Raw genomic sequence first — 57,039 nt, 5'->3', positions numbered from 1 at the left:
GCCGGTACTAGAACGCCGTGGCGAGGCTAACGTCCGGCTTTTCCACCCACCTGGCCAGCGCCTCGGCCATTCGCTCGCTTTCGCCGATCGCAAACGTCCAGTCCCGGATGCGCGCGGCGTGGTCTTGCCCGTAGTGCTTGAAGTCGTTCCGGTCCGGCAGCTTGCGGTTCGGCAGCCGGGCCACGAAAGAGGGCGACGGGCTGACGAGGATCACGTTGTCCAGTGCCAGGTTGCCGGATGCCGCGCGGGCGCGGCGCCACGGCATCGATTTGTCCAGCCAGCCGGGCACGATGTAATCGGTGAAGTGCGGGTACAGCACCAGGCCGGGGTCGCGCTGGTAGGGCAGGTGCAGGTGGTAGTCGATCAGGCCGCCGTCCCAATAGGCCCCCGGCGGGGCGCCGGCGATGCCCTGCACCGCTTCGAGCACGAGCGGGATCGAGCCGGATGCCAGCAGCGCGCCCCGCAAATTGTCTTCGCGCAGGCCGACGAAGTGCGAGGCGAAGGCATCGTAGCGTTCGCGCAGCCAGGCGGCATCGTCGCGCGCATCGTGGAACAGCACGCGCTCCATCGCGCCGGCCAGCCGGCTGCGCGACACCGCATTGCCTGCCGCCGCGCGCAGGAAACCCGCCATTTCGCGCCAGCGCACGCCGCCGGCACTGGCCAGCGGACCGATGCCGCGCGCCGTGATGACGGTGAGCCGGTGATGCGGGTGCGCCATCACATCCCCGCCATGCCCGCCCAGCACTTCCTCGAGCATGCCGCGCACCGTGCGCGTGACATAAGCCGCATCGACTTTCGCCGGATAGGTCTGGTGCGCGTAGTGATACGCAAGCCGCTTGTGCGCGGCGACCGGATCGGCGAATGCGCCGGCCGCCATGCGCCATGCACCGATCGACGCGCCGATCAGCCGGCGCTCGCGCGGCGCGCGCGGCAGCCAGTCGCCGAACAGCCAGGTGTCGATGCCATTGAGGATCAAGCCTTTCGGGCCGCCGGCCGCGGCGGGGATGATGGCGATGTCGGCGGGGTTCAGGCCATCGGCAGCGATGCGCTGGCGCGCGCGTGGGCCGAGGCGGAGGGTGATCGGGGAGTCCATGCGGCATTGTAAACCGCAGGTGACAGGCACCGGTTCTCAAGAAATGTTTCAGAAAACCCGGTGCCTGTCACCGGTTCTCAGCGCAAGCCGCCGCCCAGGGCCCGATAAAGATCGATCGCGCTGGTCGTGCGCAACAGGCGCGCCTGCACCAGCTGCTGCTCGGCGGCGAACAGCTCGCGTTGGGCGTCCAGCACGTCCAGCGAGCTGGCCACGCCGTTCTCGAAGCGCAGCGTGAGCAGGCGCAGCCGCTCGGCCTGGGCGTCCTGGATCGCCCGCTGCGCTGCCACCTGGTCGCCCAGGTAGCTGCGCGCGGCCAGCGCGTCGGCCACCTCGCGGAACGCGGTCTGGATGGTGCGCTCGTAGTCGACGACGGCGATGTTCTTGCGCGCCTCGGCCAGGTCCAGGTTGGCGCTGTTGCGGCCGGCCGTGAAGATCGGCAAGGTCAGTTGCGGGACGAACGACCACGTGTCGTTGCCGCTGTCGAACAGTTGCGAGAACTCGGGGCTGGCGCTGCCGATTGCCGCCGTCAGCGAGATGCGCGGGAAGAAGGCCGCGCGGGCGGCGCCGATGTTGGCATTCGCCGCCAGCAGGCGCTGCTCGGCGGCGCGGATATCCGGCCGGCGCGTGATCAGGTCCGACGGCAGGCCGGCAGGCACGGCGCTCATTGCGTCGATCTGCGCGTCGTCCACCATCGGTGCGTTATCGGCGGAAGCGGTGGCCGGCACGCCCACCAGCAGTGTCAGCGCGTTCTCGGCCTGCGCCCGCTGCCGCGCCAGCGCCAGCGCGGAAGCGCGTGCCGTCTCCATCAGCGTCTCGTTCGAACGCAGGTCCAGCAGCGACGAGGCGCCCGCTTCCAGCCGCTGCCGCGTCAGTTCGTACGTGCGGCGCCGCGCCTCGTAGGTGCGCTGCGCCAGCGCCAGCTGCTCGGCATAGGCGCGCTCGGTGAAATAGGCCTTCGCCACTTCGGCCACGAGGCTGATCTGGGCCGCCTGGCGCGCTTCGTCGGTGGCGAGGTAGCTCGCCAGCGCCGCTTCGGAAAGGCTGCGCACGCGGCCGAAGAAGTCCAGCTCGAAGGCGGAAATCGACAGCCCGGCATCGAAACGCTCCGCAATCGCCGGCTGTCCGGTGGAAGGATTCGCGAAGCCAGGCGTGCGGGCGCGGGTGCCGGACAGCGTGCCGTTCAGGTTCGGCAACTGGTCCGCGCGCGCGATGCGGTACGCGGCGCGCGCCTCCTCGATGCGCAGCGCGGCCGTGCGCAGGTCGCGGTTGTTGTCCAGTGCCGTGGCGATCAGCGATTGCAACCGGCCATCCGGGAAGAATTCGCGCCAGCCCGTATCGGCGGCGCTCCTGGCATCGGCCGGCGGCTGCGGCTCGCCCTTGCCGTCCGCGGCGGGCGGGGCGGCGGGGAACCCGGCGGCCACCGGCGCGGCCGGCCGTTCGTATTTCGGCGCCAGCGAGCACGCCGACAGGGCGGCCGCGGTGAGCAAGGCACCCAGGATCGTCAATTTCATGGCTTGGCCTCCGGCAGGTCGAGTTCATGGGCGGCGAGGCGGCGTTGCCGCTCGCTGCCCTTGAAGATGCGGCGGATCACGACGAAGAACACGGGCACGAGGAACACAGCCAGCACGGTGGCCGTGATCATGCCGCCCATCACGCCGGTGCCGATGGCGCGCTGGCTGGCCGACCCGGCGCCGCTGGCCACCACCAGCGGCAGCACGCCCAGGATGAAGGCGAGCGACGTCATGATGATGGGGCGGAAGCGCAGGTGCACCGCTTCCAGGGTGGCTTCGATCAGGCCCATGCCCTGCGCCTGCAGGTCCTTGGCGAATTCGATGATCAGGATCGCGTTCTTGGCCGAGAGGCCGATGATCGCGATCAGGCCCACCTTGAAGTACACGTCGTTCGGCAGGTCGCGCAGGTGGGCGCCGAGCAGGGCGCCCAGGACCCCCAGCGGCACCACCAGCAGCACGGCGATCGGGATCGACTCGCTTTCGTACAGGGCCGCCAGCACGAGGAAGGCCGCCAGCAGCGACAGGGCGAACAGCATCGGCGCCTGCGCGCCCGAGGTGCGCTCTTCGAGCGACTGGCCGGTCCAGTCGATGCCGAAGCCGGGGGGCAGCTGGGCCGCCAGGCGTTCCAGCTCGTCCATCGCCTCGCCGGTGCTGTACCCCGGCGCCGCATTGCCCGTCAGCCTGATCGACGGGTAGCCGTTGTAGCGCACCAGCTGCACCGGGCCGTTGATCCAGGTGGTCGTGGCGAAGGCGGAGAACGGCACCATGTTCCCACTCGCGGTGGAGCGCACGTTCAGGCGCAGGATGTCTTCCGGCTGCATGCGGCGGCTCTGCTCCGCCTGCACGATCACGCGTTGCTGGCGGTTATCGCTGTTGAAGTCATTGACGTAGGAGGAGCCCAGTCCGGCCGACAGCGTGGTGTTGATGTCGGCGAAGGTCACTCCCAGCGCCTGCGCCTTGTCGCGGTCGATGTCCACCCGCAGCTGCGGTGCGTCTTCGAGCCCCTCGGGCCGCAGGCCTTGCAGCACCTGGCTCTTGCCGGCCAGGCCGAGCAGCTGGTTGCGCGCGTTCACCAGCGCCGCGTGGCCGAGCGAGCCGCGGTCCTGCAGCCGCGCCGTGATGCCGGTGGCGTTGCCCAGCTCGCGGATCGGCGGCGGCGACAGCGGGAACACGATCGCGTCCGGTATGCCGGACAGCGCGCCGAACGCGCGCCCGGCCAGCGCATCGGCCGACTGGTCCTTGCCGCGCTCCGACCAATCCTTCAGCGGCACGAATACCAGGCCGGCATTCTGGCCGTTGCCCGAGAACGAGAAGCCCGCCACGGCGATGGTGCGCGCCACTTCCGGCTGCTTGCGGAAATAGGCGTCCACCTGCGCCAGCACGGCGTCGGTACGGGCGCGCGAGGCCCCTGGCGGCAACTGCACGTTGGTGATGATATAGCCCTGGTCCTCGTTCGGCAGGAACGACGACGGCAGGCGCACATACAGCCAGGCCACCAGCGCCAGGAGCACGGCGAAAACCAGCATGTAGCGCCCGGTGTGTGCGATGATCTTCGCCACCCAGCCCTGGTAGCGTGTCGCCGTGGTGGCGAAGGATCGGTTGAACCAGCCGAAGAAGCCGCGCTTTTCCACGTGGTGGCCCTTCTCGACGGGTTTGAGCATGGTGGCGCACAGCGCCGGCGTGAGGGTCAGCGCCATCAGGGCGGAAAACGCCATGGCTGCCACCATCGACAGCGAGAACTGGCGGTAGATCGCGCCCACCGCACCGCCGAAGAACGCCATCGGCACGAACACCGCGATCAGCACCAGCGTGATGCCGATGATCGCGCCGGTGATCTGCGACATCGCCTTGCGCGTCGCCTCGCGGGGCGACAGGCCTTCCTCGCTCATGATGCGTTCCACGTTCTCGACGACCACGATGGCATCGTCGACCAGGATGCCGATCGCCAGCACCATGCCGAACATCGTCAGCACGTTGATCGAGAAACCCGCCAGCTGCATCACCGCGAAGGTGCCCATCAGCGCCACCGGCACCACGATGGTGGGAATGATCGTGTAGCGGAAGCTCTGCAGGAACACGTACATCACGATGAACACCAGCAGCACGGCCTCGAGCAGCGTCTTCACCACTTCCTCGATGGAGATGCGCACGAAGGTCGAGGTATCGTAGGGTACTGTGTACTTCAGGCCCGGGGGAAAGAACTTTTGCAGCTCATCCATCTTGGCCTTCACCAGGTCGGCCGTCTCCAGCGCGTTGCCGGTCAGGGATTGCTGCACGGCGATCGCCACGAAGGGTTGGCCGTTCAGGCGCGCGCTGATGTTGTAGCTCGAGCCGCCCAGTTCGAGCCGGGCCACGTCGCCGAGGCGCACGGTGGAGCCGTCCGGGTTCGCGCGCAGCACGATCTTGGAGAATTGCTCGACGGAGGTGAGCTGGCCCGTCACCACCACGGGCGCCTGGTAAGTCTGCGTGGTGGGGCTGGGCAGGTCGCCGATCGTGCCGGACGTGACCTGCGCGTTCTGCGCGCGGATGGCCGCTGTCACGTCGCTCATGTTCAGCTTGTAGCCGGTGAGCCTGTTGGGATCGACCCATATCCGCGACGCCCGTTCGGAGCCGAACAACTGGGCCTGGCCCACGCCCGGAATACGCTTGATCTCGTTGACGACGTTGCGTGCCATGTAGTCCCCGATCGCGATCGGGTCCATCCTGCCATCCGTCGAGTACACGCCCACGAACATCAGGATGTTCGAGCGCGCCTTGTTGACCTGCACCCCCTGTTGCGTGACCGCCTGCGGCAGCCGGGATTCCACGCGCTTGATGCGGTTCTGCACGTCCACCGCCGCGATATCGGGATTGGTGCCGGGCAGGAAGGTGACGGTGATCGTCACGCCGCCGGCCGCGTTGCTTTCCGATTCCACGTACTGCAAGCCTTCGGCGCCGTTCATTTCCTGCTCGATCACGCTGGTCACGGCGTCGTCGAGCACCTGGGCGGTGGCACCGGGATAGTTGGCCGTGACCACGATCGAAGGCGGCGCGATCGTGGGGTACTGGGCCACGGGAAGGGTGGTGATGGCCAGCGCGCCGCCCAGCAGGATGAACAGCGCGATGACCCATGCGAACACGGGCCGGTCGATGAAGAAGCGTGGCATTCAAGCCCCCTTGGCGGCAGGGGCGGGGGCCGGCGCGCCGTTCGGCGCCGGCTGCCAGGGCTGCGGCGCGACGGGCGCGCCCGGCTTGGCCTTCTGGAAGCCCTCGACGATGATGCGCTCGCCGCCCTTCAGGCCTTCGCTGACGATCCACTTGTCGCCCGTCGAGGCTTCGGCCTTCACCGGCTGGGCGACGACCTTGTTGTCCGCGCCCACGATCATGACCGACGAACCCTCGGCGCCGCGCACGATGGCCTGCTGCGGCACCGTGATGGCCGCTTCGGCGATACCTTGTTCGAGCCTGGCGCGCACGTACATGCCAGGCAGCAGGGCGCGCTTCGGGTTCGGGAATTGAGCCCGCAGGGAAACGGTGCCCGTGCTTTCATCCACGGAGGCATCCGAGAACAGCAACTTGCCGGACGCCGAATATTCCTCGCCGGTTTCCAGCAGCAGGGTCACGCGCGCTTCATCCTTGCCCACGCTTTTCAGGCGCCCGCTGGCCAGCGCCTGGCGCAGCTGCTGCAATTCGGTGGACGATTGCGTGACGGTCACATAGATGGGGTCGAGCTGCTGCACCAGCGCCATCGGCGTGGCCTCGCCCTGGCCGACCAGGGCGCCCTCGGTCACCAGCGCCCGGCCCACGCGGCCGGAGATCGGCGCCGTCACCGTGGCATAGCCGAGGGTCAGGCCGGCCGTCTGGCGCGCCGCCTTGGCCGTGGCCAGGTCGGCGGCGGCCTGCTTCTGCGCCGTCACGGCGTCGTCGTATTCCTGCTGGCTCACGGCCTGTGCGGCCAGCAGCGGCTTGTAGCGCTTTTCCCGCAGGTTGGCCTGCGCGAGATTGGCCTCGGCCTTCTGCACGGCCGCCTCGGCGCTGGCAAAGCCGGCCTGGAATTCGGCCGGATCGATGCGGAACAGCACCTGGCCGGCCTTCACGTCCGACCCTTCCTCGAACACGCGCTTCAAGACGATACCCGGCGTGCGCGCCCGCACCTGCGCCACCCGGAATGCCTCGACCCGGCCGGGCAGCTCATCGGTCACGGGCACGGCGGCCGGCGACACGGTGATCACCGAAACGGTGGGAGGCGGCGGGGCGGGGGGAGCTTCTTCCTTCTTGCCGCAGGCGGCGAGCAACGAGAGCGACAGGACTGCAACAGCGACAGGCGTACGGCGTGCGACATTTCTCATGGATGATGTCTCGCGGAAGAACGGCAGGGCTAAGGGAGCTGGAACGCAGCTGCGATAGTCATTTTATAACATTGAAGATAACGATTTCGTATAGGGCGTGCAAAAGAAAAGGGGGCCGCAGCCCCCTTTTTGGTGTGACATGAGCCGATCAGCGCATGCCCGAGATGATCTGTTTCAGCTTGCCCGAATCGGCGCAGAACGCGCGAATGCCTTCGGCCAGCTTCTCGGTGGCCATCGCATCCTCGTTCAGCATGAAGCGGAAGGTCTTTTCGTCCACGGAGATCTTGGCCATCGCGCCGGCATTGTCGGCGGACAGCTTGCGCTCCACCGGCTCGTTGGAGTCGGCCAGCTGCTGCAGCAGCTCCGGGCTGATCGTCAGCAGGTCGCAGCCGGCCAGTTCCAGGATCTGGCCCGTGTTGCGGAAGCTGGCGCCCATCACCTCGGTCTCGTAGCCGAACTTGCGGAAGTAGTTGTAGATCTTCTTCACGGATTGCACGCCCGGGTCTTCGGCGCCCTCGTAATCGATGCCGGTCTGCTTCTTGTACCAGTCGTAGATGCGCCCAACGAACGGCGAGATCAGCTGCACGCCCGCCTCGGCGCAGGCGATCGCCTGCGGCAGCGAGAACAGCAACGTCAGGTTGCAGTGGATCATTTCCTTTTCCAGGATCTCGGCGGCCTTGATGCCTTCCCAGGTCGAGGCGATCTTGATCAGCACGCGCTCGCGGTCGAAGCCGGCGCGCTCGTACAGGTCGATCAATTCGCGGCCCTTGGCCACGTTGGCTTCCACGTCGAACGACAGGCGGGCATCGATCTCGGTCGATACGCGGCCGGAGACGACCTTCAGGATCTCGCCGCCGAAGGCGATCAGGAGCTTGTCGATCACCTCGCTGGTGGACGCGTGCGGATTGTCGCGTACCGCCTTTTCCAGCAGCGGCTTGTACTCATCCTTTTGCACCGCCTTCAGGATCAGCGAGGGGTTGGTGGTGGCGTCGCGCGGCGCATAGGCCTTGATCGACTGGAAATCGCCGGTATCGGCAACGACTTTGGTGTATTGCTTGAGCTGTTCGAGTTGATTCATGACTGGGCCAGGCGATGGGGAAAAACGCCATTGTACCGAATCGTGCCCCGGCGAATATTTTCACCACGGCGCTGTTGTAAAAATTCGGGGACAGTCCCTGTTGTAAAAAATCGGGGACTGTCCCTGTTGTAAAACCGCCAGTATTTCCAAGGGTCGGGATGGCAAGCTCAGCGAATTTTGGAAACACTCCGGCAAGTGGAGTATCCTTCGGCCACTCCGCTGATTCCCGTCCACCATGAAACACATCGCAGTCATCGGCGCCGGCGTTACCGGTGTCACCACGGCGTATGCGCTGGCGCGCCGCGGCTTTTCGGTCACAATCGTCGAGCGGCACCGCTATCCGGCCATGGAAACGTCGTATGCCAACGGCGGGCAGTTGTCTGCGTCGCACGCGGAGGCGTGGAATCACGTGGCGACGGTGCGCAAGGGCTTGAAGTGGATGACGCAGCCGGATGCGCCGCTGTTGCTGCACCCGGCGCCTACCTGGCACAAGGTGTCTTGGCTGGCGCGCTTCGTGGCGGCGATTCCCCGCTATCGCGAGAACACGGTGGCGCTGGCGCGCATGGCGGTGGCGGCGCGCGCCCACCTGTTCGCGTGGGCGGAGGAGGAGGGCATCGAGTTCGACCTGCGCCGCGAAGGCATCCTGCACCTGTATCGCGACAAGGCGGGCTTCGAGCATGCGCGGCGAGTATCGCGGCTGCTGGCCGAGGCGGGTCTGGTGCGCCAGGCCGTTACGCCATCGGAGATGCGCGCCATCGAACCGGCGCTCACGGGAACCTACTATGGCGGCTGCTATACGGACAGCGACAGCAGCGGCGACATCCACCGCTTCACCAGCGGCCTGGCGGCGGCCTGCGTGCACCGCGGCGTGCGCTTGCTGTGCGAGCACGACGTGCTGGGACTGGCGCCGTACGATGGCGGCGTCACGCTCACGCTAGGGCACGCGGGCGGTACCGACATCGGCCGCTTCGACGCCGCCGTGATCTGCGCCGGCACGGCCAGCCGCGCGCTGGGCAGGATGGCGGGCGACCGCATCGACGTCTACCCCGTCAAGGGCTACTCGATCACGGTGCACCTGGGCGACGCGGCCAGCCGGGCCGCCGCACCGACCGTCAGCCTCGTCGACGATGCGCCGAAACTGGTGGCCAGCCGCTTCGGCGCGCACCGCTTCCGCGTCGCCGGCACCGCCGAATTCGCGGGCTTCGACCGCGATATCCGCCACGACCGCATTCGCCCACTGGTCGACTGGGTGCGGCGCGAATTCCCGGGCGTGAACACGGCCGATATCAAGCCGTGGGCGGGGCTGCGGCCGATGATGCCGGACCTGCTGCCGAAAGTGGGTAAAGGAAGAGCGCCGCGCGTGTTCTACAACACGGGGCACGGGCATCTGGGGTGGACGCTGGCGGCGGCCACGGCGGAGGAGGTGGCCAGCGAAATCGGGGACGTCGTGGGGATGCCGAGGAAAACCGGTGTCGCACACCTTTTAGCGGACGTTGTCCGCTAAAAGGTTGTTCGCCACCAGGCGGCTCAGGTCTTCAGCCGATAAACGAATCGAACTGCACCTCGAACTCCTGCAGGGCTTTCTGCGCATTCTGCATCTTGCGACGGAATTCCGGCCCGCGCTGCAGCGCCAGGCCCACGGCCAGCACGTCGATCACGACGAGGTAGGCCAGCCGCGCGGAGATTGGTGTGTACGGGTCGGTGTTGAAGATCAGGTCGATCGGGATCAGCACCGTGCCCAGGTCGGCCAGCGGCGTGCCCGACGGGGCCAGCACGATCACGTCGGCGCCGCCGTCGCGCGCCAGTTGCGCGGAGCGCACCAGCGCCGGACTGTTGCCGCGCTGCGAGATCGCCACCAGCGCGTCGCCCTTGCGCAGCAGCGCCGCTGCGATGTTGTGGATGGCCGGGTCGGAATATGCCACGGTGGGCACGCCGGAGCGGAAGAATTTATGTTGTGCGTCCGCCGCCACGATGCCGGAAGTGCCCTGGCCATAGAACTCGATCTTGTTGGCCAGCGACAGGATGTCCAGCGCGCGCTGCACCGGCTCGTGGTGCAGGTTGTTGCGCAGGTCGAGCAGCGTGTTGATCGAGCGGCTGCAGATCTTGTTGATCAGGTCCGCCGCCAGATCGTCCTGCGACGGTGCCTCGTTCAGGCCGGGCAGCGCCACGGCCAGGCCCTGCGCCAGCTTCAGCTTGAACTCGTGCCAGCCGTCGTAGCCGAGCGTGCGGCAAAAGCGCACCACGGTCGGCTCGGACACCTGGGCGCTCTTGGCGAGCGCCGTGATGTTCGAGCTCACCGTGCGCGACGGGTTGTCGAGCACGGCCAGTGCCACCTTGCGCTCGGACTTCGACAGCGAATCGAGCTGGGTGCGGATGGAATCGAGAAGCATGTCAGTCTTCAGGGAGTGGTGAAGCGGGTGTTTCGCAAAGCATGCTTCGCGCCCGCGTAACGGCTCGGCCTTGCAAGGCCAAGTTCCTTGCACTTCCCATTTTCAGTCCTCCGGAAGTGCTTCTTCGCGCCACTGCAAGCCATCGCGCCCGATCAGCGCCGACGAGGCGGCCGGCCCCCACGTGCCCGACGAATAGGGCAGCGGCGCGGTGTCGTCCTGCTCCCAGTTGTTCAGGATCGGCTCGACCCATTCCCAAGCCGCTTCCAGCTCGTCGCCGCGCATGAACAACGTCAACTGGCCGCGCAGCACGTCGAGCAGCAATCGCTCGTAGGCATCCATGCGCGGCATCTTGAACGTTTCGCGGAAATCCAGTTCCAGCTCGGCCGGTTTCAGGCGCATGCCTTCCCCCGGCGTCTTGGCCATCAGGTTCATGCGCAGGCCTTCGTCGGGCTGCAGGCGGATCACCAATGAGTTGGGCTGGAAGCTCGAAGTGGGCTGCTGGAAGATCGAGTGCGGGATCTGCTTGAAGCGCACCACGATCTCGGCCAGCGAGTCGGCCATGCGCTTGCCGGTGCGCAGGTAGAACGGCACGCCGGCCCAGCGCCACGTATCGATTTCGGCCTTCATCGCCACGAAGGTCTCGGTGCGCGAGCCTTGCGGCGCGTCCGGCTCGTCGCGGTAGCTCGGCACCGGCTGGCCGTCGACGTGGCCGGCGCGGTACTGGCCGCGCACGATGTTCTGCGCCAGGGTGGTGGGCGTGAAGCGCTTCAGCGAGCGCAGCACCTGGAGCTTGGCGTCGCGCACGGCGTCCGGCGACGTCGACGCGGGCGGTTCCATCGCCACGATGCACAGCAGTTGCAGCAGGTGGTTCTGCAGCATGTCGCGCAGCGCGCCCGACGTGTCGTAGTAGCCGATGCGGTTGCCCACGCCCAGTTTCTCGGCGATGGTGATCTGCACGTCCGAAATCCATTCGCGGCGCCACAGCGGCTCGAACAGGATGTTCCCGAAGCGCAGGGCCAGCAGGTTCTGCACCGTTTCCTTGCCGAGGTAATGGTCGATCCGGTAGATCTGCGATTCGGCGAACACTTCGCCCACTTCGCGGTTGATCTGCTTGGCCGATTCCAGGTCGCGGCCCAGCGGCTTTTCCAGCACCACGCGCGACTCGGGCGTCACCAGGCCGTTTTCCTTCAGGTTGTCGCAGATCTGCGCGAACAGGGCCGGCGGCGTAGCCAGGTAGTACACGCGGGTCAGGCCCGGGTCGTTGCGCAGCGCCTCGGCCAGCCCGCCGTAGCTGGAAGGATCGGCGGCATCCACCGCCACGTAGGCGATGCGGCGCGTGAATTTTTCCCAGTTCTCCGGCGTGACCTTCGGGGTCTTGATGTGCGGGCGCGACGTCGTGTTGACCATCTCGATGAATTCTTCCGTCGTGTTCTCGTGCCGGCCCACGCAGACGATGCGGGCCGCGGGCGGCAGGTCGCCGCACACATCGCGCGAGAACATCGCGGGGAGCAGTTTGCGCATCGCGAGGTCGCCGCTGCCGCCGAACAGAACCAGGTCAAAATCGGAAAGTGCCATGATGGGATTTGTCTCGGTATTGATGGAGCGGCGCCGGGCACCGCTGAAAACTTACTACCAGAAAATGGGAATTTGACGAAAATATACTACAAATTCGTCAAGCCTGCAGCGTGGCCGGCCGTCACGGCCGATAGGCGGGCTGCACGAGCCCCGCGACCGGCACGCGCACCGACAGCACGCGGCCCGACAGCGGGTACTGCTCCAGCTCAGCCGCCGGGCGCTTGCCGGCGGTGGTGATGTACAGCGTGCGCAGGTCGTCGCCGCCGAACGCCACCATGGTGGGGCAGCGCACCGGCAGGGCAATCACGTCCAGCACCTCGCCGGAAGGCGACAGCTTGACGATGCGGCCGCCCTCGAACATCGCCACCCAGTAATTGCCCTCGCTGTCGACGGCTGCGCCGTCGGGGCGGCCGCCGTAGCCGTTCTCCTTGTCCATCGAGAACTGGCGCATCTCGCGCTGGTTCGACACCGCGCCGGTGGCCAGGTCGAAGTCGTAGCGCGTGATGCGGTGCGAGGTGGTGTCGGCATGGTACATCGTGCGGTTATCCGGGCTGAACGCCAGGCCGTTCGAGTTCGTCATGCCGCCGGACCAGGCCAGGCGTACCTCGCCCTTTTCAAGGACGTACATCTCGGCGGCCGGCTGGTCGCGCGGTTCGTAGATCGTGCCGACCCAGAAACGCCCGGCCGCATCGGGCTTGCCGTCGTTGAAGCGCGCCTTCGCGCGGTCGAACGGGGAGGGGGCGATGTCGCTCGCCGCGCCGGTGCCGGTGTCCAGGTGCACGAAGCCGGCACGGGTGGCGACGACGAGGCCGCCATTGGCGTGCGGCGCCAGCGAGGACGGCTCCGACGTCATGATCCACGACGTGTGCGCGCCGCTGCCGGGGAGCAGGCGGTGCACGGTCAACCCATCGATATCGACCCAGTACAGCGCCTTCTCGGCGGGAATCCACAGCGGGCCTTCGCCCACCTGCATGGCGCCATCGAAGGCGACCTTCACGTCATATCCGCTCATGCGACTTTCGCTCCCTTGGCCATCACGATAAGGCCATTGGTGGAACTGTCGTGCGCGGCCGGGTCGACGGCGCCTTCCAGCTCGGCCTGGATCTTCTTGGCCAGCACCTTGCCCAGTTCCACGCCCCACTGGTCGAAGCTGGCGATATCCCAGATCACGCCCTGCACGAAGGTCTTGTGCTCGTACAGCGCGATCAGCGCGCCCAGCGTAGCGGGCGTCAGCTGGTCCATCAGGATCGTGTTCGACGGGCGGTTGCCCGGGAACGTGCGGTGCGGTACCAGTTCGTCGATCTTCGCTTCCGGCAATCCCTGGGCCGTCAGCTCGGCGCGCACTTCCTCGGCCGTCTTGCCCTTCATGAAGGCTTCCGACTGGGCGAAGCAGTTCGCCAGCAACGCATCATGGTGCCCTTCCAGGTCGTGGGTCGCGCGCAGCGCGGCGATGAAGTCGATCGGCACGATGTCGGTGCCCTGGTGCAGCAGCTGGAAGTAGGCGTGCTGCGCATTGGTGCCGCATTCGCCCCACACGACCGGGCAGGTGGCCGTGTCCACCTGCTGGCCGCCGCGGGTGACGCGCTTGCCGTTGCTTTCCATGTCCAGCTGCTGCAGGTAGGCGGGGAAGCGGTTCAGGTCCTGGTGGTAGGGCGCGATGGAAAGCGACGCGGCGTCCAGGAACTCGCGGTTCCAGAAGCCGATCAAGGCCAGCAGCACCGGCATGTTCTGCTCCAGCGGGGCGGTGCGGAAGTGCTCGTCCATCGCGTGGGCGCCTTCCAGGAACGCCTGGAAGTAGCCGAAGCCCACGGCAAGCGCCACGGACAGGCCGATGGCCGACCATACCGAATAGCGGCCGCCCACCCAGTCCCAGAACGGGAACATGTTTTCCGGGTCGATGCCGAACTTCGTCACCGCTTCCGTGTTGGTGGACACGGCCACGAAGTGCCGCGCCAGGTCCTCTTCCTTGCCCTCGCACAGGAACCAGCGGCGCGCCGTCTGCGCGTTCAGCATGGTCTCGGCCGTGGTGAACGTCTTCGAAGCCACGATGAACAGCGTGGTTTCCTGGTTCAGGTTGGCCAGCGTGGCGTCCATGTCATGGCCGTCCACGTTCGAGACGAAATGCATGGAGAGGCGCGGGTGGGCGTAGGAGCGCAGCGCCAGCACGGCCATCTTCGGGCCCAGGTCGGAGCCGCCGATGCCGATGTTGACGATGTCGGTGATCGGCTTGCCGCTGTAGCCCAGCCAGCTGCCGGCGCGCACCTTGTCGGTGAAGGTCTTGATGCGGTCGAGCACCGCGTGCACGTCGGCGTTGACATCCTGGCCGTCGACGACGAGTTGCTTTCCGCGCGGCATACGCAGGGCCGTGTGCAGCACGCTGCGTTGTTCGGTAAGATTGATTTTCTCTCCAGCGAACATGGCGTCGCGCTGGCGTTCCACGCCGCGTTCGCGGGCCAGGTCCGCCAGCAATTCGAGCGTGCGCTGTGAAATGCGGTTCTTCGAATAGTCGAGGAACAGGCCGGCGGCGTCGACCGTGAAGGTGGGGAAACGCTGCGGCTCGGCGGCGAACAGGTCGCGCAGATGCCAGTCTTTCGCATCGGCGGCGTGGGATTGCAGGGCCTGGTAGGCGGCGGTAGTCGTAAGCAGTGGCTGGCGCATGGGGCTTGTGTGTCCGATTGTGTCAGTTTTGGATAGATGAACTATACAGGATCGCGAGGTAAATTCACTACCATCTGGGCGTAAAAGCGCGAAAAATATTTGTTTTTCCATCCATCCTCGGGCATTGCGCGGGCGGTTGTTTCGCTCGCAAACGAGCCAGGCAGCACGCCTCACGACTTCTGTAGTAAAATTTCGGGAATTCATCGATAAGGAAGCACAATGGCCTTGCACCCAGTCCTCGAACAAGTCACTGCGCGGATCGTCAAGCGCAGCCGTCCCTCCCGCGGCGCCTACCTGGCGCACCTCGAAGCCGCCCGCTACAAGGGCCCGCAGCGCGGCAGCCTGTCGTGCACCAACCTCGCGCACGGCTTCGCGGCCTTCCCCCAGAACGACAAGCTGGTGCTGAAGGAGGTGAAGAAACCCTCCGTGGCGATCGTTTCGTCGTATAACGACATGCTGTCGGCCCACCAGCCGTTCGAGTACTTCCCGAAGGTGATCAAGGAAGCGGTGCGCGAAGTGGGCGCGGTGGCGCAGTTCGCCGGCGGCGTGCCGGCCATGTGCGACGGCGTCACGCAGGGCCAGCCGGGCATGGAACTGTCGCTGTTCTCGCGCGACGCGATCGCGATGGGAACGGCAATCGCGCTGTCGCACAATATGTTCGATGCCGCGCTGTACCTGGGCATCTGCGACAAGATCGTGCCGGGCCTGTTGATCGGCGCGCTGCACTTCGGCCACCTGCCGGCCGTGTTCGTGCCGGGCGGCCCCATGACTTCCGGCCTGTCGAACAAGGAAAAGGCGGCCATCCGCCAGCGCTACGCGCAGGGCAAGGCCACCCGCGAGGAACTGCTGGAAGGCGAGGCGAAGTCCTACCACGGTTCCGGTACCTGTACCTTCTACGGCACCGCGAACAGCAACCAGATGCTGATGGAGGTGATGGGCCTGCACATGCCGGGTGCCGCCTTCATCACGCCGTACACGGAACTGCGCGACCAGCTGACGGTGGCCGCCGCCCAGCGCGCGGTGCAGATCTCGGACCTGGGCAACGAATACATCCCGGTGGGCCACGTGGTCGATGAAAAATCGATCGTCAACGCCATCGTGGCGTTGCTGGCCACCGGCGGTTCGACGAACCACACGCTGCACCTGCCGGCGATTGCGCGCGCGGCCGGCATCCTGATCGACTGGGACGATTTCAACGACCTCTCCGCCGTGGTGCCGCTGCTGGCGCGCATCTACCCGAACGGCGACGCCGACGTGAACCACTTCCAGGCCGCGGGCGGCCCCGGTTTCGTGATCCGCGAACTGCTCGACGCCGGCCTGCTGCACGACGATGTGACGACGATCATGGGCAAGGGTCTGCGCAACCACTGCAAGGAGCCGTTCCTGGGCGAAGGCGGCAAGGGCGTCGTGTTCAAGGACGTGCCGGCCGTTTCCGGCGACGACAAGGTGATCCGCACCGCCGCCGACCCGTTCTCGAAGGACGGCGGCATGGTGAAGGTCGAGGGCAATCTGGGCCGCGCGGTCATGAAGGTCTCCGCCGTGAAGGTCGAACATCGCACCGTGGAAGCGCCCGCGCTGGTGTTCAACTCCCAGGAAGACTTCATGGCCGACTACAAGGCCGGCAAGCTCGATCGGGACTTCGTGGCCGTGATCCGCTTCCAGGGCCCGCGCGCGAACGGCATGCCCGAACTGCACGCGCTGACTCCCGCGCTGGCGAACCTGCAGGACGCCGGCCGCAAGGTGGCACTGGTGACCGACGGCCGCATGTCCGGCGCTTCGGGCAAGGTGCCGGCGGCCATCCACGTGTCGCCCGAAGTGCTGGCCGGCGGGCCGCTGGGCCTGGTGCGCGACGGCGACATCATCGTCGTCGACGCGGCGACCGGCACGCTGGAAGCGAAGGTCGATTCGGCCACGTGGCACAGCCGCGCGCTGGCGCAGGCTGACCTGACGCCGAGCCACGTCGGCATGGGCCGCGAGCTGTTCGCCATGTTCCGCAACAACGTGTCGGCGGCGGAAGCGGGCGCGGCGACGTTCCCGCTGCCTTCGCCGATCGATACCACCGTCGAGCTGCACGGCGGTGACAACGTGGGCAATACCGTGCCCGGTTCCGATGAAGATTTCCTTGCCAAGAAAGCGTAAAGACATGAACCTGCTCGACATTATGCGTACCTCGGCCGTGATCCCCGTGATCGCGATCGACGATCCCGACCATGCCGTTCCCCTGGCAAAGGCCCTCGTGGCGGGCGGTATCCGGGTGCTGGAAGTCACGCTGCGCACGCAGCACGGCCTGGGGGCGATCCGCGCCATGAGCGAGGTGGAAGGCGCGATCGTCGGCGTGGGCACGCTCACGCAGCCGGAGGAATTTGCCGCCGCGCGCGACGCGGGCGCCGTGTTCGGCGTCTCGCCGGGCCTGACGGACGCGCTGATCGGCGCGGCCAAGTCGTCCGGCCTGCCGCTGCTGCCGGGCGTGATGACCCCTTCCGAAGTGATGAAGGCGCGCGAACAGGGCTTCAAGCAATTGAAACTGTTCCCGGCCGTGCCGGCCGGCGGCGTGGGCATGCTGAACGCGATCGGCGGCCCGCTGCCGGACGTGACGTTCTGCCCGACCGGCGGCATTTCGCAGGAAACCGCGCCGGCCTTCCTGGCGCTGAAGAACGTCGCCTGCGTGGGCGGTTCGTGGCTCACGCCGAAGGATGCGATGAAGGCGGGCGACTGGGCCCACATCACCGCGCTGGCCAAGGCGGCGAGCGCGCTGCGCGGCTGATTCTTTCCCCGTGTGGCAACATGACGGCGCCTGCGGGCGCCGTTTTCGCTGGCGCTCCGTTGGCGGCAGCGCGATTGCGGCCCGTTTGCAGCCCATGGTAGGCACGGCTAGAATCGACCGCGACCCAGGAAAGCGTTTCCCTGACCAACAGGAGCAGCAATGACCGAACCCCGCGACTTGCCCAATCCCGCCTTCACGCCGCGCGGTATTCCCACTCCCGGCTGGCGTTCGAGTACCGCCCTGCTGGTCGGCGCGGTGGCCGCCGCGGCGCTGGTCGTGCTGGCGCTGTTCTACTGGCGCCAGCAATCCGACCCGGCGTTCGCGCCGGGGCCGCTCGGCGTGCGCTATGGCGTGCAATTGCAGAACGGGCAGATGTTCTACGGCCTGCTGCGCGAAGTAGGGCCGCGTCACCTGCAACTGGACGACGTGTATTACGTGCAGGCGTTCACCACGCCGGACGGCAGGCAGGGCAACCGTGTCGTCAGCCGCCAGAAGAACGACTGGCATGGCCCGCAGTCGATGACGATCCCGCTCGACAGGATCCTCACCATCGAACAGGTCGGTGGCGCTTCGCAACTGGCGAAGCTGATCGAACAGGACAAGCAGGCGCGCTGACGTGTCTCATGGTGGCGCTGACGGCACCTTTCCTTGCGCCCGATCAGGGCGCTTTCTCGCCAGGTTCGTAGACTCGGGACTTTATTATTTCCGCTGAGCATTTGCACGAGGTGGCGCGAGCCTCCATGGCGCAGATGGTTCCGCGGTTTTCCCGAAAGGACCTGCGATGCACGCCACTGTTGTCTTTACGCGCCGCCACGGCCGGCTCGCCCTTCTGATTCTCGCGCTGGGTACCGCCCTGTTGGCTGGCCTGGCCTGGGGCGCCCGGGCTTGGCTGTTCATGGTGCCCGCGCTGTTCATGCTCGGCCGGTCGTATGGCTCAGAGGGGAGCACTGAGGTGTCCGGCCAGGCCCAGTATGGCGTGGGTGCCGCGCTCGCCGGCTTCACGCCGCGCGGCCGCCGCTGACCGCATTCCCGGCCTGTCCACGACAATGTGGCAGTGCGGTTACATTTTTAGCATAATTTTTTCATAATACTGTCCTGTTGAATGTATGATAATGCGCTCGCCGAATGGCACGGCCTGCCGCGCGCCGGCCCCGGCGAATCCAAATCCATCAACAGGGAATACAATGAAAAAATCACTTCTCGCATTGGCGGTAGGCGCAGCATTTGCAAGCGGCGCGGCTGGCGCCGACACGCTGCTGAGCGGCTTCGGCGGCGACCGCGATTTCGGCACCCGCGTCATGGCGCCCAACGACGATCGTTCGTCCGCCGAGCTGACGCTGCCGTTCCAGATCAACTTCTTCGGCAATGCCTACAGCACCTACTGGGTAAACAACAACGGCAATATCTCGTTCTCCGGCGCGCTGTCCAGCTTCACGCCGTCGCTGTTCCCGATCTCGCAGGCCGCGATGATCGCGCCGTTCTGGGCCGACGTGGACACGCGCGACCAGGTGACCAACCTGCCGAGCCCGTTCGCCAACAACGTGTACCTGGCCAATCCGGACAGCAAGACCGTCGTGGTCACCTGGGATTCGGTCGGCTATTACAACCAGCACAACGACAAATTGAATACCTTCCAGCTGGTGCTGAAGGACCAGTCGGCAAGCACCGGCCGCGCCGGCGACTTCGACATGGAATTCCGCTACGGCCAGTTGCAGTGGACAACGGGGGACGCCAGCGGCGGCAGCGGCGGCTTCGGCGGCCGGGCGGCAGTGGCCGGCTGGAATGCCGGCGCGGTGACCAATTCCTATTCGCTGATCGGCTCCGGCACGCAGAACGTGCTCGGCCTGGTCAACGACAGCAATGTGGGAACCGACGGCGTTTGGCGCTTCCAGGTGCGTTCCGAGGAACTGCCGGGTAGTGCTCCATACAATCCCATCCTGCCGGGTAATATCGACGATGGCACGGCGGGCTGGGTGTTCGAGAACATCCCGGTCGGCACGGGCACGCCGATCTGGATCGACCCGGTCGTGGCCACGGGCTACGACTATGCCGTGTCCAGCGGCCCCTTGGTCAACGGCGTGACGCTGCTGCCCGGCGTCGGCGACGGCCGCTATGACATCTGGCTGTGGCAGGACGGTGAATGGCAACTGTTTGCCGCCGGCGCCGAAGGCGGCCAGCATATCGAATTCGGCGAGTCGGTCGACCGCTTCCGCGTGACCGGCATCGAAACCTCCGCCGAACTGAACCCGAACAGCCCGATCGCCTTCTCGACCGGCCTGTGGTTCGATGGCGTCGGCAACGCCACGGTCACGCAGACGGCGCTGACGGTGGACGTGCCGACGTCGCCGGTACCGGAACCTGCCACCTACGGCATGCTGGGCGCCGGCCTGGCCGTGCTGGCCGTGGCACGCCGCCGCCGCCGCGCCTGATCCATCTTTTCGTCCCGATAAAAGCCGGCTTCCAGCCGGCTTTTTTTATCGCTGTATTTTCCGTGCATTAAACGCATGTAATAAATGCATACCCATGTATTGATTATTGGCCTGTCATCGCCTCGGTGACGAGCCGCAGGTTTGGAGCGCCTAACAAAACCCCCATGGCTGCGTTGCAGCGTCTCGCCGTACAGGTGTACTGTCTTCGACGCCGCGCCTTGCCCTGCGGGATTTGTTAGGCGCTCTTAATCCTGACTCTCTGTCAATTTCAATAAAAACTTCAATCGCGACAATACGTTAGCTCCAAATCAAGCTATGTCGGTTTTTTGCGACCATTAACATGAATTTGTCGCGCGCTGTCTTGCGGGACGGCAATATCCTCTGCAATATACATCCCGTGCACGGTTAATCCGATCGTGCAAGTGATTACCCGACGCGGTACTCCCAGTTCAATCCCCGATTTACTTTTGCCGACGAGACGGAGCGACGCGTGATGCGCCAACGCCCACTGCATTCCTGTTATCCCCTGGCGCTGGCCTTCGCGGCAGCGTGCGCCATCGTGCCCCTGGCCGGCTGGCAGTGGCACGGCTTCGCGATCGCCGCGTTGCTGCTGGCCGCCGGCGCCTGGGCTTTCTTCCAGCATGGTGCGGCGCCTCAGGCAGCCGCTTCGGCGGATGAGTACCTGGCCACCCGCCGCCAGTTCGCCGGCGAGGTTTCCGGCGTGTGGGCATCGCATATCGATGCGTCGCGCGCGCAGATGGAAACGGCCGTCGTGGCGCTGGTCGAGCGTTTCTCCGGCATCGTGGTCAAGCTGGAGCAGGCGCTGGCCGCCTCGGGCGCCGCGCGCCACCATGAGGGCGGCAGCATCGTCGAGGTGTTCGCCGCCAGCGAGAAGGAATTGCGCTCGCTGCTCGAAATGCTCGCCAGCGCCGCCGCCAGCAAGCAGCAGATGCTGCAAAAGATCGAAGGCCTGCAGCAGGTCACGGCGCAGTTGCAGACGATGGCGGCCGACGTGGCCAGCATCGCCTGGCAGACCAACCTGCTGGCGCTGAACGCCGCGATCGAGGCGGCCCGCGCCGGCGAGGCGGGCCGCGGCTTCGCCGTGGTGGCCAACGAGGTGCGCATGCTGTCGAACCGTTCGGCTGACGCCGGCAAGCACATCGCCCAACAGGTTGGCCAGATCAGCGCCGCGATCGGCGACACCTGCCGCGCCGCCAGCGATTCGATGCGCGCGGAAGGAGAGGCGGTGCAGGCGTCGGAACAGATGATCGGCAACGTCCTGTCGTCGTTCCGGGGCGTGACCGATGCGCTGGTGCAGTCCTCCGACCTGCTGCAGCAGGAAAGCACGGGCATCCAGGCCGAGGTGGCCGAGGCGCTGGTGCAGTTGCAGTTCCAGGACCGCGTCAGCCAGATCCTGTCGCACGTGCAGCAGAACATCGCGCGCCTGCCGTCCTACCTGGACGAACAACAAGGCCAGGGCGTGCCGCTGCCGCTGGACGCCCGCCCGCTGCTGGCCGAGCTGGAAAGCACGTACGCGATGGCCGAGGAACGCACGCTGCACCTGGGGGGCGCCAAGCCGGCGCCCCGGCAGGAAGACGAAATCACATTTTTCTAGGAGCCTTACATGGCAAAAACCATCATGGTCGTGGACGATTCCCTGTCCATCCGCCAGGTCGTCGGCATCGCACTGCGCCAGGCCGGCTATGACGTGATCGAAGGTTGCGACGGCAAGGACGCACTGTCCAAGCTGACGGGCCAGAAGGTCAACCTGATCATCAGCGACGTGAACATGCCGAACATGGACGGCATCAGCTTCGTGCGCGAACTGAAGACCCGCCCGGCCTACAAGTTCACGCCGGTAATGATGCTCACCACCGAATCGCAGCAGGAAAAGAAGGCCGAAGGCCAGGCTGCCGGCGCGCGCGCCTGGATGGTCAAGCCGTTCAAGCCCGACCAGCTGCTGGCCGCCGTGCAAAAGCTGGTCATGCCGTAAAGCCGAGGTCCTCCCGCCCGGCGGGAGATCACATCCCATGGAGAACCACATGAGTATTGGCGAGAGCCAAGGGCCCGTTGCGGCCCTCGCCGTCGAGGGCGAGCTGACGATCTACCGCGCGGCCGAGTTGAAGGACGTGCTGCTGGACGCCGCGCGCCAGCAGGAGACGCCGGCGTTCGACCTGTCGGCCGTGACCGAATTCGACAGCGCCGGCCTGCAGCTGCTGCTGGTGGCGCGGCAGGAAGCCGCGCGCCTCGGCAAGACCCTGCGCGTGCAGGGCGCCAGCGCCGCCGTACAGGATGTGTTCGCGCTGCTCGGCGTGCCGTTCCCCGGCATCGATGAACCGAAAGGCATGCAATGAATATCGACCAGGTGATGCATACCTTCATCGCCGAGAGCCGCGAGCTGCTCGAGCAGATGGAGAACGCGCTGCTGGTGGTGGCGCACGACGGGCCCGAGGCCGTGAATGCGATCTTCCGCGCCGCGCACACCATCAAGGGTTCGGCCGGCATGTTCGGCCTGGACGCCGTGGTCGACTTCACGCACGTAGCCGAGAGTGTGCTGGACAAGGTGCGCGACGGCGCCGTGCCCGTCGACGACGCGCTGGTGACGCTGTTACTGGGCTGCTGCGACCATATCGGCCACCTCGTCGACGCCGTCGAGGCGGGCACGCTGGAGAGCGATGCCGCGCTGGTCGGTGCCGGCGAGCCATTGCTGGCCGCCTTGCAGGTTTATCTCGACGGCGGCATGGCCGCGCCGGCGCGGGCGGCGGACACCGCCCGCCCGCAGGCCGGCAACGCCGAGCAGTGGCATATCTCGCTGCGTTTCGGCCGCGATGTGCTGAGGAACGGCATGGACCCGCTGTCGTTCATCCGCTACCTAAGCCAGATGGGCACGATCACGGGCATTGCCACGCTGGCCGACGCCCTGCCCGCCGCGGACGAGTTCGACCCGGAATCCTGCTACCTCGGCTTCGAGATCGGCTTCCACAGCAGTGCCGACAAGGCTGCGATCGACAGCGTGTTCGACTTCGTGCGCGACGATTGCCAGATCCGCATCTTGCCGCCGGAAAACCGTATCACCGAATACCTGGCCTGGTTGGACGAAGTGCCGGACCAGCGCGAACGCCTGGGCGAAATGCTGGTGCGCTGCGGCAGCATCACGGCGCATGAGCTGGAGCGGGCGCTGGCCGTGCAGGCCGCCGGCGGCGCGGCCGGTGCCCCGCTCGGCGAGATCCTCGTCGACCAGGGCGTGATCCAGCCGACCGTCGTGCAGGCGGCGCTGGCCAAGCAGAAGCAGGCGCCGGAGCCGAAGGCGGCACCGGCCGAGAGCCGCTCGATCCGCGTCGACTCGGACAAGCTCGACCGCCTGATCAACCTGGTGGGCGAATTGATCATCGCGGGCGCGGGCGCCAACCTGGTCGCCCGGCGCACGCAAATCCCCGAACTGCTCGAATGCACGTCCACGCTGTCGGGCCTCGTCGAGGAAGTGCGCGACAGCGCGCTGCAGCTGCGCATGGTGAAGATCGGCGCCACGTTCAACCGCTTCCAGCGGGTGGTGCACGATGTATCGCGCGAGATCGGCAAGGATATCCGCCTGCAGGTGTCGGGCGAGGACGCGGAACTGGACAAGACGGTGGTCGAGAAGATCGGCGATCCGCTGACGCACCTGGTGCGCAACGCCATGGACCATGGCATCGAACCGGCGGACGTGCGCCTCGCGCGCGGCAAGCCGGCGCAGGGCACGGTGGCGCTGAACGCCTACCACGACTCGGGCAGCATCGTCATCGAAGTCACCGATGACGGCGGGGGCCTGAAGCGGGAGCGCATCCTGGCCAAGGCGGTCGAGCGCGGCCTGGTGGAGCCGGGCCGCACGCTGTCGGACAAGGAAATCTTCGGCCTGATCTTCGAGCCGGGCTTCTCGACCGCGGAGCAGGTGACGAACTTGTCCGGCCGCGGCGTGGGCATGGATGTCGTCAAGCGCAATATCGTGGCGCTGCGCGGCAGCGTGGAAATCGCCAGCACGGAAGGCGTCGGCACCACGGTCACCGTGCGCCTGCCGCTGACGCTGGCGATCATCAACGGCTTCCAGGTCGGCGTGGGCAAGTCGGTGTTCGTGATCCCGATGGAGATGGTCGAGGAGTGCATCGAGTTCCGCGACGACGCCGAGCGTGCGCAGTCTTCCGACTATGTCGACCTGCGCGGCAGCCCGCTGCCGTTCGTGCGGCTGCGCGAGCGCTTCGCGCTGACCGGCGGTGCGGCACGGCGACAGAGCATCGTCGTGGTGCGCTACGGTAGCAGCCGCGCGGGCCTGGTGGTCGACACGCTGCTGGGCGAGTTCCAGACCGTGATCAAGCCGCTCGGCAAGGTCTTCAGCGGTGCGCGTTTCCTGTCCGGATCGTCGATCCTGGGCAATGGCGACGTGGCATTGATTCTCGACATGGCGGCGCTGCTGAACGGCGTCGAGGCCGACAGCTTGGCCGCCGCCGCATGAAATCCTCAATAAACCTTCGTAGTCCCTTGATTCTTGGAGAGCCATCGTGCTGAAGAATATGAAAATTGGTGTCCGGCTCGCGCTGGGCTTTGGCATCGTGCTGGTGCTGCTCCTGGTCGTTTCGCTGCTTGCGGTGCGGGGCATGAGCGAGATGGACCAGGTGTCGGACAGCATCCGCCTTGACGCGTATCCGAAAGTGATCGTCACCCAGAATATGGTGCGTGACTCGATCGATGCGGGGCGCCAGCTGCGCGGCATGCTGCTGACCCGGAGCGATGCGGAAGTGGAGCGCCATGTCAAGACCGTCGAGCGCATTCGTACTGAGACCGGCCAGCGTATGGCGGAACTGCAGAAGCTTATTTCCACCGAGAAGGGGCGCCACCTGGTCGATGTGATCATGGAAAAGCGTGCCAAGCTCGAATCGAAGTACGAGAAGTTCTATACGCTGTTCCGCACGGACAAGCAGGCGGCTGCCGATTTCGTCACCAACGAATACGCGCCCGTCAACCGGGAACTGATCCAGGCCTTCGACGACATGATCAAGTTCCAGAGCGCCCGCATGGATGACTTCGCCGCCGACGCGGACAAGACGTTTGAGAGCACCAAGGCGATGACGGTGGGCATGGCGATTGCCGCCGTCCTGCTGGCAATCGGGATCGGCGTATCGATCACGCTGTCGATTACCCGGGCGCTGCGCCAGGCCGTCACTGCCGCGAACAGCCTCGCCGAAGGCGACCTGACCGTGCGCATCGACAGCAACTCCCGCGATGAAGCCGGCATGCTGCTGCAGGCGATGAACCAGATGATCGTCAAGCTCACGCAGGTGGTCACCGACGTGAACGCCGGCGCCCAGTCGCTGGCCTCGGCTTCCGAAGAAGTCTCGGCTACCGCGCAATCGCTGTCGCAGGCCGCTTCCGAGCAGGCCGCCAGCGTCGAGGAAACCTCGGCTTCGCTGGAACAGATGACGGCATCGATCTCGCAGAACACCGAGAACGCCCGCGTCACGGACGGCATGGCCACCCAGGCATCGCGCGAAGCGGCCGAAGGCGGCGAAGCGGTGAAGGCCACGGTGACGGCGATGAAGCAGATCGCCAAGCAGATCGGCATCATCGACGATATCGCGTATCAGACGAACCTGCTCGCGCTGAACGCGGCCATCGAGGCGGCGCGCGCAGGCGAGCACGGCAAGGGCTTCGCCGTGGTGGCCGCCGAGGTGCGCAAGCTGGCCGAACGCAGCCAGGTGGCAGCGCAGGAAATCGGCGAAGTGGCCACGTCCAGCGTGGAACTGGCCGAGCGCGCCGGCAACCTGCTGGACCAGATGGTGCCGAATATCCGCAAGACGTCGGACCTGGTGCAGGAAATCACCGCCGCGTCCGAGGAGCAGTCGGCCGGCGTGGGCCAGATCAACGCGGCCGTGGGCCAGATGAGCCAGGGCACGCAGCAGAACGCGTCGAGCTCCGAGGAGCTGGCGGCGACGGCCGAGGAGATGAGCGGCCAGGCCGAACAGCTGCAGCAGGCGATGAGCTTCTTCAAGCTCGATGGCGGTGCCGCATCCCGCAAGCCGGCTGCCCGGGCACCGCGCACGGCGGCGGCGCCGAAAAAGCCGAAGAGCATCGCCATGCAGCCGGCCTTTGCCGAGGCGGGACTGGATGAAGCCAGCTTCACCCGTTTCTGATCATTCTTGACTGTCTAGAAAAAACCCGCGGCCGGTGGCCGCAAGGAGAACACCTTGTTCCGTAACATGAAAGTAAGCGCCCGCCTGGCCCTGGGCTTCGGCGTCGTCGGCATCCTGCTGGCAGCCAGCGTACTGCTGGGCATTCGCAGCCTGGCGAGCGTCAGCGAAAACGTCAACGAACTGGTTGGCGACAAGTACCCGAAGGTCGTGATGGCCCATGACCTGATCGGCAATATCACGACCATCGCGATCGCCATGCGCAACGTGGTGATCTTCGACGACGCGGCGGTCGCGCGCCGCGAACTGGCAACGATCGAAGGCGAGCGCACCAAGCTGCGCGAGACACTGGAAAAGCTGAAGAAGGTCGTCGCTTCGCCGGACGGCAAGGAAGCCTTGCAGGCGGTGGTGGAAACGCGCGAGCAGTACCGCGTGATCCAGGAGGAATTCCTGCGCCTCGTGGCCGCGGGCCAGCGCGCGGAAGCGCGCGACCTGCTGGTCAACAAGCTCGAAGGCATCCAGGCGACGTATATCGGCACGATCCGCAAGCTGATCGCGCACCAGGATGCCTCGATGGCGAGCTCCGGCGAACACGCGACCGAGGCTTACGTGAACGCCCGCAACCAGCAGGTCATGCTGGGCACGCTGGCAACGCTGATGGGCGTCGGCATGGCCATCTGGATCACGCTCAGCCTGACCCGCACCCTGGGCGGTGAACCCGCCTATGCGGCCGAATTGATGCAGCGCATCGCCGCCGGCGACCTGTCCGGCGAAGTCAAGTTGCGCAAGGGCGACGACGACAGCATGCTGTTCGCCGTGGAGCAAATGGTGGGCAAGCTGCGCCAGGTGATCGCCGGCCAGGGCACCGTGATCGCGGCGGCCAACCGCGGCAACTTCGATGCGCGCGTCGATACGGCGGGCCTGCAGGGCTTCCAGAAGGAGATGGGCGATGGCTTGAACCAGTTGATGACGACCACCGGCGCGGGTATCGACGACGTGGTGCGCGTGATGGCGGCGCTGGCCGAGGGCGACCTGACGGCGCGCATCGACAAGGAATACCAGGGCGCGTTCGCCAAGCTGAAGGAATATTCGAACGGCACGATGGACAAGCTGGCACAGGTGGTGGGCGAAGTGAATGCCGGTGCGCAGTCGCTGGCTTCCGCTTCCGAAGAGGTCTCGGCCACCGCGCAGTCGCTGTCGCAAGCCGCATCCGAGCAGGCCGCCAGCGTCGAGGAAACCTCGGCTTCGCTGGAACAGATGACGGCATCGATCTCGCAGAACACCGAGAACGCCCGCGTCACGGACGGCATGGCCACCCAGGCTGCGCGCGAAGCGTCCGAAGGCGGCGAAGCGGTGAAGGCCACGGTGACGGCGATGAAGCAGATCGCCAGGCAGATCGGCATCATCGACGATATCGCCTACCAGACCAACCTGCTGGCGCTGAACGCGGCCATCGAGGCGGCCCGCGCCGGCGAACATGGCAAGGGCTTTGCCGTGGTGGCGGCCGAGGTGCGCAAGCTGGCCGAACGCAGCCAGGTGGCCGCGCAGGAGATCGGCGAAGTGGCCACGTCCAGCGTGGAGCTGGCCGAGCGCGCCGGCAACCTGCTGGACCAGATGGTGCCGAACATCCGCAGGACCTCCGAGCTGGTGCAGGAAATCACCGCCGCGTCCGAGGAGCAGTCGGCCGGCGTCGGCCAGATCAACGCGGCCGTGGGCCAGATGAGCCAGGGCACGCAGCAGAATGCGTCGAGCTCCGAGGAGCTGGCGGCGACGGCCGAGGAAATGAGCGGCCAGGCCGAGCAATTGCAGCAGGCGATGAGCTTCTTCCACCTGGCCAACAACGACGGCGCGCGAGTGCTGGCGCGGGTGCGCCAGGTCAGCGGCCGGGCGCCGCGCCGTGGCTTCGGCGCGGCCGACAGCTTCGGCACCCAGGGCGGCCTGGACGACAAGAACTTCACCAATTTCTGATGACCCGACCATGAAGCATTCCAAGCAAGAGAGCAACGCGGCAGCCGCCAACGAGGCTGCCCAATACCTGACCTTCATGCTGGGCGGCGAGTCGTTCGGCATCGGCATCATGGCCGTGAAGGAAATCATCGAGTTCGCCGGCATCACCGAAGTGCCGATGATGCCCGAGTCGATCCGCGGCGTGATCAACCTGCGCGGCGCCGTGGTGCCTGTGATGGACCTGGCGGCCCGCTTCGGCCGGCCGATGTCCGTGCCCGGCAAGCGCACCTGCATCGTGATCGTCGAACTGGAAGCGGATGGCGAACGGCAGGTGACGGGCGTGGTGGTCGACGCAGTGAGCGCGGTGCTGGACATTCCGCTGGCCGAGATCGAGCCGGCACCGTCGTTCGGCACCCGCATCCGCGGCGACTTCATCGGCGGCATGGCGAAGCTGAACGGCAAGTTCGTGATCCTGCTGAACGTCGCCCAGGTACTGGCGCTCGACGGGCTGGGCATGCTGGCCGGCGGCGAAGCGCAGGCGGCATGAGCACGATCGCCATCAGCGAGCGCGAGTTCGCGCGCTTCCAGCGCTTCATCCTCGATATCGCCGGCATCACGATGTCGGACGCGAAGAAGGCGCTGGTCAGCGGCCGGCTCGCCAAGCGGCTGCACTACTTCGGGCTGGAGAGCTACGACGCCTATTTCGAGCTGCTGGCCGGCGGCCAGCACCCGGACGAGACCCAGACGGCGGTCGACCTGCTGACCACCAACGAAACGTATTTCTTCCGCGAGGCGCGCCACTTCGACCTGCTGCGCGAGGCGGCCACGGCGCATGGCGCGTCCGGCAACGGGCCGTTCCGCGTGTGGAGCGCGGCGTGTTCTTCCGGCGAGGAGCCGTACAGCATCGCGATGGTGCTGGCCGATGTGCTGGGCGATGTACCCTGGGAAGTGGTGGCATCGGACATCAGCACGCGCGTGCTGCAGCGCGCCCGCGTCGGCCACTATCCGATGGAACGCGCCACCCACGTCCCCGCCGATTACCTGAAGCGCTTCTGCCTGAAGGGTATCCGCGAACAGCAGGGCACCTTGCTGGTGGATCGCGCCCTGCGCGAGCGCGTGCTGTTTCGCCAGGTGAACCTGAACACGCAGCTGCCCTCCGAACTGGGCATGTTCGACGTGGTCTTCCTGCGCAATGTGATGATCTACTTTAATGCCGACACCAAGCGGCAGGTGGTGGCACGCGTCACGTCGCGCCTGAAGCCGGGTGGCCAGTTCTTCATCGGCCATTCGGAAAGCCTGCACGAGATCAGCAACGCCGTGCAGCCGGTCGTGCCGTCGGTGTACCGCAAGGCGGCATGAAGGGCGACGCGCCGCATCCGCATGCGCTACGCTGCGGCCATGCATGGCCTTGGGCGAGGCTGCGATTTTCTGGTTATCTATGAATCCTATCAATGTGATGGTCGTCGACGATTCCGCCGTGGTGCGCAAGATCGTCGGCGAAATGCTGGCGGCCGCTCCCGGCATCCGCCTGCTGCATGCCGTGGCGGACCCGCTGCTGGCGATCGAGCGCTTGAAGCAGCAATGGCCGGATGTGATCGTGCTGGACGTGGAAATGCCGCGCATGGACGGTATCACGTTCCTGAAGAAAATCATGGCCGAGCGGCCGACGCCCGTGATCATCTGTTCCACGCTGACCGAGAAGGGCGCCGAGACCACGATGGCGGCCATGGCGGCCGGCGCCGTGAACGTGATCGCCAAGCCGAAGCTGGGGCTGAGGGATTTTCTCAGCGAAAGTGCCGATGAACTGGTGAGTGCCGTGCGCGCCGCCGCCCAGGTGAACGTGCGGCGGCTGACCCAGCGCGCGCCCGCGCCGGCGCAGGCACCCGCCAAGCTGACTGCCGACGCGATCCTGGCGCCGGCGGGCGAGGGCCGTTCTCCACTGCACACGACCGAGCGGGTAGTGGCGATCGGCACGTCCACGGGGGGCACCCAGGCGCTGGAAGAAGTGCTGTCGGCGCTGCCGCGCGTGACGCCCGGCATCGTGATCGTGCAGCACATGCCGGAAAAATTCACGGCGGCGTTCGCCGACCGCCTGAACAAGGTCTGCCAGATCGAAGTGCGCGAGGCGCAGCACGGCGACCGCGTGCTGCCGGGCCGCGCGCTGATCGCACCCGGCGGCAAGCACATGCTGCTGCGGCGCGACGGCGCGCGCTATTACACCGATGTGATCGACGGCCCGCTGGTGAACCGGCATCGGCCGTCGGTGGACGTGCTGTTCCGCTCCGTGGCCAAGCATGCCGGCGCCAATGCGCTGGGGATCATCATGACGGGCATGGGCGACGATGGCGCCGCCGGTCTGCTGGAAATGCGCAAGGCCGGCGCCCGCACCGTGGCGCAGGACGAGGAAAGCTGCGTGGTGTACGGCATGCCGAAGGAGGCGGTCAAGCGCGGTGGCGTCGAGAAGACCGTAACGTTGAAGGCGATCGACCGCGAGATCCTGCAGCAGCTTTCACGCTGAGCCGCGGGAGGCCGCGGCGCGCAGCAGCGCGCGCGCATCGGCGCCATCGTAGGGCGACAGCCGCAACGGCGGGGCTTGTGGATCGAGCAGGTGCGCCACCGCGGCCAGCAGGGCGGCGGCAGCGTGCACCGCGGCCGCCAGCTCGCCGGCATCGACCGGCGGGCGGTGCCACGTCTCGGGCGGATCGCCGATGGATTGCCGGTCGATGTGGAATTGCGTGCGGTTGCGGATGCGCCGCAGCCGGGCCGAGGTTTCTTCCAGCGCTTCCAGGCCGATGCCGCACGCGGCGGCGGCGGCGATGGCTTCCTTGCGCTGGCAGCGCAGCACATACCACAGCGAGTGGGCATCCTTGTGGTCGTCGAACACGCGCAAGGTGCCGGACAGCGCATCGTTGTACAGCGCCTGGCGCGCCAGGGCCAGGAACGTGGCTGCCCCGGTATCGGCCGGCGCATTGGCTGGGCCGACACCCGGCGTATCGGGAAGCGCGCCATGCGCGGCCAGTTTCATCGCGGCGTGGTCCAGCTCCGCGACATTGCGTTCGATGACGGCGCGAACCTTATGGCTGTCCGGGCGCATCCTGGGCCGCCACGATCCGGTTGCGCCCCTGGCGCTTGGCCGCGTACAGCGCGCCGTCGGCGGCGCCGATCAGCGCGGCCGGCAATGCGGTCTGGCCCGGCAGCAGGGTGGCCACGCCGATGCTGACGGTGACCTGCTTCAGCGGCCCGGCCGCGTACTCGTGCGCAATGGCCAGCTCCAGCACGCGCGCGTGCAGCGTTTCGGCCATGTGCAGCGCCTGGCGTGCATCGTTGTCCGGCAGGATCACGGCGAATTCCTCGCCGCCGTAGCGGGCCAGCATGTCGACCGAGCGTTGGAGCAGGGCCTGCAGCGCGCTGGAAACCTGGATCAGGCACTGGTCGCCCTGCTGGTGGCCGTAATGGTCGTTATACGGCTTGAAGTAATCGATATCGATCATCAGGAGCGACAGGGTGGTGCCGTTGCGCTTGGCGCGCCGCATCTCGCGGTCGATCGCCGCGTCGAAGGCGCGGCGGTTGGCGATGCCGGTCAAGCCGTCCGAGAACGTCTGCATGCGCAGCAATTCCGTCTGTTCGCGCAGCAGCTTTTCGCGGCTGGCAGCCATGCTGACATCGTTCAGCTGGATCAGGCAGTGCGGCTGTTCGGCGGCGAACGCCAGCGGCGTGACGGCGATGGCTTGCTGGATGCGCTCGCCGCGGGCGCCGGCGGCCCCGCTGGGGTACAGCGGGAAGGGCGAGCGGTTCAGCGTGGGCGACAGCAGCGAGGAAAACTTGTTGGTGAGTGCCTGCGTGACGGCGGCTTCGACCCGGCCGCCACGCAGCTCGGGCATCAGCGCGAACAGGTCGGTGCCCAGCGCCTTGTCGGCCGGGCAGCCCGAATGGCGGCTCATCCATTTATTCCACAGCACGATGCGGCGTGCCGCATCGACGACGATGACGCCGGCGTCGACGGCTTCCAGCACGCTTTCCAGCAACGGCAGGCGGGACGGCTGAGGCATCCTTACTGGATTCCCATCGTGCGTTGCAGGTAGCGGGCGATCTGGTCCTTCAGGTCCGACAGCGCGGTGATGTCGAGGATGAAGGCGACATAACCGTGGATCTGGTGTTTCTCGAGGATGAAGTCGATGTGCAGCATCATCACGACCGTATCGGCGCGGGTGCCGGTGGCATGGAGGATATCGTCGCTGGAGCCCACGTGGTACACGGGCAGCGAGCCGTGCAGCTCCTGCTGGAAGATATTGGCCAGCGTGCCGACGCAGGAATTGAGGATGATGTTGCCGATCTCGCTCATCGCTTCCTGTTCCATCTCGGACAGCTCGTCCAGCGGCACTGTCTCGCCCACCATGAGGCGCACGATCTCGAGGCTTTTATCCTCGGGGAACATGAGCAGCGCCTCGGTCGAGAAGGCGCCCTCGTAATGCTGGCTGACACCGCAGATGCGTTCGCCGTTGCCCGCGTTGTTGTTGCGGTGCGCATCCTCGAGCAGCTGGGCTGCTTCGCTGCGGCTCAGGAAGGTAATCGAGGGCACCGACATGGTGACTTCTTCATTGACGATGCCGCTCATCGCGGCGGCCGCCTGGCCCACGCCGATATTGAAGATCTCGACCAGTGCGTCGTGCTCGAGTTCGGAGAGCTCGACCATGTCAGCCGGCCAGCAGGGCGGTCAGGCGGGCGATGCGTTCGGGCGTGATCGGCTTTTCCATGAAACCGACGCCGATTTCGCTGGCGCGTTGTCGGGTTGCATCCTGGACATTGGCGGTGAGCAGGGAGATGTGAGCATCCGGCAACAATGCGCGCAGGCGCTCGGCGCAAGCCAGGCCGCCCATGCCGGGCATGTTCACATCCATGAGCACCAGTTGCGGCTTGGCTTCCGGCGCCTTGGCCAGCGCTTCCTCGCCGGTGCCCGCTTCCACCACGGTCCAGCCGGGATGCAGCGTGGTGATGTACTGCTTCGCCACCAGGCGCGAAACGCGGCTGTCGTCGACGATCAGGACGGTCGGTGCGGTGGTCCCGGCGGGGGTATCGTTCGAAGTGGACGTCATGTTCTGTTTGGCTGACTTGTCAGGATCAGGTATTTTCCCACAAAGGCCGCCCGGTGCGCTGTTAAAATGGCGGCCCTCGAATCCGTTACTCCCCTAACTCCAATCATGACTCAAGACGAACTGAAACAGGCCGTGGCGCGCGCGGCCATCGGCTACGTGGTCGACGGCCAAATCATCGGCGTCGGCACGGGCTCGACCGCGAACTTCTTCATCGACGAACTGGCCGCCATCAAGGACCGCATCAAGGGCACCGTGGCCTCGTCGGAAGCGACGGCCGCGCGCCTGAAAGGCCACGGCATTCCGGTGTTCGACCTGAACGACGTGGAGTCGATCGCCGTGTACATCGACGGTGCCGACGAGATCGATGCTTCCGGCGCGATGATCAAGGGTGGCGGCGCGGCGCTGACGCGCGAAAAGATCGTCGCTTCCGTGTCGAAGCAGTTCGTCTGCATCGCCGACGGCTCGAAACTGGTGGAAACGCTGGGCAAGTTCCCGCTGCCGGTCGAAGTGATCCCGATGGCGCGCAACGCCGTGTTCCGCCAGCTCGCCGCGCTGGGCGGCCAGCCGAAGGTGCGCACCAAGTCGGGCACCGACGAGCCCTTCGTCACCGACAATGGCGGCCACCTGATCGACGTCGCCGGCCTGTCGATCACCGATCCGAAGGCGCTGGAAGCGACGATCAACGGCATCGTCGGCGTGATCGCCGTGGGCCTGTTCGCCGCCCGCGGCGCCAATGTGTGCCTGCTGGGCACCGCCGAGGGTGTCAAGAAGCTGGGCTGGTAAGCCGGGACAGCCAGCAGCGCCCGCCTGGTGTCGAACATTTTTTCCCGGCTTCTCGGGAAAAAGTGTGCGACACCGGTTTTCTCTTGAGGTCGCGGTTGCCTCTATCGAACACCGGTGTCGTACACCATTTTCCCTTGGAAAATGGTGTACGACACCAAGCTCAGGCGTCTCGGACGGCAAGAAAAACGGCACCCGCGGGTGCCGTTCTTGTTGGGCAGGCCAAGCTCAAGCCGTCGGCGGCACGTAGCCCTGCGCCGCATCGGCACCTTCGCCGAAGAAATGCTTTTCCATCTGCGCGGCCAGGTACTTGCGGGCACGCACGTCGGCCAGGTTCAGGCGGTTTTCGTTGACCAGCATGGTCTGGTGCTTCAGCCAGGCCGCCCAGGCCTCTTTCGACACGGATTCGTAGATCTTCTTGCCCAGTTCGCCGGGGTAGGGCGGGAAGTCCAGGCCTTCGGCTTCCTTGTTCAGTTTGATGCAGTGGACGGTACGGGCCATCGCGGGTGCTCCTCAGTGTGCAGAAACGTGCATTGTAATGCTTATTGGGCAAAAATCTTCAGAGGGTCTTCACCAGCACCTGCGACTTGCGCTGCCAGTTGTACATGCGCTGGCGGTCCTTCGGCAGCGCATCCACGGTGGCGGGCACGAAGCCGCGCTTGATGAACCAGTGCGCCGTGCGCGTGGTCAGCACGAACAGCCTGGTGATGCCGGAAGCGCGCGCGCGGTTTTCCATGTGCTTCAGGATACGCTCGCCGTCGCCCTGGGCCTGCGCTTCCGGATTGACGGTCAGGCATGCCATTTCGGCCATCTTCTCTTCGGGGAACGGATACAGCGCGGCGCAGCCGAAGATCACGCCATCGTGCTCGATGACGGAAAAATAATTGATTTCCCGTTCGATCAGCTCGCGGCCACGCTTGACGAGCGTGCCATCCGCTTCCAGCGGTTCGATGAGCTTGATAATTCCGCCGACGTCCTCAATTGTGGCGGGGCGCAGGCTTTCCAGGTTCTCGTGGCTGATCATGGTGCCCACGCCGTCGTGCGTGAATAGTTCCAGCATCGCGGAACCATCCATCGCGAACGGCACGATGTGCGAGCGCTCGACGCCGCTGTTGCACGCCTTCACGCAGTGGCGCAGGTAGAACGCGCTTTCCGGCGGCAGGAAGTTCGCCTGCAGCACCGCCTCGGCCTGGTGCGACGACAGTTCGCGGATCTCGGTACCGGCCAGGTCGCGCAGCATCTCGGTCTCGGTGATGAAGATCAGCTTGTCGGCATGCAGCGCCACGGCGGCGGACACGGCCACGTCTTCCATCGTCAGGTTGAATGCCTCGCCGGTGGGCGAGAAACCGAGCGGCGACAGCAGGATCACGGCGCCGGCGGCCAGGATCGAATGGATCGTCTCGGCATCGACCTTGCGGGTGATGCCGGTGAGTTCCAGGTCCACACCGTCGATCACGCCGAGCGGGCGGGCGGTGACGAAGTTGCCGGAAATGACGCGGATCGCCGCGTTCGACATCGGCGTGTTCGGCAAACCCTGGCTGAACGCGGCCTCGATGTCGAGGCGCAGTTCGCCGGCAGCTTCCTTGGCGCATTCCATCGCGGCCGTATCCGTGATGCGGATGCCGTTGTGGAAACGGCCCTCGACGTTGCGCAGCGCGAGCTGTTCGGCGACCTGGGGCCGCGAGCCGTATACGACGACGATCTTGATGCCGAGCGCGTGCAGCAGCGACAGGTCGTGCGCGAGCACCGGCAGGGCGCCGGCGGCCACCAGTTCACCGGGGAAGGCGATCACGAAAGTCTTGCCGCGGAAGGCGTGGATATAAGGCGCGACGGAGCGCAGCCAATGGACGAATTCGACAGGGTTTTCCATGCGCCGCATTATAATTCGCTGCGCGGCACTCGTAGCAAAACTTGCAGCAAAACTTCGTAAAAACAATGTCTGAAGCCATCAAGCAGTCCCCTTCCTCTTCCCCCGCGACACAGAACGCAACGAATGCCTCGCGCGAACCGCGTCGCGGCAAGGGGGAACGTCCCGCAGGCGAGCGTGCGGCCGTCGAGCGCCGCGGTAACGGTGAAAATCCGGCCGGCGAACGGCGCGGCAGCGGTGAGCAGCCCGCTGGCGAACGCCGCGGTAATGGTGAAAAAACCGCCGGCGAACGCCGGGGCGATGACCGCCGTCCACCGCGGGAAAAGCTCACGCCCGAGCAGGTTGCCGCGCGTGAGGCCGAGCGCCTGTTCCGCAATCCGCTGCCGCCAATCACGTTCCCAGAAGACTTGCCCGTTTCGGGCCGCCGGCAGGAGATTGCGGACGCCTTGCGCAAGCACCAGGTGGTGATCGTCTCCGGTGAAACGGGTTCGGGCAAAACGACCCAGTTGCCAAAGATCTGCCTGGAGCTGGGCCGCGGCCAGAAGGGCTTGATCGGCCACACGCAGCCGCGAAGGATCGCCGCGTCGTCTACGGCCAAGCGGATCGCCCAGGAACTGGGCTCGCCCCTGGGCGAGCACGTGGGCTACAAGGTGCGCTTCAACGACACCTTGCACAAGGGTGCTTCGGTCAAGCTGATGACGGACGGTATCCTGCTGGCCGAAACGCAGACCGACCCGCTGCTCAAGGGCTACGACACGATCATCATCGACGAGGCGCACGAGCGCAGCCTGAACATCGACTTCCTGCTGGGTTACCTGAAACAGATCCTGCCGCGCCGGCCGGACCTGAAGGTGATCATCACGTCCGCCACGATCGATGCCGAGCGCTTCGCCCGCCATTTCAGCCAGGAGGGCAAGCCGCCCGTGCCGGTGATCGAGGTATCGGGCCGCCTGTACGCCGTGGAAGTGCGCTACCGGCCCGTGGAGCGCGAGCAGATCACGTTGCCGGAAGGCGCCAACGCGGCGAAACCGCAACTGCGCACGGCCGCCGCCGCGCGCGAGAAGCGCGACCTGATGGACGCGATCGTCGATGGCGTCGACGAACTGTGCCGCCTCGGTTCCGGCGACGTGCTGGTGTTCCTGCCCGGCGAGCGCGAGATCCGCGACGCGGCGGAGGCGCTGCGCAAGCATCATCCGCCGCACGTGGAAATCCTGCCGCTGTTCGCCCGCCTGTCGGTGGAAGAGCAGGACCGCGTGTTCCGCACCACGAACGCGCGCCGCATCGTGCTGGCCACCAACGTGGCGGAAACCTCGCTGACGGTGCCGGGCATCCGCTACGTGGTCGATGCCGGCCTGGCGCGCGTCAAGCGCTACAGCTACCGCAACAAGGTCGAGCAGTTGCAGATCGAGCCGGTCGCGCAATCGGCGGCGAACCAGCGGGCCGGCCGTTGCGGCCGCGTGGCCGACGGGGTCTGCATTCGTCTGTACGACGAGGACGATTTCAACAAGCGGCCGAAGTTCACCGATCCGGAAATCCTGCGCTCCTCGCTCGCTTCCGTCATCCTGCGCATGAAGTCCCTGCACCTGGCGGACGTGGAGTCGTTCCCGTTCATCGAGCCGCCGCTGGCGCGCGCGATCGCGGACGGCTACCAGCTGCTGCAGGAACTGGGCGCCGTCGACGACGACAACAGGCTGACGAACCTGGGCCGCAAGCTGGCCAAGCTGCCGCTCGATCCGCGCGTGGGCCGCATGATCCTGGCAGCGCAGGAATACACCTGCCTGACCGAGGTGCTGATCGTGGCGGCCGCGCTGTCCGTGCAGGACCCGCGCGACCGGCCCATCGAGCACCAGCAGGCGGCCGACCAGGCGCACCAGAAATTCGCCGACGAGAAGTCGGAGTTCAACTCTTACCTCAAGATCTGGCACTGGTTCGCCGAGGCGATCGAACACAAGAAGACCAACCGCCAGTTGCAGGACAATTGCCGCGCCAACTTCCTGTCGCAGCTGCGGCTGCGCGAATGGCGCGACGTGCATTCGCAATTGCTGACGCTCGTAAAGGAGCAGGGCTGGCGCATGAACGAAACGCCGGCCACCTACGAGCAGATGCACCTGGCGCTGCTGACGGGCTTGCTGGGCAATATCGGCTTCAAGATGGAAGACGATCCGGGCTACCTGGGTGCGCGCGGCATCAAGTTCCATATCTGGCCCGGTTCCTCGCTGGGCAAGAAGGCGGGCAAGTGGGTGATGGCGGCCGAGCTGGTGGAAACCACGCGGCTGTATGCCCGCACCATCGCGCGCATCGAGCCGGAATGGGTGGAAAAGATCGGCGCCCACCTGCTGAAGAAATCGTGGGGCGAGCCGCGCTGGGAAAAACGCCAGGCGCAGGTAACGGCGGCCGAGAAGGCCACCTTGTATGGCCTCACGGTGTACAGCCAGCGCCGCATCAACTACGCGCTGTACAAGCCGGCGGAGGCGCGCGAGATCTTCATTCGCGACGCGCTGGTGGGCGGCGACTACGACACGCGCGCGCCGTTCTTTGCGCACAATCACCGGCTGGTGAAGGAGATCGAGAACCTCGAGCATAAATCGCGCCGGCAGGACGTGCTGGTGGACGACCAGCTGATCGAGGCGTTCTACGACAAGCTGATCCCGCACGACGTCGTCAACGGCGCCGGCTTCGAGGCCTGGTACAAGAAGGCATCGCAGGCCGAACCCAAGCTGCTGTACCTCGTCAAGGAAGACCTGATGAGGCACGAGGCGGCTGGCGTGACGACGGAACTGTTCCCGAAGAAGATGCTGGCGGCCGGCGTGGAAATGGCGCTCACGTATCACTTCGAGCCGGGCACGCCGCGCGACGGCGTCACGCTGCATGTGCCGCTGTATGCGCTGAACCAGCTCTCGCGCGAGCGCTGCGAATGGCTGGTGCCGGGCATGCTGAAGGAGAAGGTGCACCTGCTGCTGAAGTCCCTGCCGCAGAAGCAGCGCCGCCACATGGTGCCGCTGCCGGAATATGCGCAGAAGTTCTGCGATCGCATCAACGAGAAGCTGGCCTTCGGCCGCGGCGACCTGGTCGACGCGATCATTGCCGACATCCGCGAGCAGGTCACGATCACGGTGCTGACTTCCGACTTCAAGCCCGAACAGCTGCCGGCGCACCACTTCATGAACTTCAAGGTGATCGACGAGCATGGCCGCCAGCTGGACATGGGCCGCAACCTCGCCACCCTGCAGGCGGAGTACGGCGCGCAGGCGCGGCAAAGCTTCCAGAAGATGGCGGAGAATGCGCCGCCGGCGTCAAGCGCATCGCTCGCGCAACTCGGTACGGCAAGGTCGGAGAAAGGCGCCAGGCACGGCGGCATCGCGGCCGAGGTGAAGGCGGGCGGCAAGCCCGGCACGGCACCGCCGCCGGCCGCGCCGGCAGCTCCGGCACCGGCCGCGGCGCACACGAACATCACGGCATGGACATTCGGCGAATTGCCGGAACTGCTGGAGATCGTGCAGGGCAAGCTCACGCTGATCGGCTTCCCGGCGCTGGTGGACAAGGTTACGCACTGCGACCTGGAAGTGTTCGACGACCCGAACGTGGCGGCGCGCACGCACCGCATCGGCCTGCGCCGCCTGTTCGCGCTGCAGATGAAGGACCAGATCAAGTTCGTCGAGAAAAGCATCCCGAACCTGCAGCAGATGGGCATGCAGTTCATGAGCATGGGCACGCAGGAGGAATTGCGCGACCAGATCATCGCCAAGGCGATCGACATCGCCTGCCTGCAGGACCCGCTGCCGACGGACGCGGCTTCGTTCAACAAGCGCAAGGATGAAGGCAAGTCGCGCCTGGTGCTATTGGTGAACGAGATCGCCCGCCTGGTGTCGCAGGTGCTGACGGAGTTCCACGGCTTGCCGAAGCGGCTGCAGGGCATCAACCAGCAGGCCGCCGCGGACATGCAGGAACAGTTGAAGGGGCTGGTGCACAAGCGCTTCCTGCTCGATACCGAGTTCGCGCAGCTGGCGCATTTCCCGCGCTACCTGAAGGCGATGAACGTGCGGCTGGAAAAGCTGCGCGCCGATCCCGCGCGCGACGCCAAGGCGATGGCCGAGTGGCACCAGGCCGCCCAGCCTTACCTGCGCGTGGCGCGCGACAAGTCGGCCGGCAAGAATACCGATCCGAAGCTGGTGGAGTATCGCTGGCTGCTGGAGGAGTTGCGCGTGGGGCTGTTCGCGCAGGAGTTGCGCACGCCGATGCCGGTGTCGGTCAAGCGCCTGTTCAAGGTATGGGAGTCGATGCAGAGGTAGTAGGGCCTCGATAAACCTACTGCGCGACGCCAGGGCCGGCCTGCGATGCTCCGCATCGGCGGACCGATCGTACATAAGTACGACTGCGCTTCTTAGCCACCCCTGGCGCCTGCTCGCTACGGTTTCTCGAGGCCCCTTGAGGCTGGTAGGATTCGCGGTGGCCTGCGACTATTGCAGGATTTAGCGGATCACCAGTTAATACTTCTTGCTCGGATCATAGCTGGTGTTCTGGTTCGACAGCCCGCCGGCCTGGTTGACGTTCTTGTCCGTCAGGTCGGCATCGCCGCGCCCCAGGTCCAGGCTGCTGCTGCCCAGGCCGCTGCCGCTGCTGCCCAGGCTGCCGCTCTGGCTGGACATGCCGCTGCTGCCGCCCATGCTGCTGCCGGAGCTGCCAGACAGGCTGCCCGACTGGCTCTGGCCATAGCTGGAGCCGCTTTGCATGGTGCTGGTGCCGGAGCCCATCACGCTGCCGGTGGACGTCATCTGCCCCGGCATGGCGGTCTGGGTACCCCAGAAGCTGCTGATCTGGCTGCCGAATTCGGCGCTGGCCATGTCCGGCCAGCGGTCCTTGTCGAAGCCCGGCGCGTTTTCCAGGCGCTCTTTCGCCACGTCGAGGATGAAGCGCTTGTTCACGGTATCGAGTTGCAGGGCTTGCCAGGGCACGGCGAACAGCTTGTCGCCCATGCCCAGGATGCCGCCGAACGACAGCACGGCATAGGCGATCTGGCCGGACTGCATGTCGATCATGATTTCCTTGATGTCGCCCAGGTCTTCTTCCTGGCGGTTGTACACGTCTTCGCCCATCAGCGTGTCTGCACCCATCAGGCGTGGGCCAGGGCCATCATTGTCGCGGTCACGGTAAATGCCAAACGGGTCTCGGTCGAGATAGCTCATGTTGGTCTCCTGTGATTCGGTTCGTGGAAAGGCCGCCGCGCATCGCCCGGCGGTGCGCATGCCAGAATAGCGCAAGCGGATTTTTCGCGTCCTTACCGGAATTCAATAGTGTGGCCTGGCCCCGTTCGATGCGGGCTGGACAACGTCGGAGGAAGCATGGTCAAGAGAAATGCCGGTGCGCGCCTGGTGCGTTCCCTGATGAAAGCGGGCACCGCCCAGCGCAAGGCCGCGGCGAAGATCGTCGACACGATGTTCGCCGTGCCGAAAGGCAGCGTGCGCAAGCGGCCGGCCAAGAGTGCGAGTACTGTCCTCGCGGCGCCGCGCGTGCGCACGCCGCCGGCGGCCCCGGTGGCGCCGGGACAGTGGCTCGCCGGCCATCATGCGAGCGGTGCGCAGCAGATGCCGTACTGGCTGTACCTGCCGCAAGGCGAAGTGCCGCCGCAGGGTCTCCCACTGGTGCTGATGCTGCACGGCTGCCAGCAGACCGCCACCCAGTTCGCGCAGGGCACGCGCATGAACACGGTGGCGCAAAAGAAGGGCTTTGCGGTGCTGTACCCTCAGCAATCGGTGACGGTGCACGCGCAGCGCTGCTGGCGCTGGTTCGACCGGGCCACGCAGGCGGGTGGTGGCGATGTGCAACCGGTGGCGGCGATCCTCGCCAGGGTGTTATCCCAATACCCGATCGACCGGCGCCGCGTCTACGTGTGCGGCATCTCGGCCGGCGCCGGCATGGCCAACATCATGGCGCTCAATTTCCCCGACGTGTTCGCGGCAGTGGGCTTGCATTCGGGACCGGTGTTCGGTGCCGGGCATGGCACCGTGGGCGCGCTGGGCGTGATGCGCCACGGCGGCGGCTTGCGCACCGAACCGGCGATCCGCGAAGTGCTGGCGCGGCGCGCGGATTTCCCGCTGATGCCGGCGATCCTGTTCCAGGGCGATGCCGATACGGTGGTGCATGCCGTGAACCAGCAGCAACTCGTGCGGCAGAGCCTGCTCCTGAATGGCGTGCCGCCCGATGCGCCGGTGAAGGTCACGCGGCGTGGCACCCGCAGTGGGCATGAAATCCGCGACTACCTGGTGGGCAACAAGGTGGTGCTGCGCGTGGTGCGCATCGATACGCTGGACCATGCGTGGAGCGGCGGCGATCCGAAGATCGCCTTCCACGCGAAGGGGCCGGACGCGAGCCGGATGATGCTGGAGTTTTTCGGCAAGCACCGGCGATAAAAAAGACCGCCGCGGCGGTCTTTGTTGTGGAGAAGAATGCGAATCAGTGGGTGACGATGATCGTGATCATCGTTCCACACAGCACCAGCACGGCTGCCGTCAGCGAAACCATCACCTTGGCGAACTTGGCATCGTCCCGTACGATTTTTTCCATGTATTCGAGCATCGCTGCCTCCTTTGCTTCAACCAGAGCATCAGTCTATCACTATCGAAGCCAGAAATGGGTGACAGGGTAGAGGATGCACAGTGCACCCGTGATCAGGATCGAAGCACCGATCACATACCAGTTGGTGTTGCCGCCGGTAGCCGTGCGCAATGTACTGAAGCCCACGAGTACAGTGCATACAAAGCCCGTCAGCAAGCATAATGCGCAGATCAGGCCGATCATATCGTGGTGGGCAGGATGTCGGGGCCATGCCTCGATTGCATCGTGGGCAGTGGCGGCCAGCATCGAAATCGCGGTCCAGAACAATTGGCCGGTATCGACCGATTTCTTCAGCAGCTTGCGCCACGTGGTCCTGCCCGAACCGGGCTGATCGTGGACGATCTGGTCCAGCGCGATCAGCAGGATCATCAGGTAGGGCAGTAGTACCGGCACGAGAATATTGATGGTGGTCCAGAGCATGATCGCAGGTTCAACGAGACTGGTTTTCGATTAAGCACGGATCCGTGACCCAGCGTTTTGCCACGTCTCAAGCCGAGTCCGCTCGCGCACGATTGTCAAATTGTCATTGCCAAAACGCCCCATCGATAGTACTGTACGTATATACAGTATTTCTCCGCATCATCAACAATGGCCCATCTTGCTCCACTGCTGGCGCCGGAAACCGTGCATCCCTCACTTTGGCTTGCATCGCAACTGGCGCAATCGCACGACCGCTGCGTCGACACCGGCTACCCGGTACTGTCGACCCAGCTGCCGGGCGGCGGCTGGCCGACGGGCACGCTGGTGGAATTGCTGTTGCAGCAGCCGGGCATCGGCGAGATGCGCCTGCTGCAGCCGGTGCTGGCGGCGCTGCGGCGCCCCATCGTGCTGGTGCAGCCACCGTACGCGCCCCAGGCGCTGGCGCTGGCCGCGCTGGGCATTGCGCCCACCCAGCTGACCTGGATCCGCAACACGGGCAAGAGCGCCGATGCGCTGTGGGCCGCCGAGCAGGTGCTGCGCAGCGGCTGCTGCGGCGCGCTGCTGCTGTGGCAGCAGCACGTGCGCGGCGAAGCGCTGCGCCGCCTGCACCTGGCGGCGCAAAGCAGCGAAACGCTGTTCTGCCTGATGCGGCCGCTGGCGGCGGCACAGGACGCCTCGCCGGCACCGCTGCGGCTGGCGCTGCGGCCCGCCGCCGGCGGGCTGGAAATCGATTTTGTAAAACGCCGGGGGCCGCAACGCGATGCGCCATTGTTCCTGCCCTTGACTCCTTCTTTACTGCAACGCCATGCGCCTGTGGATCGGCCTGCACCTGCCCCGGCTCCCGCTCGAAGTGTTCTGCCCGAGCTGGTCGGCTGACACCCTCACGGCCGTGCTGGACCACGAAGTGGTGCTGGCCGCCTCGGAAGAGGCGCGCCGCGCCGGCGTGCTGCCGGGCATGCGCCGTGGTGGCGCGCTGATGATGGCGCCGGAAATCCAGCTGCACGAGCGCGTCCCCGAACGGGAAGCGGAAGCGCTGCAGGCCGTGGCGATGGCGCTGCTGCAATTCACCCCGCAGGTCGCCGAGGGCGAGGAAGCCACCTTGCTGATGGACGTGGGCGCCAGCCTGCGCCTGTTCGGCGGCATCCGCCGGCTGTGCGCGCTGGTGCGAACGAGCCTGCGCACGCTGGGTTTCACTGCCATGCTAGGCGTGGCCCCCACGGCGCGCGGCGCCTGGCTGCTGGCGCGCGGCGGGGCAGGGCGGGCATTGAAGATCGATTCGATGACGCGGCGCCTGCACCGCCTGCCCGCCAGCCTGCTGCCGCCGGCCCGGCCGTACATGGCATGGCTGGAAGGCATCGGCTGCCTGTCGGTGGGCGACGTGGCGCGCCTGCCCCGGCCGGGCCTGCAACGGCGCTGCGGCCGCGACTTGCTGGACGTGCTGGATGCCGCGCTGGGTCACACGGCCGAGATGTTCCGCTGGATCGAGGCACCCGCCAATTTCCAGGCCAGGCTGGAACTGTTCGGCCGCATCGAAAACACGGATCTGCTGCTGGCCGGAGCCTGCCGCCTGCTGCAGCAGATGACGGGCTGGCTGAACGCCCGCCAGCTGGCCGTCGCACGCATCGTGCTGCTGCTGGAGCACGAGCGGGGCAGGGTGGCGCGGCCGCCCACGCCGGTCGAGATCGTGCTGGCCGAGGCGGTGTGGCGCGACGACCACCTGGTGCGCCTGCTGAAGGAGCGGCTCGCCAAGCTCACGCTGGAAGCGCCCGTGATCGGCCTCGTGCTGGAAGCTCCAAACGTGAAGCCGATGGCGCCGCTATCCGATTCGCTGTTCCCCGAACCGGGCGGCAGCGTGGAAGACCGGCTGCGCCTGTTCGAGCTGCTGCTGGCGCGCCTGGGCCCAGAAAACGTGCTGCAGGCGGCGCCCAAGGCCGATTACCGGCCCGAGCATGCGAACGCCTGGGTGAGCGTGCAGCAAAAGGTGCGCGCCGCCGATATCGCGGCGCGGCTGCCACCCGGCGGCCTGCCGCGGCCCGCGTGGCTGCTGCCAAAGCCCATCGCGCTGCTGGTGCGCGACCACCGGCCCTTTTATTGCTCGCCGCTGCGCATGGTATCGGCCGCCGAGCGGATCGAGGCGGGGTGGTGGAGCGATACGCAGACGCGCGATTACTTCATTGCGGTAGGGGAGGACAATGCGCATTACTGGGTGTTTCGGGAGCGGCTGCCGGGTGGGGAGGAGGAGGCGGAGCCGCGGTGGTATCTGCATGGGTTGTTTGGCTGATCGCTTCCAGCCAGAGTCCAGCTAAACTTGTACGCTCCAAAATATTCATTTGCAGGTTCGCAAGCCGTGTCGAGCGGATTCCTCGTTCAGCATTTGCGACATGGGAGAAGAAAAATGTGGCGCACAATATTCATTGCCTTGCTGGGACTGGCCTCGGCGCCTGCGTGGAGCGCAGGCAAGCAGTGCGATCCCGATGCCAAAAATACGTTCACCTTCACCTGGATACCGAAAACAGCATCCGTGCCGACAGCAGGCAGCATGCGCATCACGGACCGTGCCGACCGGACCGTGCAGGTACTCGACAATCTCGAATACTATTACGGCGACAGCGAAGACAGCGGCAATCTCGTGGACGGCAGGGATTACAACAATGACGGCTGTGGGGACCTGGTCCTGGTCAGTAGCGTTGCCGCCATCGGCAACACAAGCAATACCGCGTTTCTGTATGATCCCGTGCGCCGACGCTTCGTCGAACATGAAGGACTGTCCGTGATCATGGGGCTGGACATCGATCCGCGCGACAGGCGTTGCGTTACCGGCTTCGGGAAAGGGGGGGCCGTCGATATCCATACCGCGCGGCATTGCTGGTCAAACGGCCGGCTGGTGCTGAAGGAGGAGTAATCCGTTTCGCCGCGCGTCAATTCCGAAGGCGAGCACACTTGCTACCTGCATACCACCACCACCTATCGGCACGGCAAGAAGAAGACCAGAACGACATGTACCAAGGATTTATAGAAAACGAAGCCTGAACAACTGGCTGGACATGCTGGCGGAGATTCTGGCCGGGCAAGTGGCTCATCGAAGACCCACCGCCCGGCCGACCTCTGCCAAAGGAGAGAGTCGCCGCGCCTTGTCCAGCCGCCACTCCCCGTGCACAGTAGTGGCATTGGACAGGCAACCAGGAGACCCTCAATGCGCGCACAACGACTCGACTTCCCCGGCACCCGCGGCGCCACGCTGGCCGCCCGCCTCGACGCCCCGGACGGCTCGGCCCGCGCCTACGCCCTGTTCGCCCACTGCTTCACCTGCGGCAAGGACGTCTTCGCGGCCAGCCGCATCGCCCAGGCGCTGACGGACCACGGCATCGCCGTGCTGCGTTTCGACTTCACGGGCCTGGGCGCCAGCGAAGGCGAATTCGCCAACACCAATTTCTCGTCGAACGTGGAAGACCTGCTGGCCGCCGCTGGCTACCTGCGCGAGCAGTTCGCCGCGCCGCGCCTGCTGATCGGCCACAGCCTGGGCGGCGCGGCCACCCTGGCCGTGGCCGGCCAGGTGCCGGAAGCGCAGGCCGTGGTGACGATCGCCGCGCCCAGCGACCCGTCCCACGTCACGCACCTGTTCCGCGACCACATCGACACGATCACGGCCGAAGGGGAAGCGGAAGTGCAGCTGGCTGGGCGGCCGTTCCGCATCCGCAAGCAATTCCTCGAGGACGTGGCCGAGCAGAAGCTGAAGGACAAGATCGGCGCGATGAGGAAGGCCCTGCTGGTGATGCACGCACCCGGCGACACCACGGTAGGCATCGAGAATGCGATGAACATCTTCATCGCGGCGAAACACCCGAAGAGCTATGTATCGCTCGATACGGCCGATCACCTGCTCACGAAGCGCGACGATGCCGTGTACGTGGCGAACCTGATCGCCGCGTGGAGCGAACGCTATCTGAAGGATTGATCAGCCGCGCGGCTTCCATTTCATGCCGGCCTGCACGGCCGGGCGCGCGCCGACGAGCGAAAGCCAGCGTTGCAGGTTCGGCTTGCCCAGCGACTCGGCCAGCATCTCCGGCAGCCGCTCGCTGGCCGCCATGATCCAGGGATAGCAGGCGATGTCGGCGATCGTGTACTCGTCGCCGGCCACGTATTCGGAACGGCCCAGCTGCGTATCGAGTACGGTCAGCAGCCGGCCGCCTTCCTTCACGAAGCGCTCGAGGCCGAAGGCATCATCCTGCTGGGCGAAATAGCCGAGCTGGCCCAGCATCGGGCCAAGCCCGCCGATCTGCCAGTGCAGCCATTGCATGGCCTGCCAGCGCGCCGGGCCGGATGGGGGCAGGAACTTGCCGTATTTGTCCGCCAGATAGGTGAGGATCGCGCCGCTTTCGAACAGCGACAGCGCTCCGCCTTCCGCCTCGTCGTCCACGATGGCGGGGATCTTGTTGTTCGGCGACAGTTTCAGGAATTCGGGATCGAATTGCGCGCCGCTGCCGATGTCGACCGGCGCGGTCTCATAAGGTACGCCCAGCTCTTCCAGCAGGATGATGGGCTTGCGGCCATTCGGGGTGGTCCAGGTATGCAGTGTGATCATCGCGGTCTCCAGTTCAAACAACTGTAGCGTGACCAAGGAAAAACGGGCGCACATCCCGCAAAGGAGGTGCGCCCGTCCAGCCCGGAGGCGATGCCTTATTTACGCGGCTGCAGGATGCTTTGCAGGCGGTCCGGCGTGCCCTCGACGCGCTCCAGGCGCGGATACTTCAGCCCGCCGTGGTAGTCCAGCGAGACGGTGCGGTAATCGTTGCCGCGCTTGACGAGCAGGTCGATCGGCTTGCTGTCCTTCGTGGCCGCGGTGATGGCCGCGCGCAGCAGCTCCGGCTTGTAGGCGCGGCCGTTCACGGCCAGCAGCGTGGTATTGCCGGACAGGCCCGCCTTGAAGCCCGGGCCATCCCACACGATGGCGACGATCTTGCCGTCGCTGCCCACCGAGAAGCCCAGCGAGTACTGGAAGTTGGCCGTTCGGCTCTGCTCTTCCACGCCCTTGAGGAAGTCGGTCTGCTTGTCCGTGTAGACGAGCTTCCAGCCGGCGCGGGCCAGGCCGTCCAGCGGGGCGGGGCCGGTTTCCTCCACGCGTTTTTTCAGGAACGGCGCCCAGTCGAAGGCCTGTACGGTGTTCAAGGCTTTCACCACGTCGTCGAACGTGTAGTGCTTGGCCTGGATTGCGCCATCGTCCACGCCGAAGAACAGGCGGGCGAAGTCGTCCAGGGATCGTTTTTCACCCGAGAGTTCGCGGATCTTCGTGTCGACATCCAGCCAGATCAGCGCGCCTTCCGAGTAATAGTCCTCGCTGCGCTGCCAGTTCGGCCATACCTGCGGGCGGCGCTGGCTGATGATCGGGTCGTTCGTCGTGTCCACCACCGGGCGCCAGGTGCGGCCCTGCACGTTCGCATACGTGGCCGCCATGTTGGCGATCATGTCGCGCACGCTGGACTGCTGCGCCAGGCCGGAGCGGGCGGTGAGCACCTGGCCCCAGTACTGCGTCTGGCCTTCGTAGACCCACAGCAGGTTGTTGTCCAGCGGGGTATTGAAGTTCGGCACGTCCTGGCCTTTCGGGCGGCGGAACTTGCCGTTCCACGAGTGCGTGAATTCGTGCGGCAGCAGGGTGCGCACGGCTTCCGTCTTGTTCCACTCGGTGAAGTAATTGGCCTTCACGCCGTTCTCGCTGGACTGGTGGTGCTCGCGGCCCACGCCGCCGAACTCGTCCGAGAGGGCGAACAGGAAATCGTAGTGCGCGTAGTGCTGCGAATCGAACAGTTTATAGGCCTGCTTGATCAGCTCGCGGTGCGGGGCGATCTGTTCCGGCTTCGCTTCCAGCGCTTCCGGCGTGTCGGCCACGATGTTCAGGCGCACCGGCAGTTTCGCGCCTGGATCGAGGTCGATCTGCTTGAAGTGGCGGCCGGCGAACACGGGCGAGTCGATGAAGGTTTCCAGGTCGGTCTGCTTGAAGCGCACCTCGTCACCCTGGCGCGAAGCCGTCTCCAGCGCCGTGCCGTACTGCCACCCGGCCGGCAGGGTCAGCGTGGTCTGGATCGGGATGCGGCGCACGTGGTAGCCGGCCGGGTACATCGTCATCGATTGCCACTGGATGCCGAGGATGTCCGGCGTCATCGCGATGCGGCCCTGGCTCGTCTCGTTCGGCGACAGGTGCTGGTATTCCACGTCGAGCGTCTTCGCGCCCTGCGGCACCTCCACCTGGAACGCGAACACGTTCAGGGGATCGCGCTTCCACGCCACCGGCTTGCCGTTGGCCGACACCTTCAGCCCCGCCAGCTGGTGCAGCGCGCCGGTCGGGCCGTGCTGGGCCGTGACCCACTGCGGATACAGCAGGGTCAGCTTGCCCGGTTTCACGGGGATCGATTGCTGGATGCGGAAGATGTTGCGGGCGGTGTCCGAGGCATCGATCTTCATCTGGATCGTGCCGGGGTAGGGCTGGTCCAGCGAGGGCGGCAGCGGGTTGGCGCTGGCATTGACGAAGACAGTGGTTGCAAACAAGGCAGGCAGGATCGCTGCGCGCAGGGGGAAGGGCAGGGTCATCGGCGATATGGTCGGGTTGTCCAAGCGGGCGAGTGTAGCACGCAGGAAACGTGAAATGTTTCAAAATGTAAAACCAAAATTTTTCAAAAGAACCCCCTTGAAACCTTTTTCGCCTGCCGTATATTGGGTGCATCGGTCGCCCAGAAGGGGGCCGAGAGGAGAGCCGGATGCGAACTGACCGGCTCGATATCGCTTGACTTTGAAAGGATATCCATCATGCGTACTTTTGACCTGACTCCGCTGTACCGCACCGCCATCGGCTTCGACCGCCTGGCACAAATGCTGAACAGCGCCGAATCCCAGCCCAGCTATCCCCCGTATAACATCGAACTCGTGTCCGAGGACCAGTACCGCATCGTGATGGCACTGGCCGGCTTCGACCGCTCGGAAATCGACATCACCAGCGAGCGCGACACCCTGTTCATCGTGGGCCGCAAGCAGAAGGATGGCGTCGAGCGCACCTATCTGCACCGTGGCATCGCCGCGCGCGACTTCGAGCAGCGCTTCCAGCTGGCCAACCACGTGAAGGTCACCGGCGCGTCGTTCCAGAACGGCATGCTGACCATCGACCTGGTGCGTGAAGTGCCGGAGGCGCTCAAGCCGCGCAAGATCGAGATCGGCGCCAGCGCCGACGGCGCCCCCGCGATCGAGCAATCGCGCGCCGCGGCCTGACTGGCCCCTGAGTGATCAGCTGAGGCGGCCCGCCATCCGGCGGGCCCGGCGGGCTGTGGAACGACCCGGCCCGCCCCAAAAAATTGTTTGTTGACCTTTGTACCCGCGGTTGCCCGCCTGGGGACCGCACCGATATCGCTTAATGAAAGGATACGATCATGCGTACTTTTGACCTGTCTCCCCTGTACCGTACCGCCATCGGCATCGATCGCCTGGCGAACCTGCTGAACGCCGCCGAAGCGCCGACCTACCCGCCCTACAACGTGGAGCTGGTCGCCGAGGATAAATACCGCATCGTGATGGCACTGGCAGGCTTCGACCGCTCCGAGCTGGATATCCAGACCGAGCGCGATGCGCTGGTGATCACCGGCCGCAAGCAGAAGGAAACCCAGGAACGCACGTTCCTGCACCGCGGCATCGCTGCCCGCGACTTCGAACAGCGCTTCCAGCTGGCAGACCATGTGAAGGTCACCGGCGCCGCGTTCGACAACGGCATGCTGACGATCGACCTGGTGCGCGAAGTGCCCGAAGCTTTCCGGCCGCGCAAGATCGCGATCGACGGTGTTACCAGCAATGTGACCGCGCTGGAACAGAACCGCGAAGCTGCATAAAATCCGAGGGCTTCGGCCTGCATTGAAGTGGTACGAAAGGCCGGGGCGACCCGGCCTTTTTTGCGTTTTGGCGCCACGCCGGACGGCAGGGTGGCGCAAGGTACGGCGCCGTTAAGGGCCGCATAAGCTGATGACCTCATATTGCAAGCATCGAATTTGATTCAATGGGGAGTACAGAAATGAGCAAGGACAAGGTCTTGACGTTGAAACGCCTGGTCCTGGCCCTGTGCGCGGTCGGCGTACTGGGCGCAGGCGCGGCAATCGCAGTCCAGGGCAACCATGAAGCACCCGCCGGGGCGCAGGTCGGCACCACGCCCGCACCCGCCGTGCCGGCCAATGCCGCCGCGGGCGCGCCGGCGCCGACCCCGGCGCCGATGATCGCGCTGCCCGATTTTTCCGTGATCGCCAACCGTAACGGCCCGGCCGTCGTCAACATCAGCACGACCGGCAGCGTGCGCACGGCCTATGAGGGCCGCGGCGAGCCGTTCGCGGACGATCCGTTCTTCGAATTCTTCCGCCGCTTCCAGGGCCCGCAGGGGCGCGGCGGCCGCGAAGCACCCAGCCATGGCGTGGGCTCCGGCTTCATCGTCAGCGCCGATGGCCTGATCCTCACCAATGCCCACGTGGTGCGCGATGCGAGCGAAGTGACCGTGAAGCTGACGGACCGCCGCGAGTACCGCGCCAAGGTGCTCGGCTCCGATCCGAAGACCGACGTGGCCGTGCTGAAGATCGACGCGAAGAACCTGCCGGTGGTGCCGCTGGGCCGATCGATGGACGTGAAGGTGGGTGAATGGGTGCTGGCGATCGGCTCGCCGTTCGGGCTGGAGAACACGGTCACGGCCGGCGTGGTCAGCGCCAAGGGCCGCTCGCTGGACGATGGCAGCGTGCCGTTCATCCAGACCGACGTGGCCGTGAACCCCGGTAACTCGGGCGGCCCGCTGTTCAACACGAAGGGCGAAGTGGTCGGCATCAACTCGCAGATCTACAGCCAGACCGGTGGCTACCAGGGCCTGTCGTTCGCGATCCCGATCGACGTGGCGCAGCGCATCAAGGACCAGATCGTCTCTACCGGCAAGGTGGTGCACGCGAAACTGGGCGTGCTGGTGCAGGAGGTGGGCCAGAGCTTTGCCGATTCGTTCAACCTGCCGTCGCCGGAAGGCGCGCTGATCGCGAACGTGGAAAAGGGCAGCCCCGCCGAGCAGGCCGGCCTGAAGCCGGGCGACGTAGTGCGTTCCGTGAACGGCCAGAAGATCGTCGCTTCCGGCGACCTGTCCGCCTTCGTCGCACTGGCCAAGCCGGGCGATAAGGTCACGCTGGAAGTCTGGCGCGAAGGCAAGGCCGTGCAGTTGGCAGGCAAGCTGGGCAATGCCACCGACCGCACCCTTGCCGCCGTGGACGAGGACGATACGCCGGCCGCGAAATCGCGCCTGGGCCTGGCCCTGCGCCCGCTCGACCCGGTCGAGAAGCAGGCCGTGGGGCTCGCTTCCGGCCTGGTCATCGAACGGGCCGGCGGCGCCGCGGCCAGTGCCGGGCTGCAGCCGGGTGACGTGCTGCTCTCCGTGAACGGCCGGCCCGTCAATTCGGTGGAGCAGGTGCGCGACGTGGTATCGAAATCGTCGAAGTCGGTGGCCCTGCTGATCCAGCGCGGCGAGGAACGCATTTTTATTCCCGTGCGATTGGGATAAACTGCGCCGCCTGGATGAAGAAAGAAAGGAAAATAAAATGCGCCTCCTCCTCGTGGAAGATGATGTGATGATCGGCGAAGTGGTGCTCGACCTGTTGCGGGCCGAGCACTATGCCGTCGACTGGGTGAAGGATGGCGCGATGGCCGACACCGCGCTGCAGACCCAGACCTACGACCTGGTGCTGCTCGACCTGGGCCTGCCCCACAAGGACGGCCTCGAAGTGCTGCGCTCGATGCGCACCCGCAAGGAATTGACGCCGGTGCTGGTGGCCACGGCGCGCGACGCCGTCGAGCAGCGCATCGCCGGCCTCGACGCGGGCGCCGACGACTATGTGCTGAAACCCTACGACCTCGACGAGCTGCTGGCCCGCATTCGCGCGCTGCTGCGCCGCTCGGCGGGCCGCGCCGAACCCGTGTTCGAGCACAAGGGCGTGTCGATCAACCCGCAAACGCGCGAGGTGATCGCGGGCGGCCAGCAGGTCAACCTGTCGGCCCGCGAATGGGCCGTGCTGGAAGCGCTGATCGCGCGGCCCGGCATCGTGCTCTCGCGCGCCCAGCTGGAGGAAAAGCTGTACAGCTGGAAGGATGAGGTGAACAGCAATGCCGTGGAGGTGTACATCCACGGCCTGCGCAAGAAGCTGGGCGCGGAACTGATCCAGAACGTGCGCGGCCTCGGCTATATGGTGCCGAAAGCATGAAGGTGCCGAAGGTCTACCGCGTGAAAGTCAACACGCACTCGCTGCGCGGCCGCCTGCTGTGGTTCCTGCTGGCGGCGATCTCGATGGCGGCGCTGGCGCAGGCGATGATCGCCTACCGCAGCGCGCTGCACGACGCGGACCAGATCTTCGACTACCACATGCAGCAGATGGCGCTGGCGCTGCGCTCCGGCGCGCCGCTGGCCAACACGCACAACGGCCCCAGCGCCGATCCCGGCAACGACGACATGGTGGTGCAGGTATGGACGCCGGACGGCATCCAGGTCTTCCGCTCCATCTCCCGCGCCGAGCTGCCGCAGCGCGCCGTGCTGGGCTTTTCCAACGTGAAGGCGAAGGGTACGACCTACCGCGTGTTCTCCGTGCAGACCAGTAACCAGACGGTGCAGATCGCCCAGGACATGTCGGTGAGGAAGCGCATGGCCGGCGCGCTGGCGCTGCGCACCGTGGGGCCCATCGCGCTGATGGCGCCGATGCTGATGCTGGTCGTATGGTGGGTGGTCAGCGGTTCGCTGGCGCCCGTGGCCCGCGTGCGCCGGCAGGTGGCCTCGCGCCAGGCGGACGATCTATCCCCCGTTTCCGAAAACGACCTGCCCGATGAAGTGAAGCCGCTGGTGCACGAGCTGAACCTGCTGTTCGGACGCGTGCGCACGGCCTTCGACGCCCAGCAGCACTTCGTGGCCGACGCCGCCCACGAACTGCGTTCGCCGCTGGCGGCGCTCAAGCTGCAGGTGCTGAGCCTGGAGCGCGCCGAGGACCCCGAGGCCCGCAAGGTGGCGATCGGCCGGCTCACGGCCGGCATCGAGCGCGCCACCCGCCTCGTCGAGCAATTGCTGGTGCTGGCCCGGCAGGAAGCGGCCGAGCCGAAGATGGACCCGGTCGACCTGGCCGAGCTGGCCCGGCGCACGCTGGGCGACATGGTGGGCGCGGCCCAGGCACGCGAGATCGACCTGGGCATCCACGAAGTGGCCGACGTCACCGTGCAGGGCCAGGCCGATGCCCTTCGGGTGCTGCTGCGTAACCTGGTCGACAATGCGATCAAGTACACGCCATCCGGCGGCACCGTCGACGTGTCGGTGCGCCAGCTCGACACCGGCGCCGAACTGGTGGTGGAGGACAGCGGCCCCGGCATCTCGCCGGAAGAACGCGAGCGCGTGTTCAACCGCTTCTACCGCGTGCCCGGCAGCACCGCCACCGGCAGCGGCCTGGGCCTGGCCATCATCAAGGCCATCGCCGAGCGGCACGGTGCCACGCTGGCGCTGGACGCCTCCGGCCGCCTCGGCGGCCTGCTGGTGCGCGTGACCTTCCCCGGCGCGAAGCCGTCCGCCAAGGTGCAGCTCGCGAAGTCCGCCGCCTGACACTCAATCCACCAGCGCTCGAGCACTGGTGTCGGACACCTTCCGGGTGTCCGACACCGGTTTTCCCATACCCTGTCGATAGCGCTTCACCCTCCGGGTGTCCGACACCGGTTTTCCCATACCCTGTCGATAGCGTTTCGCCCTCCGGGTGTCGCACATCGGTTCTCCGATGCCCTGTCGACAGTGTTTCAGTCTGCCTCCGCGCCTGTCCACGATAGAATGCCGATCATGACAGACAGCCAACAGGGCGGCGCATGAAAAAAATCGGTTTCTCGGGCACGCTGGACCCGATCACCAATGGCCACATGTGGGTGATCGGCGAAGCCCGCTCGATCGCGGACGAGGTGATCGTCTTCCTGTCCCAGAACTCCACCAAGCAGCCGCGCTTCTCGGCCGAGGAGCGGCGCGCCATCGTGCTGGAAAGCTGCGCCGAGCGGCAGTGGGACAACGTGCAGGTCTTGATCGTGAAGAGCGACTACACGGCACGCGTGGCGCGCAAGCACGGCGTGGACTACCTGATCCGCGGCATCCGCAGCACGGCCGATTTCGATTACGAGAACCTGATCCAGCAAACCAACGTGGAAGTGATCGGCGGCGCCAAGACGCTGTTCGTGATGCCGCCGCGCGACCTGGGCTCGGTGAGCTCGAGCTTCGTCAAGGCGCTGGAAGGCCCGGTCGGCTGGAACTGGACGACGAAGAAATTCGTGCCGGGCCCCGCCTACCGCGCCTGGATCACGAGCTGGCTGCACAAGGAATGGCAGGCGCTATTCCCCGGCGACACGGAGTGGTTCGCCAGGCTGACGGGGGCCGATGCCTACGGCGGCGCCACGCGCCATTACCACAACCTCGACCACCTGGTGCACGGCCTGGCCGAGATTCGCGCCTGGGCCGCCAACACGGGTGCCGCCGCGCGCGACGCGGATCTCGTACGCGCCGCGTTCTGGTTCCACGACGCGCATTACGGCCACGAGCCGTCGGCCATCTCGAACGAGGAGGCCAGCGCGCGGCTGTGGCTGGGCAGCGGGCTGGAACCGGATGCCGCCCGCGCGGAAGAAGTGGCCACGCTGATCCGCGCCACCGACCACCTGCAGGGCGGAGACGTGGCGCACCCGCTGAAGGACATCCTGCTGGGCGTGGACCTGGCGATCCTGGGGCAGAACGAGGAAGTGTACGGCCACTACATGCGCGGCATCCGCGCCGAATACGGCCACGTGCCCGAGGAGCGCTACGGCGAGCAGCGCGCCCGCGTGCTCGAACACCTGCGCGGCAAGGCTTATGGCGGCACGCTGTATGCCGATCCGTGGTTTTCGGAGCAGTACAACGAGCCGGCCATCGTCAACATGACGCGGGAGATCGCGCAGCTGGCGTGAAGGGCGCCGGCGCGGCTTAGATGACCCGGCGCGGGGCCGCCGTCAGCGGATCGCCGCTGTTCGGCGTTCCCGTCGGCTCGATCAGCAGGATATGCGCTTCGTCCCGTGCCCGCGGCCGGTGGCGCACGCCCTTTGGAACGATGTACATCTGGCCGGGCGCGAGTGTCACCGTCGCGCCACCTTCGAGGTCGATCTCGAGATGGCCGTCGAGGACCAGGAAGAAGTCGTCGGTGTTGTCGTGAACGTGCCAGTGATACTCGCCGCGCAGTTTCGCGACCATCACATCATGGCCATTGAACAGCGCGACGGTGCGAGGCTGCCAGGCCTCGTTGAAGGTGGCCAGCTTGCCGGCCAGGTCGATCGGAGTCTGCATGGATGGCTTCCCGAAAAGGTGAAAGTGCCATTCTTGCCTTGCCGGCCAGCGTGGTCTTGTACAATCGTTGCATGAGTCCCGATCCCCGTCAGCCGCTCAACCAGGCCACGTTTGGCGCCCTGGCCAATGGCGTAACGCTGATGCGGGCAAGCTTTGCCGACCATGCCTTCGAACGGCACAGCCACGACAGCTTCGCGATCGGCACCACCACCCATGGCATCCAGCGCTTTCGCTGCAAGGGAAGGCAGTATGACAGCCAGCCCGGCGATTTCGTGCTGTTCAATCCGGAGGATGACCACGACGGCAGGGGCGGCACGGAGGATGGCTTCCGCTACACGATCTGGTACGTGCCCGAAGAGTTCATCACCAGCGGCGTGACGGCCGATGGTCCGGCCCGCGAGCGGTATTTCTCCAAACCCCATGTCACCGATGCTGAGATGGCGGAACGCTTCAGCAGATTGTCCATCAGCCTGGCGGAGACACCTGCCGAGTCGCTGCGCGTGGAATCGCTGATGCTTGCGTTCCTGGGCACGATGTTATGCCGACATGGGGAGCGCCCGGAATCTACCGTCATGGCCCGTCTCGACGCCGGTGCCGCGGCGCTGGCCCGGGCGAAAGACTATATCCGTACTTGCTACGCGAACGACATGACGGTATCGGACCTGGCCGCCGCGGCAGGCTTGTCCCGTGCCCACTTGACCCGGGCGTTCAGCGCGGCGTATCACATGCCGCCACACATGTACCTGAATGCCGTCCGCATCGCGCAAGCGCAAGCCCGCATCCGCCTCGGCATGCCACTCGCATTGGTGGCGCTGGAATGCGGGTTCGCGGACCAGAGCCACCTCACCCGGCGGTTCAAGGGCAGCGTAGGTGTCACGCCATCGGCGTGGCGGACGATGACGTGCGCTGGCGCCAAGTCACCGATCGCAACCGGGGGATGACCAGCCTCCAGCCAGGAGTTTTTCGTGCGTCC

Annotated in this window: 50 protein-coding genes; 29 read left to right on the top strand and 21 right to left on the bottom strand. The window is 66.0% G+C overall.

The features are described from left to right. Positions 1-7: 7 nt before the first annotated feature. The 5 genes from V6Z91_RS01570 to tal all read right to left on the bottom strand — a co-directional run bounded on the left by V6Z91_RS01570 (position 8) and on the right by tal (position 8,010). Positions 8-1,093, bottom strand: coding sequence for a patatin-like phospholipase family protein (locus V6Z91_RS01570; protein WP_338765727.1), 1,086 nt, complete (start codon positions 1,091-1,093; stop codon positions 8-10). A gap of 77 nt (positions 1,094-1,170) precedes the next feature. After that, complete coding sequence (locus V6Z91_RS01565; RefSeq protein ID WP_338765725.1) at positions 1,171-2,604, bottom strand: efflux transporter outer membrane subunit; 1,434 nt, start codon at positions 2,602-2,604, stop codon at positions 1,171-1,173. Next, a complete protein-coding gene (locus tag V6Z91_RS01560) occupies positions 2,601-5,750 on the bottom strand; it encodes an efflux RND transporter permease subunit (protein WP_338765723.1) in 3,150 nt (1,049 codons plus the stop codon). Before V6Z91_RS01560 ends, V6Z91_RS01565 begins: the two co-directional genes overlap by 4 nt. Next, positions 5,751-6,932, bottom strand: coding sequence for an efflux RND transporter periplasmic adaptor subunit (locus tag V6Z91_RS01555; RefSeq protein ID WP_338765717.1), 1,182 nt, complete (start codon positions 6,930-6,932; stop codon positions 5,751-5,753). Positions 6,933-7,080: 148 nt separating this feature from the next. Then, the gene (tal, locus tag V6Z91_RS01550; RefSeq protein WP_338765715.1) at positions 7,081-8,010 is read right to left on the bottom strand and encodes a transaldolase; all 930 of its coding nucleotides are present in this window, start codon (positions 8,008-8,010) and stop codon (positions 7,081-7,083) included. Between the two features lie 235 nt (positions 8,011-8,245). Here tal and V6Z91_RS01545 point away from each other — a divergent pair, with 235 nt between their 5' ends. Next, the gene (locus V6Z91_RS01545; RefSeq protein ID WP_338765713.1) at positions 8,246-9,514 is read left to right on the top strand and encodes a D-amino acid dehydrogenase; all 1,269 of its coding nucleotides are present in this window, start codon (positions 8,246-8,248) and stop codon (positions 9,512-9,514) included. 31 nt (positions 9,515-9,545) lie between these two features. On the opposite strand, the gene V6Z91_RS01540 is transcribed toward V6Z91_RS01545, so the two are convergent. From V6Z91_RS01540 to pgi, 4 genes are all read right to left on the bottom strand, one after another. Further along, on the bottom strand, positions 9,546-10,400 hold the full coding sequence (locus V6Z91_RS01540; protein WP_130187991.1) for an SIS domain-containing protein: 855 nt from the start codon (positions 10,398-10,400) through the stop codon (positions 9,546-9,548). 102 nt (positions 10,401-10,502) lie between these two features. Then, positions 10,503-11,975: a glucose-6-phosphate dehydrogenase gene (gene zwf / locus V6Z91_RS01535; protein WP_338765707.1), complete on the bottom strand. Its 1,473-nt coding sequence runs from the start codon at positions 11,973-11,975 to the stop codon at positions 10,503-10,505. Between the two features lie 121 nt (positions 11,976-12,096). Then, positions 12,097-12,987: an SMP-30/gluconolactonase/LRE family protein gene (locus tag V6Z91_RS01530; RefSeq protein WP_338765704.1), complete on the bottom strand. Its 891-nt coding sequence runs from the start codon at positions 12,985-12,987 to the stop codon at positions 12,097-12,099. Beyond that, on the bottom strand, positions 12,984-14,633 hold the full coding sequence (gene pgi, locus V6Z91_RS01525; protein WP_338765702.1) for a glucose-6-phosphate isomerase: 1,650 nt from the start codon (positions 14,631-14,633) through the stop codon (positions 12,984-12,986). Before pgi ends, V6Z91_RS01530 begins: the two co-directional genes overlap by 4 nt. Before the next feature lie 219 nt (positions 14,634-14,852). Between pgi and edd the strand changes: the two genes are divergently transcribed. From edd to V6Z91_RS01455, 14 genes are all read left to right on the top strand, one after another. After that, a complete protein-coding gene (gene edd / locus V6Z91_RS01520) occupies positions 14,853-16,772 on the top strand; it encodes a phosphogluconate dehydratase (protein ID WP_338765700.1) in 1,920 nt (639 codons plus the stop codon). A 4-nt stretch (positions 16,773-16,776) separates the two neighbouring features. Then, positions 16,777-17,397 carry a bifunctional 4-hydroxy-2-oxoglutarate aldolase/2-dehydro-3-deoxy-phosphogluconate aldolase gene (gene eda / locus V6Z91_RS01515; protein ID WP_338765698.1) on the top strand — a complete coding sequence of 207 codons (621 nt, stop codon included), beginning with the start codon at positions 16,777-16,779 and terminating at the stop codon, positions 17,395-17,397. Between the two features lie 159 nt (positions 17,398-17,556). After that, entirely contained in the window at positions 17,557-18,012 is a 456-nt protein-coding gene (locus tag V6Z91_RS01510; RefSeq protein WP_338765696.1) for a hypothetical protein, read from the top strand. A 166-nt stretch (positions 18,013-18,178) separates the two neighbouring features. After that, entirely contained in the window at positions 18,179-18,418 is a 240-nt protein-coding gene (locus tag V6Z91_RS01505) for a hypothetical protein (protein WP_338765694.1), read from the top strand. A gap of 163 nt (positions 18,419-18,581) precedes the next feature. Then, positions 18,582-19,826, top strand: a complete 1,245-nt coding sequence (locus V6Z91_RS01500; RefSeq protein WP_338765692.1) for a nidogen-like domain-containing protein — start codon at positions 18,582-18,584, stop codon at positions 19,824-19,826. A gap of 493 nt (positions 19,827-20,319) precedes the next feature. Further along, positions 20,320-21,441, top strand: coding sequence for a methyl-accepting chemotaxis protein (locus V6Z91_RS01495; protein WP_338765689.1), 1,122 nt, complete (start codon positions 20,320-20,322; stop codon positions 21,439-21,441). A gap of 9 nt (positions 21,442-21,450) precedes the next feature. Continuing rightward, positions 21,451-21,819 carry a response regulator gene (locus V6Z91_RS01490; protein ID WP_338765687.1) on the top strand — a complete coding sequence of 123 codons (369 nt, stop codon included), beginning with the start codon at positions 21,451-21,453 and terminating at the stop codon, positions 21,817-21,819. 49 nt (positions 21,820-21,868) lie between these two features. Next, on the top strand, positions 21,869-22,180 hold the full coding sequence (locus V6Z91_RS01485; RefSeq protein ID WP_338765685.1) for an STAS domain-containing protein: 312 nt from the start codon (positions 21,869-21,871) through the stop codon (positions 22,178-22,180). Further along, a complete protein-coding gene (locus tag V6Z91_RS01480; RefSeq protein ID WP_338765683.1) occupies positions 22,177-24,312 on the top strand; it encodes a chemotaxis protein CheA in 2,136 nt (711 codons plus the stop codon). Before V6Z91_RS01485 ends, V6Z91_RS01480 begins: the two co-directional genes overlap by 4 nt. A gap of 58 nt (positions 24,313-24,370) precedes the next feature. Next, positions 24,371-25,987, top strand: coding sequence for a methyl-accepting chemotaxis protein (locus tag V6Z91_RS01475; protein ID WP_338765680.1), 1,617 nt, complete (start codon positions 24,371-24,373; stop codon positions 25,985-25,987). Between the two features lie 54 nt (positions 25,988-26,041). Further along, positions 26,042-27,952 (top strand): methyl-accepting chemotaxis protein, encoded by a 1,911-nt coding sequence (locus V6Z91_RS01470; RefSeq protein WP_338765677.1) that lies wholly within the window; start codon positions 26,042-26,044, stop codon positions 27,950-27,952. A 10-nt stretch (positions 27,953-27,962) separates the two neighbouring features. Next, positions 27,963-28,478, top strand: coding sequence for a chemotaxis protein CheW (locus tag V6Z91_RS01465; protein ID WP_338765674.1), 516 nt, complete (start codon positions 27,963-27,965; stop codon positions 28,476-28,478). Continuing rightward, positions 28,475-29,290 (top strand): protein-glutamate O-methyltransferase CheR, encoded by an 816-nt coding sequence (locus V6Z91_RS01460; RefSeq protein WP_338765672.1) that lies wholly within the window; start codon positions 28,475-28,477, stop codon positions 29,288-29,290. The genes V6Z91_RS01465 and V6Z91_RS01460 overlap by 4 nt, the downstream gene beginning before the upstream one ends. A gap of 79 nt (positions 29,291-29,369) precedes the next feature. Then, the gene (locus V6Z91_RS01455; protein WP_338765670.1) at positions 29,370-30,449 is read left to right on the top strand and encodes a chemotaxis response regulator protein-glutamate methylesterase; all 1,080 of its coding nucleotides are present in this window, start codon (positions 29,370-29,372) and stop codon (positions 30,447-30,449) included. Here the strand turns inward: V6Z91_RS01455 and V6Z91_RS01450 are convergent. From V6Z91_RS01450 to V6Z91_RS01435, 4 genes are read right to left on the bottom strand one after another with little or no spacing between them, the layout of a single operon-like run. Further along, positions 30,441-31,025 carry a hypothetical protein gene (locus V6Z91_RS01450; protein WP_338765668.1) on the bottom strand — a complete coding sequence of 195 codons (585 nt, stop codon included), beginning with the start codon at positions 31,023-31,025 and terminating at the stop codon, positions 30,441-30,443. The two genes, V6Z91_RS01455 and V6Z91_RS01450, sit on opposite strands and share 9 nt — an antisense overlap. Continuing rightward, positions 31,006-31,980, bottom strand: a complete 975-nt coding sequence (locus V6Z91_RS01445) for a diguanylate cyclase (protein ID WP_338765665.1) — start codon at positions 31,978-31,980, stop codon at positions 31,006-31,008. Before V6Z91_RS01445 ends, V6Z91_RS01450 begins: the two co-directional genes overlap by 20 nt. Before the next feature lie 2 nt (positions 31,981-31,982). Beyond that, entirely contained in the window at positions 31,983-32,624 is a 642-nt protein-coding gene (locus tag V6Z91_RS01440; protein ID WP_338765663.1) for a chemotaxis protein CheC, read from the bottom strand. A gap of 1 nt (position 32,625) precedes the next feature. Beyond that, a complete protein-coding gene (locus tag V6Z91_RS01435) occupies positions 32,626-33,024 on the bottom strand; it encodes a response regulator (protein WP_338765661.1) in 399 nt (132 codons plus the stop codon). A 105-nt stretch (positions 33,025-33,129) separates the two neighbouring features. On the opposite strand from V6Z91_RS01435, the gene rpiA reads away from it, so the two are divergent. Next, positions 33,130-33,807: a ribose-5-phosphate isomerase RpiA gene (gene rpiA, locus V6Z91_RS01430; RefSeq protein WP_338765659.1), complete on the top strand. Its 678-nt coding sequence runs from the start codon at positions 33,130-33,132 to the stop codon at positions 33,805-33,807. Between the two features lie 225 nt (positions 33,808-34,032). On the opposite strand, the gene V6Z91_RS01425 is transcribed toward rpiA, so the two are convergent. Next, positions 34,033-34,305: an oxidative damage protection protein gene (locus V6Z91_RS01425; RefSeq protein WP_338765657.1), complete on the bottom strand. Its 273-nt coding sequence runs from the start codon at positions 34,303-34,305 to the stop codon at positions 34,033-34,035. Between the two features lie 58 nt (positions 34,306-34,363). Next, positions 34,364-35,674: an amino-acid N-acetyltransferase gene (gene argA, locus V6Z91_RS01420; RefSeq protein ID WP_338765654.1), complete on the bottom strand. Its 1,311-nt coding sequence runs from the start codon at positions 35,672-35,674 to the stop codon at positions 34,364-34,366. A 65-nt stretch (positions 35,675-35,739) separates the two neighbouring features. On the opposite strand from argA, the gene hrpA reads away from it, so the two are divergent. Beyond that, positions 35,740-39,960 (top strand): ATP-dependent RNA helicase HrpA, encoded by a 4,221-nt coding sequence (gene hrpA / locus V6Z91_RS01415; RefSeq protein ID WP_338765651.1) that lies wholly within the window; start codon positions 35,740-35,742, stop codon positions 39,958-39,960. A 195-nt stretch (positions 39,961-40,155) separates the two neighbouring features. On the opposite strand, the gene V6Z91_RS01410 is transcribed toward hrpA, so the two are convergent. Further along, on the bottom strand, positions 40,156-40,854 hold the full coding sequence (locus V6Z91_RS01410) for a PRC-barrel domain-containing protein (RefSeq protein ID WP_338765648.1): 699 nt from the start codon (positions 40,852-40,854) through the stop codon (positions 40,156-40,158). 156 nt (positions 40,855-41,010) lie between these two features. Here V6Z91_RS01410 and V6Z91_RS01405 point away from each other — a divergent pair, with 156 nt between their 5' ends. Further along, positions 41,011-42,078: a PHB depolymerase family esterase gene (locus V6Z91_RS01405; protein WP_338765645.1), complete on the top strand. Its 1,068-nt coding sequence runs from the start codon at positions 41,011-41,013 to the stop codon at positions 42,076-42,078. Positions 42,079-42,121: 43 nt separating this feature from the next. Here the strand turns inward: V6Z91_RS01405 and V6Z91_RS01400 are convergent, their stop codons facing one another. After that, positions 42,122-42,244 (bottom strand): hypothetical protein, encoded by a 123-nt coding sequence (locus V6Z91_RS01400; protein WP_338765642.1) that lies wholly within the window; start codon positions 42,242-42,244, stop codon positions 42,122-42,124. Positions 42,245-42,283: 39 nt separating this feature from the next. Next, positions 42,284-42,703 carry a hypothetical protein gene (locus tag V6Z91_RS01395; RefSeq protein WP_338765639.1) on the bottom strand — a complete coding sequence of 140 codons (420 nt, stop codon included), beginning with the start codon at positions 42,701-42,703 and terminating at the stop codon, positions 42,284-42,286. A 168-nt stretch (positions 42,704-42,871) separates the two neighbouring features. Here V6Z91_RS01395 and imuA point away from each other — a divergent pair, with 168 nt between their 5' ends. The 4 genes from imuA to V6Z91_RS01375 all read left to right on the top strand — a co-directional run bounded on the left by imuA (position 42,872) and on the right by V6Z91_RS01375 (position 46,658). Next, the gene (gene imuA / locus V6Z91_RS01390; protein ID WP_338765637.1) at positions 42,872-43,579 is read left to right on the top strand and encodes a translesion DNA synthesis-associated protein ImuA; all 708 of its coding nucleotides are present in this window, start codon (positions 42,872-42,874) and stop codon (positions 43,577-43,579) included. Continuing rightward, entirely contained in the window at positions 43,509-44,984 is a 1,476-nt protein-coding gene (locus tag V6Z91_RS01385; RefSeq protein WP_338765635.1) for a DNA polymerase Y family protein, read from the top strand. The genes imuA and V6Z91_RS01385 overlap by 71 nt, the downstream gene beginning before the upstream one ends. Before the next feature lie 114 nt (positions 44,985-45,098). Beyond that, positions 45,099-45,605: a hypothetical protein gene (locus V6Z91_RS01380; protein ID WP_338765633.1), complete on the top strand. Its 507-nt coding sequence runs from the start codon at positions 45,099-45,101 to the stop codon at positions 45,603-45,605. Between the two features lie 291 nt (positions 45,606-45,896). After that, positions 45,897-46,658 carry an alpha/beta fold hydrolase gene (locus tag V6Z91_RS01375; RefSeq protein WP_338765630.1) on the top strand — a complete coding sequence of 254 codons (762 nt, stop codon included), beginning with the start codon at positions 45,897-45,899 and terminating at the stop codon, positions 46,656-46,658. Here V6Z91_RS01375 and V6Z91_RS01370 read toward each other — a convergent pair whose 3' ends face one another. After that, the gene (locus V6Z91_RS01370; RefSeq protein ID WP_338765628.1) at positions 46,659-47,285 is read right to left on the bottom strand and encodes a glutathione S-transferase N-terminal domain-containing protein; all 627 of its coding nucleotides are present in this window, start codon (positions 47,283-47,285) and stop codon (positions 46,659-46,661) included. It abuts the gene before it with no gap. A gap of 95 nt (positions 47,286-47,380) precedes the next feature. Further along, positions 47,381-49,285, bottom strand: coding sequence for a peptidase M61 (locus V6Z91_RS01365; protein ID WP_338765626.1), 1,905 nt, complete (start codon positions 49,283-49,285; stop codon positions 47,381-47,383). A 216-nt stretch (positions 49,286-49,501) separates the two neighbouring features. Between V6Z91_RS01365 and V6Z91_RS01360 the strand changes: the two genes are divergently transcribed. The 6 genes from V6Z91_RS01360 (at position 49,502) to coaD (ending at position 55,693) form a co-directional block, all read left to right on the top strand. Beyond that, on the top strand, positions 49,502-49,957 hold the full coding sequence (locus V6Z91_RS01360; RefSeq protein ID WP_338765623.1) for an Hsp20 family protein: 456 nt from the start codon (positions 49,502-49,504) through the stop codon (positions 49,955-49,957). 158 nt (positions 49,958-50,115) lie between these two features. Then, positions 50,116-50,568: an Hsp20 family protein gene (locus tag V6Z91_RS01355; RefSeq protein WP_338765620.1), complete on the top strand. Its 453-nt coding sequence runs from the start codon at positions 50,116-50,118 to the stop codon at positions 50,566-50,568. 179 nt (positions 50,569-50,747) lie between these two features. Further along, positions 50,748-52,253 carry a DegQ family serine endoprotease gene (locus V6Z91_RS01350; RefSeq protein WP_338765618.1) on the top strand — a complete coding sequence of 502 codons (1,506 nt, stop codon included), beginning with the start codon at positions 50,748-50,750 and terminating at the stop codon, positions 52,251-52,253. Between the two features lie 37 nt (positions 52,254-52,290). Next, positions 52,291-52,950 carry a response regulator transcription factor gene (locus V6Z91_RS01345; protein ID WP_338765615.1) on the top strand — a complete coding sequence of 220 codons (660 nt, stop codon included), beginning with the start codon at positions 52,291-52,293 and terminating at the stop codon, positions 52,948-52,950. Further along, complete coding sequence (locus V6Z91_RS01340; RefSeq protein ID WP_338765612.1) at positions 52,947-54,323, top strand: ATP-binding protein; 1,377 nt, start codon at positions 52,947-52,949, stop codon at positions 54,321-54,323. Before V6Z91_RS01345 ends, V6Z91_RS01340 begins: the two co-directional genes overlap by 4 nt. A gap of 254 nt (positions 54,324-54,577) precedes the next feature. Continuing rightward, a complete protein-coding gene (gene coaD, locus V6Z91_RS01335; RefSeq protein ID WP_338765609.1) occupies positions 54,578-55,693 on the top strand; it encodes a pantetheine-phosphate adenylyltransferase in 1,116 nt (371 codons plus the stop codon). A 16-nt stretch (positions 55,694-55,709) separates the two neighbouring features. Here the strand turns inward: coaD and V6Z91_RS01330 are convergent, their stop codons facing one another. Continuing rightward, on the bottom strand, positions 55,710-56,066 hold the full coding sequence (locus V6Z91_RS01330) for a cupin domain-containing protein (RefSeq protein ID WP_338765606.1): 357 nt from the start codon (positions 56,064-56,066) through the stop codon (positions 55,710-55,712). Positions 56,067-56,068: 2 nt separating this feature from the next. Here V6Z91_RS01330 and V6Z91_RS01325 point away from each other — a divergent pair, with 2 nt between their 5' ends. Then, a complete protein-coding gene (locus tag V6Z91_RS01325; RefSeq protein ID WP_338765603.1) occupies positions 56,069-57,007 on the top strand; it encodes an AraC family transcriptional regulator in 939 nt (312 codons plus the stop codon). Positions 57,008-57,039 lie beyond the last annotated feature (32 nt).

Source organism: Massilia sp. METH4 (assembly GCF_037094685.1).
Classification (GTDB): Bacteria; Pseudomonadota; Gammaproteobacteria; order Burkholderiales; family Burkholderiaceae_D; genus Rugamonas.
This window is presented reverse-complemented; position numbering and strand designations above follow the sequence as displayed.

Coding starts and splice junctions, on each gene's coding strand:
- V6Z91_RS01570 (WP_338765727.1), bottom strand. CDS start 1,093: ATGGACTCCCCGATCACCCTCCGCCTCGGCCCACGCGCGCGCCAGCGC.
- V6Z91_RS01565 (WP_338765725.1), bottom strand. CDS start 2,604: ATGAAATTGACGATCCTGGGTGCCTTGCTCACCGCGGCCGCCCTGTCG.
- V6Z91_RS01560 (WP_338765723.1), bottom strand. CDS start 5,750: ATGCCACGCTTCTTCATCGACCGGCCCGTGTTCGCATGGGTCATCGCG.
- V6Z91_RS01555 (WP_338765717.1), bottom strand. CDS start 6,932: ATGAGAAATGTCGCACGCCGTACGCCTGTCGCTGTTGCAGTCCTGTCG.
- tal (WP_338765715.1), bottom strand. CDS start 8,010: ATGAATCAACTCGAACAGCTCAAGCAATACACCAAAGTCGTTGCCGAT.
- V6Z91_RS01545 (WP_338765713.1), top strand. CDS start 8,246: ATGAAACACATCGCAGTCATCGGCGCCGGCGTTACCGGTGTCACCACG.
- V6Z91_RS01540 (WP_130187991.1), bottom strand. CDS start 10,400: ATGCTTCTCGATTCCATCCGCACCCAGCTCGATTCGCTGTCGAAGTCC.
- zwf (WP_338765707.1), bottom strand. CDS start 11,975: ATGGCACTTTCCGATTTTGACCTGGTTCTGTTCGGCGGCAGCGGCGAC.
- V6Z91_RS01530 (WP_338765704.1), bottom strand. CDS start 12,987: ATGAGCGGATATGACGTGAAGGTCGCCTTCGATGGCGCCATGCAGGTG.
- pgi (WP_338765702.1), bottom strand. CDS start 14,633: ATGCGCCAGCCACTGCTTACGACTACCGCCGCCTACCAGGCCCTGCAA.
- edd (WP_338765700.1), top strand. CDS start 14,853: ATGGCCTTGCACCCAGTCCTCGAACAAGTCACTGCGCGGATCGTCAAG.
- eda (WP_338765698.1), top strand. CDS start 16,777: ATGAACCTGCTCGACATTATGCGTACCTCGGCCGTGATCCCCGTGATC.
- V6Z91_RS01510 (WP_338765696.1), top strand. CDS start 17,557: ATGACCGAACCCCGCGACTTGCCCAATCCCGCCTTCACGCCGCGCGGT.
- V6Z91_RS01505 (WP_338765694.1), top strand. CDS start 18,179: ATGCACGCCACTGTTGTCTTTACGCGCCGCCACGGCCGGCTCGCCCTT.
- V6Z91_RS01500 (WP_338765692.1), top strand. CDS start 18,582: ATGAAAAAATCACTTCTCGCATTGGCGGTAGGCGCAGCATTTGCAAGC.
- V6Z91_RS01495 (WP_338765689.1), top strand. CDS start 20,320: ATGCGCCAACGCCCACTGCATTCCTGTTATCCCCTGGCGCTGGCCTTC.
- V6Z91_RS01490 (WP_338765687.1), top strand. CDS start 21,451: ATGGCAAAAACCATCATGGTCGTGGACGATTCCCTGTCCATCCGCCAG.
- V6Z91_RS01485 (WP_338765685.1), top strand. CDS start 21,869: ATGAGTATTGGCGAGAGCCAAGGGCCCGTTGCGGCCCTCGCCGTCGAG.
- V6Z91_RS01480 (WP_338765683.1), top strand. CDS start 22,177: ATGAATATCGACCAGGTGATGCATACCTTCATCGCCGAGAGCCGCGAG.
- V6Z91_RS01475 (WP_338765680.1), top strand. CDS start 24,371: ATGAAAATTGGTGTCCGGCTCGCGCTGGGCTTTGGCATCGTGCTGGTG.
- V6Z91_RS01465 (WP_338765674.1), top strand. CDS start 27,963: ATGAAGCATTCCAAGCAAGAGAGCAACGCGGCAGCCGCCAACGAGGCT.
- V6Z91_RS01460 (WP_338765672.1), top strand. CDS start 28,475: ATGAGCACGATCGCCATCAGCGAGCGCGAGTTCGCGCGCTTCCAGCGC.
- V6Z91_RS01455 (WP_338765670.1), top strand. CDS start 29,370: ATGAATCCTATCAATGTGATGGTCGTCGACGATTCCGCCGTGGTGCGC.
- V6Z91_RS01450 (WP_338765668.1), bottom strand. CDS start 31,025: ATGCGCCCGGACAGCCATAAGGTTCGCGCCGTCATCGAACGCAATGTC.
- V6Z91_RS01445 (WP_338765665.1), bottom strand. CDS start 31,980: ATGCCTCAGCCGTCCCGCCTGCCGTTGCTGGAAAGCGTGCTGGAAGCC.
- V6Z91_RS01440 (WP_338765663.1), bottom strand. CDS start 32,624: ATGGTCGAGCTCTCCGAACTCGAGCACGACGCACTGGTCGAGATCTTC.
- V6Z91_RS01435 (WP_338765661.1), bottom strand. CDS start 33,024: ATGACGTCCACTTCGAACGATACCCCCGCCGGGACCACCGCACCGACC.
- rpiA (WP_338765659.1), top strand. CDS start 33,130: ATGACTCAAGACGAACTGAAACAGGCCGTGGCGCGCGCGGCCATCGGC.
- V6Z91_RS01425 (WP_338765657.1), bottom strand. CDS start 34,305: ATGGCCCGTACCGTCCACTGCATCAAACTGAACAAGGAAGCCGAAGGC.
- argA (WP_338765654.1), bottom strand. CDS start 35,674: ATGGAAAACCCTGTCGAATTCGTCCATTGGCTGCGCTCCGTCGCGCCT.
- hrpA (WP_338765651.1), top strand. CDS start 35,740: ATGTCTGAAGCCATCAAGCAGTCCCCTTCCTCTTCCCCCGCGACACAG.
- V6Z91_RS01410 (WP_338765648.1), bottom strand. CDS start 40,854: ATGAGCTATCTCGACCGAGACCCGTTTGGCATTTACCGTGACCGCGAC.
- V6Z91_RS01405 (WP_338765645.1), top strand. CDS start 41,011: ATGGTCAAGAGAAATGCCGGTGCGCGCCTGGTGCGTTCCCTGATGAAA.
- V6Z91_RS01400 (WP_338765642.1), bottom strand. CDS start 42,244: ATGCTCGAATACATGGAAAAAATCGTACGGGACGATGCCAAGTTCGCC.
- V6Z91_RS01395 (WP_338765639.1), bottom strand. CDS start 42,703: ATGCTCTGGACCACCATCAATATTCTCGTGCCGGTACTACTGCCCTAC.
- imuA (WP_338765637.1), top strand. CDS start 42,872: ATGGCCCATCTTGCTCCACTGCTGGCGCCGGAAACCGTGCATCCCTCA.
- V6Z91_RS01385 (WP_338765635.1), top strand. CDS start 43,509: ATGCGCCTGTGGATCGGCCTGCACCTGCCCCGGCTCCCGCTCGAAGTG.
- V6Z91_RS01380 (WP_338765633.1), top strand. CDS start 45,099: ATGTGGCGCACAATATTCATTGCCTTGCTGGGACTGGCCTCGGCGCCT.
- V6Z91_RS01375 (WP_338765630.1), top strand. CDS start 45,897: ATGCGCGCACAACGACTCGACTTCCCCGGCACCCGCGGCGCCACGCTG.
- V6Z91_RS01370 (WP_338765628.1), bottom strand. CDS start 47,285: ATGATCACACTGCATACCTGGACCACCCCGAATGGCCGCAAGCCCATC.
- V6Z91_RS01365 (WP_338765626.1), bottom strand. CDS start 49,285: ATGACCCTGCCCTTCCCCCTGCGCGCAGCGATCCTGCCTGCCTTGTTT.
- V6Z91_RS01360 (WP_338765623.1), top strand. CDS start 49,502: ATGCGTACTTTTGACCTGACTCCGCTGTACCGCACCGCCATCGGCTTC.
- V6Z91_RS01355 (WP_338765620.1), top strand. CDS start 50,116: ATGCGTACTTTTGACCTGTCTCCCCTGTACCGTACCGCCATCGGCATC.
- V6Z91_RS01350 (WP_338765618.1), top strand. CDS start 50,748: ATGAGCAAGGACAAGGTCTTGACGTTGAAACGCCTGGTCCTGGCCCTG.
- V6Z91_RS01345 (WP_338765615.1), top strand. CDS start 52,291: ATGCGCCTCCTCCTCGTGGAAGATGATGTGATGATCGGCGAAGTGGTG.
- V6Z91_RS01340 (WP_338765612.1), top strand. CDS start 52,947: ATGAAGGTGCCGAAGGTCTACCGCGTGAAAGTCAACACGCACTCGCTG.
- coaD (WP_338765609.1), top strand. CDS start 54,578: ATGAAAAAAATCGGTTTCTCGGGCACGCTGGACCCGATCACCAATGGC.
- V6Z91_RS01330 (WP_338765606.1), bottom strand. CDS start 56,066: ATGCAGACTCCGATCGACCTGGCCGGCAAGCTGGCCACCTTCAACGAG.
- V6Z91_RS01325 (WP_338765603.1), top strand. CDS start 56,069: ATGGCTTCCCGAAAAGGTGAAAGTGCCATTCTTGCCTTGCCGGCCAGC.